Origin of the sequence: Rhizobium sp. Root1220 (assembly GCF_001426265.1) — a bacterium.
GTDB lineage: Bacteria > Pseudomonadota > Alphaproteobacteria > Rhizobiales > Rhizobiaceae > Rhizobium.
In genome coordinates, this window is sequence record NZ_LMDG01000007.1 from 58,828 (window position 1) to 112,012 (window position 53,185).

Here is a 53,185-nt window from a genome sequence, read left to right on the forward strand (position 1 = left end):
CTACACCGCCCGCATCATCAAGATTCTCGACAAGCGCCGCACCGCGAGCATGGGCGTTTTCAAGGAGGCACCGGGTGGTGCCGGACGCCTGCTGCCGATCGAAAGGCGCGGCGAAGAGATGGTGATCGACCCGGATTACACGGGCGGCGCCAAGGACGGCGACCTCGTCGAAGTCGAGGTTGCACGCCTTGGCCGCTTCGGGCTTCCGCGTGCCAAGGTCCTGTCGGTCGTCGGTTCCGTCGGCTCGGAAAAGGCGATCTCTATGATCGCGATCCATGCGCACGGTATCCCGCATGTCTTCCCGCCGGCTGTCGTTGCCGAGGCCGATGACGCAAGGCCCGCGACAATGTCACATCGCGAGGACTGGCGCAGCGTTCCGCTTATCACCATCGATCCCGCTGACGCCAAGGACCACGACGATGCGGTCTATGCCGAATCAGACCCCTCGCCCGACAATGTCGACGGCGTTATCGTCAACGTCGCGATTGCCGACGTTTCCTACTACGTCCGCCCGAACTCGCCGCTCGACCGTGAAGCACTGAAGCGCGGCAATTCCGTGTACTTCCCGGACCGGGTCGTACCGATGTTGCCCGAGCGCATTTCGAACGATCTCTGCTCTCTGAGAGAAGGCCAGGACCGCCCTGCTTTGGCCGTACGCATGGTGTTTTCGAAGGAGGGCCGCAAGATTGGCCACACCTTCCATCGTGTAATGATGAAGAGCGCGGCCAAGCTTTCCTACCAGCAGGCGCAGGCGGCGATCGACGGACAGCCAGACGACAAGACTGGACCACTGCTCGAACCGATCCTGAAGCCGCTATGGCACGCCTACAAGGTGATGACGCGCGGCCGCGAACGGCGTCAGCCGCTCGAACTCGACATGCCGGAGCGCAAGATCCTGTTGAAGCCGGACGGCACAGTCGACCGTGTCTTCGTGCCACCACGTCTCGACGCGCACAAGCTGATCGAGGAGATGATGATCCAGGCAAACGTTTCGGCAGCCGAAACGCTGGAGAAGAAGAAGCAGCCACTGATCTACCGTATCCATGACGGGCCGACACTCGCCAAGCAGGAGATCCTGCGCGAGTTTTTGGCCACGCTTGGTATTTCCTTGGCCAAGGGCGGTAATATGCGCTCCAACAATTTCAACATCATTCTCGAGAAGGCGCAGGATACCCCGCATCAGACGATGGTCAACGAGATGGTGCTGCGCTCGCAGAGCCAAGCGATCTACAGCCCGGAAAACATCGGGCACTTTGGCCTGAACCTGATGAAATACGCGCACTTCACCTCGCCGATCCGTCGCTACGCCGATCTGATTGTCCATCGTGCGCTCGTCGGGTCGCTCGGCTTCGGCGAAGGTGGCATTAACCCTGATGAGGAAGCGACGCTGGATGATATCGCTGCCGAGATCTCTACCTTCGAACGCCGCGCCATGGCTGCCGAGCGCGAGACCGTGGATCGACTGATAGCCCACCATCTGGCTGGTCGAGTCGGCGAGGAATTCGCAGGACGCGTGTCAGGTGTGACGAAATCGGGACTATTTGTCGCCCTGCCGGACTATGGAGCCGACGGCTTCGTTCCTATATCTACGCTCGGAACGGACTACTTCATCTATGATGAGGCGCATCAAGCGTTGTCGGGGGAAAAGACCGGCCTCGGCTACCGACTGGGCGACGGCGTCACTGTCAAGCTCGCGGAAGCCATTCCGCTCGCCGGCGCGCTTCGCTTCGAGATGATCAGCGAAGGGCGGAAGATGCCGACCGCTGTACGTTCGTTCCACAAGGCGGGCCGGCGCGATGCAAACGCGGCGCGCAAAAAGGCCGGAACAAGGCCGCCAAGAGGGCGGCGATAGGCGTGTAGGGCGCCGGAAAAGGAAACGACCATGACCACCCCAAGCGACCTGACCATCCAATACGGAGGAAGCGAAGAGGTGGAACGTCCGCTCGGCCGTTCTATTGGTCGCGGCATGCTCAACCGCTGCCCCGCCTGCGGTAGAGGCAAGCTTTTTCGTCGGTTCCTGAAGCCGGTCGACAATTGCGCCGCCTGCGGCGAGGCTATGCATCATCATCGCTCCGACGATCTTCCGCCGTATCTGACGATCGTGGTCATCGGCCACATTATCATCGCCGGCTACATGATGACTGATCTCGTCTGGCCGATGCCGCTTTGGCTCACCTTCACGATCTGGGCGCCGATCACACTACTGGCCACCCTGCTAGTCATCCAGCCGATCAAGGGCGGCGTTATCGGCCTGCAATGGGCGATGAAGATGCACGGCTTCGGGGGACACAGCGGCGATCACGACGAGTATGAAATCCCCGGTCGCCGACGTTAGGCGATCCTTCACCATCACGACACATTTCGCGTGTAGTGGGCAACGCTCAAATGCGCCGCGGCTCTTGCGTCCGCGGCGATACGTCCGATTGCGTTTCAATGGTAAGCTTTATTGATAGAACCTATCCAAAAACATTCAGGTTATTGCAGCCAGCGCCTTTCATCTTGTAAAGCACACCCGTCACTTGGATTTGGCACGTCTGTGCCTTTCTATGTGCTTCGCGGCAGCGATTCTTAGCAGTATGTCTCTAAGGGATGGGTATATGTCTCAGCCGCGAAACGGCACACCAGGCGATGTCGAGGAAATCCATTGGCCTTCACTGGTGGCAGCCGTCTCGTCCATTTCGGCCGTCGGCATAGCAATTGGCCTCGGGCTTCCGCTTCTCAGCATCATTCTCGAAAAGCGCGGCATTCCATCCACCCTCATCGGCCTCAACACGGCCATGGCTGGCGTTGCGGCAATGGTCGCCGCACCGATCACCACAAAGCTGGCGCACCGGTTTGGCGTCGCGCAAACCATGATCTGGGCGGTGGTGATTTCGGCGCTGAGCGCGCTCTGTTTCTACTACGCCCAAGACTTCTGGATGTGGTTTCCGTTGCGCTTCGCCTTCCACGGCGCCACGACGACCTTGTTCATCCTCTCGGAGTTCTGGATCAATGCCGCCTCGCCGCCTTCCAAGCGCGGATTCGTACTCGGTATCTATGCGACGGTGCTGTCGCTTGGCTTTGCCGCCGGGCCCCTGCTGTTTTCGGTCCTCGGCAGCGACGGCATCCTTCCCTTCGCTGTAGGCGCCTGCGCGATCCTCCTTGCAGCCGTCCCGATCTTTATCGCCCGCTATGAGAGTCCTGTCTTGGAGGAGAAGCCGGAGTTGCATTTCATGCGCTACGTTTTCCTCGTGCCGAGCGCAACAGCGGCTGTTTTCATCTTCGGCGCGGTGGAAGCGGGCGGTCTGGCGCTGTTTCCGATCTATGCCGTGCGCGCATCCTTCACCGAATCGCAAGCCGCCCTGCTGCTGACGGTGATGGGAATCGGCAACATGATCTTTCAGATCCCTGTCGGTCTGCTTTCCGACCGCATGAAAGACAAACGTCCGCTGCTGGCCGGAATGGCCTTCATGGGCCTCATTGGCTCCTTGATGCTGCCGTTCCTTGTCCATAGCTGGGTGATGATGGCAGGGGTGTTGCTGTTCTGGGGCGGCTGCGTGGCCGGACTGTACACGGTCGGGCTCAGCCACCTCGGTTCACGGTTGACTGGCTCCGACCTTGCGGCGGCCAACGCAGCTTTCGTTTTCTGTTATGCAGTCGGCACGGTCGCTGGACCACAAGTCATCGGCGCCGCCATCGATGTCGCCGGAAACAACGGTTTTGCGTGGGCCATCGCCGGCTTCTTCGGGCTTTATGCCCTGCTTTCCGCCGCAAGGTTGCTTTTCATTCGAAAGCGGACTTGACATTTCGGGCTAGATTCGTAGTTTCGCGCCAGAATTGGCCGTGGAGCCCATCCGGCATTTGACGGCATTCATTTTTTTAAAGGCAGGACGACCATGGCCAAGGCTACAACAATCAAGATCAAGCTGCTGTCGACAGCCGACACAGGTTCTTTCTACGTCACGACGAAGAACAGCCGTACGATGACGGACAAGATGACGAAGACCAAGTATGACCCGATTGCTCGCAAGCATGTCGAGTTCAAGGAAACCAAGATCAAGTAATCACTTGATCTGACGTTCTTCAAAAAAGGCGCGCGCCCAACGGCTGCGTGCCTTTTCTTTTGTCCGTATCGCAGTCCGTGCCAAGCACAAAATAGAAACGCCGCCCTGCCCGAACACACGGAGAGGACGGCGTTTTCACGAAAGGGGGTCGACCAGCAAGCAACGCGGCACGAGGAACCGCTGGTGTTGCGTACCAGCCGACCGACCCCACGACCCAGGAGATGCGGCGGACCTGAGCATCATGGGGTATCCTGGACTCCACGACGGGAGCTTTTTCTCTTGTGTGCCGATAATTGCCGTGAACGCGGAAGAAAATCAACAAATTCTTAAGGGTTAGATTTCCTAGCTTGATTTCATGGTTAAAAGTACGGCTTTGGGACAGTTTTTATAGTCTCGAGTCGATCTTTCCGGCAAGAACAGGGTGCAAAGCCATAAAGAACACCGCCAATATAGGCCAATAGTATTAGCATTCGTGGGCGACGTATCAAGATCGTGCCTGCAGCACCTCAGGCAAAACCTGTCAAAATATGATTGTTCATCATGTTTTTGCTGTTACAGCGACCTTGCGTGCTTGGACTAACGTCCGGAAATCATCGTCATTCCAACGTGGCAACAGAGCCGTCTTCCATCCTACTTGCAGCAGCATCTTGCAGTATAGCGATAAGGACTGGCGACATACCTGTGCATGAGCGAGACGTTGGCTGGCCAGCCGTGCCTCAAGCGACGGCAACCACGCGATTGCGGCCGCCATTTTTGGCTTCGTAAAGCGCGACGTCGGCCTGCTTCATCAGTTGGCCGGGGGTGATGACCGACGCGATGCGTGACGAGATGCCGAAGGACGCCGTTACGCTCAACTCCTGGCCTGACGACTTCAGCTTGAACGGCGCCGTTTCAACGGCTGCGCGCAACCGTTCTGCGACTGCCGCCGCGACTTCAGGCGACGTATCAGGCATGATGACCACAAACTCTTCGCCGCCGTAACGGCATGCAAGGTCGGCGCCGCGGACCGTCGATCGAATACGACTTGCGAACTCTTTCAGAACATCATCTCCGGCATCGTGCCCGTAGGTATCGTTGACCTGCTTGAACCGGTCGATGTCGGTGATCAGCACGGAAAGGGGACGTCCGCGGGCCATCGAGCGGTTGAACAGCGTACTCAGATGGTTGTCGAGATAACGGCGGTTGTTGAGCCCCGTCAGCGGGTCGGTGACAGCAAGCTCGATCGTATGCTTCACGCTTGCGCGCAGGCGATCGTTATAGCGCTTGCGCCGCATCTGGGTGAGGCTGCGTGCGACAAGTTCATTCGGATCCACCGGCCGGACGATGTAGTCGTTTACCCCAAGTTCGAGCGCGCGGATGACCATATCGTCGTCGCCCTGCTCTGTTATGATCAGGATCGGCAGAAAGCGTGTGCGGTCCAGCGACCGAAGTTGCGAGCATAGCCGCAGCGGATCGTAATCTTCGAAGTTAGCGTTGACGATCACCAGTTCAAAGGGGTTCTCGGACGCTTCGAAAATAGCCGCTTGCGGATCGGAGATTGCCGAGACATCAGCGATCGGCTTCAGTGCCCTGATGATGCGCTCCTGCGAATTCGCGCGTCCATCGACGAGCAGGACCTGACCGGTATCATCGGTGGCCCCTTCGCCCGCACGCAGGAGTTCGTCGATACCCATGGTATGCGCCGTCTCGGCTCGAATGCGCAGTTCGTCACTGAGCGTCTTCAGGCGGAGAAGGCTTTTGACCCGCGATATCAACTGCAGATCATTTACCGGCTTGGTCAGGAAATCGTCGGCTCCGGCCTTAAGCCCGCGGACGCGATCCGCTGGCTGATCCAGGGCAGTCACCATGACAACGGGGATATGCGACGTCCTGGGACTGGCCTTCAGCCGCTCGCACACTTCAAAACCGTCAATGCCCGGCATCATGATGTCAAGCAGCACGAGATCGACCTGGTTCCGCTCGCATATTGCCAGCGCCTGATAGCCGTCGGCAGCTGTCATGACCTCGAAATATTCGGCGATCAACCGCGCCTCGAGGAGCTTCACGTTGGCCGGGATGTCATCAACCACCAGAATTCGCGCAGTCATGGGCTTCTTTCTGCTGATACGTCAGGCATCGCCGAGGTAAGTCTTGATCGTCTCGATGAACTTCGGGACGGAAATGGGCTTCGAGACATAGGCCTCGCATCCGCCCTGGCGGATGCGCTCTTCGTCGCCCTTCATCGCAAAGGCCGTGACAGCGATCACCGGGATGACATGCAGATCATCGTCCTCCTTCAGCCATTTGGTGACTTCGAGGCCGGAAACCTCCGGTAGCTGAATATCCATCAGGATCAGATCAGGGCGATGCTTGCGCGCAAGCTCCAGCGCTTCCATGCCGTTTCGGGTCTGAATAGTCGTATATCCGGACGCCTCGATAAGGTCGCGAAAGAGCTTCATGTTGAGCTCGTTATCTTCTACAATCATCACCTGTTTGGGCATGACACGCGTCCTACGTCCGTTCCGGCAACCGTTCGTCCGCATGAGAAAGACATGCGAGCACACGGCTCCATGAAACCGATAGAAGCACGCTATCGGTATTTGGTTGAAAAATAGGTAACTTACCCCGCGAAATGCAAAGCAACTTCAAGACTTCGAAACAACTTTCCGCCGATCCGCAACAAACGGCAATCGCCGTTCTCGCCTGGCTTGCGAACGAGCAGGATCTATTCGGTCGCTTCCTGGCGTTGACCGGTGTCGAACCAGGGCGAGTACGCCACGCCGTCAACGATGCCGGGTTTCTATCGGGCATGATGGACTTCCTGATGAACCACGAACCGACGGCGATGGCCTTTTGCCAGGCTACGGGAACTCCGCCCGAGGTGCTGAACGCAGCATGGTTGCATTTCTCGCCACCAGGGCTGGGCTCCGGAGAATACTGATAATGGATGTTGCAACCGACGTTCGCCAGGTGCGCCTCGGCGACAGACCGCTCATCGTCTGCGACATTGACGAAGTCGTTCTCGAATTCATCTCGCCCTTCACGGCGTTTCTGCGATCTCATAGCTATGACCTCCTTCCGAGATCGTTCCGGCTTCACGGCAACATCGTTTCCCAACACGACGGCAGCGAATTGGAACGGGCTACGGTCGATTCGCTCGAAGAGGCATTCTTCGCGAGCCAGGACTTGTGGCAGAAGCCGGCCGAAGAGGCGGTAGAGACGCTGCAGATGCTTTCCACCGATGCAGACATCGTATTCTTGACGGCAATGCCGCCCCGCCATCATGGAATCCGGCGAAAGCTCCTTGACCAGCTTGACCTGTCTTTCGACATGATCGCCACCGAAGAACCCAAAGGGCCTGTCGTCGCACGGCTGCATGACCGGAGAGACCTGCCCGTCGCTTTCATCGACGATATGCAACGCAACCTCCTGTCCGTCGGCGAGCATGTGCCGGAGTGCCTGCTCGTGACCATGATGGCCAATCCCGATTTCAAGCCGTTCGCACCAGCGCCGACTGGATCAATCGTGGCCGCCTCCGGTTGGGGTCACGCACACGAATTGGTGCGCGCACATTTCTCGGTTAAGCCCACCAGGATTGCAAATCCCGCCGCATGAGCGGAAGGCCACCCTTTATTCTTCCGATCGTTTCGTGCGGCAGCGACAGTCGATCCGAAGCGCAGATCGATATCCAACACAAACCTCTCCCGCTCACTTGAGACTCGCGAGCTTAGAGGCTAATGTCACAATGTTCAATCTTTGTTCTCGCCATGGTCCCCGTTCCAGACAAGATGCCCGGCTTCTGTCGTGACTGCCTCGGCGAGCAGAAGGCGGAAACGCGTCGCTGCACGGCGTGCGGCAGTCCTCGCCTCGTTAGACATAAAGAGCTCTATGATCTGACACTGGCGCACATCGACTGCGACGCCTTCTATGCATCCGTCGAGAAACGCGACAATCCCGAGCTTGCCGACAAGCCGGTGATCATCGGCGGCGGCAAGCGTGGAGTGGTCTCAACCGCCTGCTATATCGCGCGTATTCACGGCGTTCGATCGGCAATGCCTATGTTCAAGGCGCTGGAGGCCTGTCCGCAGGCGGTCGTCATTCGGCCTGATATGGAGAAGTACGTGCGCGTTGGGCGCCAGGTGCGCGCCTTGATGCAAGAATTGACACCACTCGTCCAGCCGCTCTCGATCGACGAAGCCTTTCTCGAACTTGGCGGCACCGAACGCTTGCATCACGATCCGCCGGCCCGCACGCTGGCGAAATTCGCGCGGCGCATCGAGAAGGAAATCGGCATTACCATCTCCGTCGGGCTATCCTATTGCAAATTTCTCGCCAAGGTCGCATCGGACCTACAGAAACCGCGTGGCTTTTCCGTGATCGGTCGGGAAGAGGCCGTCTCCTTTCTCGCGCCGCGACCGGTGACGACGATCTGGGGGGTCGGCAAGGCTTTCTCGGCGACGCTGGAGGCCGACGGCATCCGAACGATCGGCCAGTTGCAGACCATGGAAGAAACTGACCTCATGCGCCGCTACGGCAGCATGGGGCAGCGCCTCGCCCGTCTTTCCAGGGGCGTGGACGACCGTGACGTTCATCTCAACGACGCGGCGAAAAGCGTGTCGTCTGAAACGACCTTTTTCGACGATATATCGCGATACGAGGATCTCATCCCTATCCTGCGCAGCCTCTCCGAGAAGGTCTCATGGCGCCTGAAGAAGAGCGGGGTCGCGGGTCACACCGTGGTTTTGAAGATGAAGACAGCCGATTTCAAGTCGCGGACACGCAACAGGAGGCTGGAAGACCCGACCCAGCTTGCCGACAAGATCTTTCGCACCGGCGTCGACCTGCTTGAGAGGGAAGCTGACGGGACGAAATTTCGCCTGATCGGCATCGGGGTGACCGATCTTTGCGATCCGGTGCGCGCTGATCCGCCCGACCTGGTCGATGTGCAATCCGGTCGCAGAGCGGCTGCAGAAGCAGCGATGGACAAGCTGCGCGACAAATTCGGCAAGGGGGCGGTCGAAACCGGTTATACCTTCGGCGGCAAACGCGATCAATAATATGTGAGCCCACCTCACGAGAGCGTATTTCAAGTTTTCCTTAAGCTTCCCCGGCTACGCTTGCCCCTCTGGTATTGCGTTCTTGGTTGGCTACTATGTTTTCGCGTCTCGTATTCGGCCTCGGCTTGCTGTCGGCTACCGCGCTCGTGCACCCCGCTCTGGCCGCGGAAGCGCGAACGCTGCAGATCTTCGTTTCGAAAAATTCACAGTCGCTTGCTCTCTACGACGGGGCGGAAATCATTGCGACCTCGAAGGTTTCGACGGGAAAGCCCGGCCATACGACGCCGAGCGGTATCTTCTCGGTGATCGAGAAGAAAAAGTATCACGAATCCAATCTCTATTCGGCCGCGCCCATGCCGTTCATGCAACGGCTGACATGGTCAGGCATCGCGTTGCACGAGTCTAACTCCGTGCCGCGATACCCGGCCTCGCACGGCTGCGTACGGTTGCCGGCCGCTTTTGCCAAGCTGCTCTACAAGATGACGGGAATGGGCGTGCCGGTCGTGATTACCGATGCCGAAGTTACCCCTGGGCCAATCGAGCATCCGACACTGTTCCGACCGGACACGCCGGAGCCGCCGCCGCTTCTTTCCGATATGACTCTTCGTCCGGCGATCGGGCAAGGACCGGTGCAGGTTGCCATGAATGACCTGTCCATGCCGCGGACGCCGATCCCGCGGCAACTCACGACCCCTGCCAACGACGAGCCGATCCGTATTCTGATCACACGTCGCACGGAGCGAGAGACGGTCATTGATCTTCAGGCCCATCTCAACGAGCTGGGATTTTCCGCAGGCGATCCCGATGGACTGCTTGGGCCCGCAACGGTTCAGGCCATCAGCGATTTCAAGACGCAACACCCGCTTGAACCGACCGCAGACAAGTCACTGCTCAGCGATAGCCTTGTAAGGGCGGTCTATACAGCTGCGGGCAAGGGCGAACCGGCAAATGGCGTGATCAGGATCCGGCAAGGCTTCAACCCCGTCCTCGAAGCGCCGATCACGATCGCAAATCCGGGCCTTGCCCTGGGAACACACTTTTTCATGGTGCATGACGTCGACTTCGAAAGCGGCGCAGCGGATTGGATGGGCGTCACCATCCCCAATACCCTGTCGCGACAGGCAATGAATCGGCTTGGCATCAGCAGCCTGGAAAGCTCGATCATCAGCGGCACGCCACTTGCAAACGCGCTGAGCCGCATCGCCATTCCTGATGATACGAGGCGTAAGATCGATGCAATGCTGACATCGGGCTCGACGCTTACCATCTCCGACACCGGCCTCGGCACCGAGACCGGCAAAGGCACCGATTTTATCACTGTCACCCGAGGCTAAGCCTCAGACGAGTTCCACGTCGACGACACCGGGTGCAGCACGGAGCGCCGCGGCGATTTCCGGCGTGATGCGGTATTTCTGCGCGAGCGCCACCTCGACTTCGCGCTTGCCATCCTCCTTGATGACAATGAAGGAGACGAGGCCGTCGCCCTTGGCGTTGAGATGGGCGGAGACGGCACGCAGCGGTCCGGAATCGCGGACATAGACGCGCAACGCCTTTTGCATCTGTAGCGACTTCTCCTCAAGCGACTGGATGGTCTGCAGACGCAACCCGACGCCTTCCGGCCGCTCCTCGCCGGTTGCCGTCAGAATGAAGGACTTCCCGGATTCCAAGACGTCACGATACTGGCCGAGCATCTCGGAGAAGAGGACAGCCTCGAACTGGCCGGATGAGTCGGAGAAGACGATGATGCCCATCTTGTTGCCGGTACGAGTCTTGCGCTCCTGCTTGGAAATGACCGTTCCGGCAAGACGCGCATTGGTAGCGCCCTGCTTCACCGCAGCCGAGAACTCGGCAAAGGTCTGCACACGCATCTTCTGGAGAATGTCGTTGTAGGAATCAAGCGGGTGGGCGGTCAGGTAAAAGCCCAGAACCTGGAACTCCTTGAGGAGCCGCTCGGAAGCCAGCCACGGAGAGAATGGCGGCAGGGAGATCTTTTCCGGCCCCGACGACAGAGCGCTACCGAAGATATCGGACTGGCCGCTCAGCTTGTTCTCCTGAGCGCGCTGCGCGTAACCGAGCACCCGGTCGAGGCCACCGGCCAATTGTGCGCGATCCAGGCCGAAGCAATCGAATGCGCCGGCATATATCAGGCTTTCGAGAACGCGACGGTTTACCTGGCGGGGGTCGATGCGCAGGCAGAAATCCTCCAAGCTGGCGAAGGGCGTGTCGCCACGCACCGCAACGATGTGCTCGACCGCGGATTCACCAACGCCCTTCAGCGCCGCCAGGGCGTAGTAGATGCGGTTGTCGCCGGTTTCGAAGTGTCGGAAGGATGTTTGCACCGACGGGGCGACGACATCGATGCCAAGCCGCTTTGCATCTTGCCGGAAGTCGTTGACCTTTTCGGTATTCGACATATCGAGCGTCATCGAAGCGGCGAGGAACTCGACCGGATAGTGCGCCTTCATATAGGCTGTCTGGTAGGAGACGATCGCGTATGCGGCCGCGTGCGACTTGTTGAATCCGTAGTTGGCGAACTTGGCGAGGAGATCGAAGATCACATCGGCTTGCGGCTTCCTCACCCCGTTCTTGACGGCGCCATCGACGAAGCGCTCGCGCTGCTGATCCATTTCGGCCTTGATCTTCTTACCCATTGCCCGGCGCAGAAGATCGGCCTCCCCTAGCGAATATCCGGACAGGACCTGGGCGATCTGCATCACCTGCTCCTGGTAGACGATAACGCCCTGCGTCTCCTTCAGCAGGTAGTCGATGGTCGGATGGATCGACTCGATCTCCTCCTCGCCATGCTTTCGGGCATTATAGACCGGGATGTTCTCCATAGGACCCGGACGATAGAGTGCGACGAGCGCGATGATATCTTCGATGCAGTCCGGCTTCATGCCGATCAGCGCCTTGCGCATGCCGGCGCTTTCAACCTGGAACACGCCGACGGTCTCGCCGCGCGAGAGCATGTCATAGGTCTTTTGGTCATCCAACGGGATTGCCGCGAGGTCGACCTTGATGCCAAGCTTGGCCACAAAATCAACCGCCACCTTCAATACCGTCAGCGTCTTCAGGCCGAGAAAGTCGAATTTTACGAGGCCGGCCTGTTCGACCCACTTCATGTTGAACTGGGTGACGGGCATGTCGGAGCGTGGATCGCGGTACATCGGCACCAGCTTCGACAGCGGACGGTCCCCGATGACGATGCCGGCGGCATGGGTCGATGCATGCCGATAAAGCCCTTCGAGCTTCTGGGCGATATCGAGCAGGCGGGCCACCACCGGTTCCTTGGCTGCCTCCTCCTGTAGCTTCGGCTCTTCTTCGATCGCCTTCGAGAGCGGTGTCGGATTGGCCGGATTGTTCGGTACGAGCTTGCAGATCTTGTCGACCTGGCCGTAGGGCATTTCCAGCACACGCCCTACGTCGCGCAGGGCCGCGCGTGCCTGGAGCGAACCGAAGGTGATGATCTGGGCCACTTGTTCGCGGCCGTATTTCTGCTGCACGTAGCGGATCACCTCTTCCCGGCGATCCTGGCAGAAGTCGATATCGAAGTCGGGCATCGAGACGCGTTCCGGGTTCAGGAAGCGTTCGAAGAGGAGCGAGAAGCGCAGTGGATCGACGTCGGTAATCGTCAACGCATAGGCGACAAGCGAGCCCGCGCCCGAACCGCGGCCGGGACCGACCGGAATATCATGCTGCTTTGCCCACTTGATGAAGTCCGCGACGATGAGGAAGTAGCCGGGGAACTTCATGCGCTCGATAACGCTGAGCTCGAACTCAAGCCGTTCGCGGTAGTCCTTCTCCTCATAGCCGGGCGACATGCCTAGCGTCTCCAGGCGACTGTCCAGACCCTCGACTGCCTGGCGCCGGAGCTCCAGCGCTTCCTCGCGCTCGGCTTCCTCCGGATCAGCTGTTGCTGCAGTAAAGCGCGGCAAAATCGGCTTGCGGGTATTGAGGACGAACGAGCATCTGCGTGCAATCTCGACGGTGCTTTCGAGCGCTTCGGGAAGATCCGAGAAAAGCTTCACCATTTCGGCGCGGCTTTTCAGATAGTGATCCGGCGTCAGCCGGAAACGCGTGTCGTCGGAAACGATGGCATTGTGCGCGACGGCCATCAACGCGTCGTGCGCGTCATAATCATCGCGCGTCGGGAAGAAGGCTTCGTTGGTGGCGACCAAAGGCAGATCGTGGTCATAGGCCAGCCCGATCAACTTCTGTTCATGCCGCTTGTCATAGGTGCCGTGTCGCTGAAGTTCAACATAGAGCCTGTCGCCGAACAGCCGCTTCAGCAAAAGCAGTCGAGCCTCGGCTTGCGAGGCATGACCGTCCTTCAGCGCCATATCGACCGGGCCGGTCGACGCTCCCGTGAGCGCTATCAGTCCTTCCGTTCCGATCTCATCCAGCCAGGAGGCGCGGATGTGGACCGACTGACCACCGCCCTCCCCACCGAGATAAGCGCGACTGACCAGATCCACCAGCCGCTCGTAACCTTCGTCCGTGGCTGACAGCAGGACAATGGAAGGCAATTTCGCCAACCCCTGTTGCCCGCCACGCTTTTCCGTCTCGAGGCCATCCTCCATGTCGATGGAAACCTGGCATCCGATGATCGGCTGCAGTCCCTCATCCATCGCCTTTTGCGAAAACTCCAGAGCGACGAAGAGATTGTTGGTGTCGGTGATTGCAATTGCAGGTTGCCTGTCGCCCGATGCCTTGTACAGAATTCCCTTAAGCGGCAGCGCGCCCTCAAGCAGCGAGTATGCCGAATGAACGCGCAGATGAACGAATCCCGGCGCACCGCCAATGAAACCGTCCGCGCCGTCCTTTTCCGAACCCGCCATTAGATGCCCTTCCGATCACTGAAATGAATCGGATGCATTGTCGGCATTGCAGGGGACGATGTCCAGATGAAGTCCGCCATTCGGACCGCATGGCAGCCATGCGGTCCCCTGAATTCTTACATCGCCATGCAGATCAGCGAGAAACTGGCGATGAACATCGCGATGGAGGTGAATGCTGCGATATCGCGGATCATATCAGTCATTTGGCTCTCCTGTGCTCTTATGTTTTTAATTTGTTCTTGTATTGTTCCATTGTCAACAGGAATCTTTTCTGCTCCGCCGTGGCGAATGCGATGCACAGCACATGATTAAGTTTGTCTTAACAAGCACAATGGCGCTCAATCCGGTCCCGTGAGGACGCAAATGAATCGATCCGGTGACTATTGTCGCGGGTGAGGCCAGCGCAAGCACCACCGACGGAATCGATCGCTGTCGGTTCGGAGAATTCCAGCATTGCTCGCGATCGCTGGGAGCAGGCGAAGGCCCTCAGAAATCCACGATCTTTCCATCGGTGATTGTCACGCGACGGTCCATGCGACCGGCAAGCTGATGATTGTGCGTCGCGATCAGGGCTGCAAGGCCCGATTGGCGCACCAGGGCTTCAAGGGCGTCGAAGACGTAGCTCGCCGTTTCCGGATCGAGATTTCCCGTCGGTTCGTCGGCGAGAAGCAGGCTCGGCGCGTTGGCGACCGCGCGCGCGATCGCCACGCGCTGCTGCTCTCCACCGGAGAGCTCCCCCGGACGGTGGGATCCGCGATGGCCGATGCGCATGTAGTCGAGCAGTTGCGCTGCGCGTTCCCTGGCATCCTTGCGCGGCAGGCCGGCAATCATCTGCGGCATCATGATGTTCTCGATGGCCGAGAACTCCGGCAGTAGATGATGGAACTGATAGACGAAGCCGATCTCGCTGCGGCGGATCGCCGTGCGCTTGTCGTCGGGCAGTCCGTCGCAGGGAAGGCCGTTGATCGTCACTTCACCGCCGTCTGGATGCTCCAGCAAGCCCGCAACGTGCAGCAAAGTCGACTTGCCGGTGCCCGACGGAGCGACGAGTGCGACGATCTCGCCGCTGTTCAGCGTGAAATCGGCACCCTTGAGGATCGAGAGCAGCGTCTCGCCCTGCCCATAGTAGCGCTCGACGCCGGAAAGCTTGAGAACGGTATTCCGCTTCATGAAATGAGCATTCCTTATTCGTAGCGCAGGGCCTGCACGGGGTCGAGCCTGGAGGCACGCCATGCCGGGAAGATCGTTGCGATGAAGGAGAGTGTCAGCGCCATGACCACGACCGAGATCGTCTCGTTGAGGTTCATCTCCGCGGGCAACTGGCTGAGGAAATAGAGCTGCGGGTCGAAGAGAACCGTTCCGGACACCCAGGAGAAGAACTCGCGGATCTTCTCGATGTTCACGCAGACGATAACGCCGAGCAGGACGCCGGCCAGCGTACCGACGATGCCGATTGCGGCACCGGTCATGAAGAAGATGCGCATGATGGCACCGGAACTTGCCCCCATTGTCCGCAGAATGGCGATATCGCTTCCCTTGTCCTTCACCAGCATGATGAGGCCGGAAATGATGTTGAGCGCAGCCACCAGGACGATCAGCGTCAGGATCATGAACATGACATTGCGCTCGACCTGCAGGGCCGAGAAGAAGGTCTGGTTGCGTTGCCGCCAGTCGCTGATGGCAATCTGGCGCCCCGCAGCCGCCTCGATCTTAGGCCGCATGGCATCGATGTCGTCTGGATTGTCAACGAAGAGCTCTATGGACTGAACGAGGCCCTCGGCATTGAAATAGAGCTGCGCCTCCTCGAGCGGCATGTAGATGATCGTCGCATCATACTCCGACATGCCGATCTCGAAGATGCCCGAGACCCTGTAGGATTTCACACGAGGATTGATGCCCATCGGGGTCACGTCACCTTCCGGTGATATCAACGTGATGTTGTCGCCTGCCTGAAGCCCGAGCTGGTCAGCCATTCGGGAGCCGATAAGAACGCCCTGCCCGGCCGCGAAACCGACCATATCGCCCGACTTGATGTTATCCGATACGGTCTTCACCTTCGGCAGATCCTCGGGCCGAATGCCGCGGACCAGTGCGCCTGTTCCAGCGCCGCCCTGTCCAGAGGCAAGTGTCTGCCCCTCCACGAGGGGAAGCGCGAGCTTTACGCCAGGCACCGCGGCGAGCCTGTCGGTGAGCGCCGCATAGTCTGTAAAGGGTCCATCGATCGGCTGTACGATCATGTGACCGTTGATGCCGAGAATCCGGGAAATCAGCTCTGTACGAAAGCCGTTCATGACCGCCATGACGATGATGAGCGTTGCAACGCCAAGCATGATACCGATGAAGGAGAAGCCGGCAATGACAGAGATAAACGCCTCCTTGCGGCGCGCGCGCAAATAGCGCCACGCCACAAGCCGCTCGAAGGCTGAAAATGGCCGGCTGGCCGGAGCCAAGCCGGATAAGGAACCCCGCTGGCTCACCGCTGCGTCTGCCATTTCGCCTCCTGCTTCCTTTAGCCCAAGAGCTTGTTGATCACCGCGTCGATGGTCATCGTTTCGCGAGCGCCGGTCTTTCGGTCCTTGACTTCCACCTCGCCGTTCGCGACCGCGCGCGGACCGGCAATGATCTGGACGGGAACGCCGATGAGGTCGGCGGTCGCAAACTTCGTGCCGGCACGATCGTCCGTGTCGTCATAGAGAACGTCCTTGCCGCCCTTCGTGAGTGCAGCATAGATGCTCTCGCAAGCCGTATCGCAGGCGCCGTCGCCGGCTTTCATATTGATAACAATCGCATCGAACGGCGCCACCGACTCCGGCCAGATGATTCCATTCTCGTCATGCGATGCTTCGATGATGGCGGGAACAAGGCGTGTCGGCCCGATACCGTAGGAACCCATGTGAACGTTGTGTTCCTTGCCGTCCGGGCCCTGCACCTTCGCACCCATCGGTTCGGAATACTTGGTGCCGAAATAGAATATGTGCCCGACCTCGATGCCGCGCGCGGAAAGGCGCTCGCTCTGCGGAATCGCGTTGAATGCTTCTTCATCGTGCATCTCCGACGTGGCCGCATAGACGGACGTCCACTTTTCGAAAATAGCATTCAGGCCAGCGACGTCGTCGAAATCGGTGTCGACTCCGGGAATATCGAAGTTGACGAAATCCTTGTGGCTGTAGACTTCGGACTCTCCGGTGTCGGCGAGAATGATGAATTCGTGACTGAGATCACCGCCGATCGGGCCGGTATCGGCACGCATGGGAATAGCGCGCAACCCGAGGCGATCGAAGGTGCGAAGATAGGCTGCGAACATCTTCTTGTAGGAATGCTCGGCGCCTTCCCTTGTCAAATCGAAGGAATAGGCATCCTTCATCATGAACTCGCGCGACCGCATCGTTCCAAATCGCGGACGGATCTCGTCCCGGAACTTCAGCTGAATATGATAGAGGTTGAGCGGCAGGTCCTTGTAGGACTTGACGTAGGAGCGGAAGATATCCGTCACCATTTCCTCGTTGGTCGGTCCGTACAGCATCGGGCGTTCCTGCCGGTCCTTGATGCGCAGCATTTCCTTGCCGTAGGCATCGTAACGACCGCTCTCCTGCCAGAGCTCAGCGGACTGAAGGGTCGGCATCGAAAGCTCGATGGCGCCCGAGCGGTTCTGTTCCTCGCGGATGATGTTGTTGACCTTGTCGAGCACCCGCTTGCCAAGCGGCAGCCAGGAATAGATACCCTGCGACTGCTGCCGGATCATGCCGGCACGCAGCATCAACCGGTGAGAGACGATTTCCGCCTCCTTGGGATTTTCCTTGAGGATGGGCATGAAGTAGCGGGACATACGCATGGCGAAATTCCAGAGCAGTTGAGATGCCGCCGGAAAGCGGAATCGAAGGCAAACGTGAATATTGGGAGCGTTCATAGCCGCTTCGCCGAAGGAAAGAAACCCGCGATAGACGCGAGCAGCCTCCCGTATAAGCAAGTTCGCGGTGCGGAAACCAACGCCCGCAGAAAACCCCACAATTATAATGGTTTGAGCGAAATCCTTATCAACAGAAAAAAAACGCTAGGGTGTAGTAAAAATGCAAAAAAGCTGATGACAAAGCCCAATCTTTGAGCTAGCTTGAGCCCACAAAACAGGCAGGGAGGTAAATCCCTGCCGAATTCGCGGTCAAGTCTTGGGAGGATCAGATCTTAGGCGCGCTTGTCGCAGCCCCGGTAACGGATAAGGATCACGCGATACTTAAAACAAGGCTTTTAGCCTTGTTTTTTTTGCTTTTTTGCTTCCCAACATCTGCGGGAAAAGCCCGTCCTTACGCAACGTTGCTTATGCATAACGCTACGTCAGCTCAATGCAGCAATTGCATGACAGGCGTGTGACAAGAGGTGGCGACACATGCCCAAAGCTTGAGCAAAAGCTCCAATCAGTTCTTGAAGCTGGGGCCGATCTGCGGCAAGGCGTCGAAACCCCATCCGAAGTAGTTCGAAGAAATGTACCAGGCGCCATAGATGACAGCCGATATGATGGTCGTCAGCGAGAAGACGAAGAGCGGACGAAAGCGGGACGGCGCGCTGTGAACCGTGCCAAGCACGATGTCATTGTCTTCCGCCTGGGTGCGAAGGCCGATCGGCAGGACCGCAAAGAGGGTGATCCACCATACGATGAAATAAACGGCGAAGCCCTGGAGAAACAACTGTAGCATCGAACGTCCCGCTGACCGCTTGTATGAAAATCGCACTGGGTGTGCTTATAGAGCCGAACGGCAGTCAACTCAAAGCGCCTTCCACGGCTTTCTTATTTTTTGATGGTAGCGGGTCACTCTGACGCAGTCAGACTTGCTCGATCTCGATCAAGGTCCCGAAAAAATCCTTCGGATGCAGGAAGAGCACTGGTTTTCCATGGGCGCCGATCTTTGGATCGGGACTACCAAGTACCCTCGCCCCCGCCTGGATGAGATGCTCGCGAGCGGCAAGGATATCAGACACTTCGTAGCAAATATGATGCATGCCGCCGGACGGATTCTTTTGCAGAAAAGCAGCGATCGGGGAGTCTGGACCGAGCGGCTCTAGCAGCTCCAACTTGGTATTCGGCAGTTCGACGAAAACAACGGTGACGCCGTGTTCCGATAGCACTTGCGGCGCAGACACGCTTGCTCCGAGCGTGTCGCGATACGCCGTCACGGCCGCCGCGAGATCCGGAACGGCGATCGCGATGTGGTTGACACGGCCGAGCATAGGTCAGACCTTGGTGACGAACACGGTAACGATCGGCTTCTTTCCCCATATCTGGTTCGCAGCAGAGCGTATGGCTCGGCGGGCGGATTCCTGCAAAAGATCCAGATCCTTGCGGCGAGCGCGGGGAATGCTTTCGATAGCGCCGACCGCAGCCTCGAAGAGCGCGTCCTCCATGTCATCGCCTTCATCGTCGTACTGTGGAAGGCCGATCGCGACGAGGTCAGGTTCGCCAACCATGTCATAGCGACCGTCTATCACGAAGTTGAAAGCCACGTGACCGACGTAGGAAAGCTTCTTGCGCTCGCCGATGCCCATCTCATCGAAATCACCGATGAGAATACCGTCTTTGTAAATGCGGCCATGTGGTGCCTCATCGATCACCTCGACAGGACCGGGCGCGAGGCGCAGAACGTCGCCATTGCGGACACGCGGCACTATGGAGATGCCGGACTGCTCGGCAAGCTCCTTGTGCGCCGTCAGGTGTGTCGGCTCACCGTGAACCGGAACAACCACCTTTGGGCGGGTCCATTGGTACATCTTCTGTAGCTCGTTTCGGCGTGGGTGCCCGGAGACGTGAACCAGTGCTTCGTTGTCGGTAATGACATGAACGCCCTGCTCGACGAGGCCGTTCTTGATATCCTGGATGGCCTTCTCATTGCCCGGAATGGCACGAGACGAGAAGACCACTATGTCACCGGCCGCCAGCGCCACGTTGCGCATCTCGTCGCGAGAAAGCTTGGCAAGCGCCGCGCGGGACTCGCCCTGGCTACCCGTCAGGATGACCACGACCTTGTCACGCGGAATATAGCCGTAGTCTTCCTCGGAAATGAATGGCTTCACGCCTTCCATCAGGCCGACATCGCGCGAGACGTCCACGACCCGCTTGAGCGAGCTGCCGAGCAGCAACACCTCGCGGCCAGCGGCCTCCGCTGCTTCGGCAATGGTTCTGATCCGGCCGACATTCGAAGAGAAGGTGGTGATCGCGACACGCCCTACGGCGTTTTCGATGATCTTGCGCAAGCTCTCGGAGACGTCTTTCTCGGAGGGCGAAACTCCGTCCCGAAGCGCATTCGTCGAGTCGCACATCAGCGCCAGCACGCCTTCATCGCCGAGTTGGCGGAAGCGCGTCTCGTCGGTCAGCGGGCCAAGCGACGGTTCATGGTCGATCTTCCAGTCGCCGGTATGAATGACATTGCCTGCGGGTGTGCGGATCATCAGCGACATCGGTTCGGGAATGGAGTGATTGACACCCACGCCCTCGATACTGAAGGGACCAACGTTGATCGTATCGCCCGCCGTAAACGGCGTAATCGGGATCTCGCCTATGGTGGACTTCTCGTAACTCCGCTTGGCCTCCAGCAACCCCGCCGTGAAGTTCGATGCGTACACCGGCACGTTCAGCCCCGGCCAGAGGTCGGCCAGCGCACCGTAGTGATCCTCGTGCGCATGGGTAATGATGATCGCCTTCAGGCTCTTGCGCTGCTTGGCAAGGAACCGGATGTCAGGCAACACCAAATCGACGCCCGGCAAATCCGGGCCGGGAAACGTGACGCCGCAGTCGACCATGATCCACTGGCGATGCTCGGACGGGCCATAGCCATACAGGGCGAGATTCATACCGATCTCGCCGACGCCGCCCAAAGGCAGAAATACCAGTTCGTCCTGCTTCGCCATATTGCTTGTTTTTCCAATCATCCAAAGAAGACGTCGCCGGCGGCAATCGTCATCATCCTGCCTGCCCCAGTATCGAGCATCAACAGGCCATTATCATCAATTCCGTTGAAGTGGCCGGAAATCGACCGGTCCGGCAGGTTCACGGTTATCTTTTCACCGATGCCGCAGGCAAGCTGCCGCCAACGCGCGGTGATCGCGCGAATACCGCGGCCGCGATCCCACGCGCTCAACACCTCCGCCATGGCGGCGAAGAGATGCGCGAAGAGTTCCTCGGGGGACGCGGCGCTCCCCTGCTCGCGGATACATGTCACGGGGTACAGAGGATTGTCCGGCATCACGGACACGTTGATGCCGATGCCGATGACCAGCGCATGCCGCCCATCGGGCAAGGTCTCGCCTTCGACGAGAATGCCGCAGGTCTTCTTGCGTCCAATCAGGATGTCGTTCGGCCATTTCACTTCAAGCGGCTCGGCGGAGACGGGAAGGACCGCGCGCACCGCCTGATGGACGGCCACGGCGATCGCCAGCGGTAATGAACCGAGGCGCTCCATCGGTGCCGGATCGATCAGGAGAAGGGAAGCATAGAGATTACCCCGCTCGGATACCCACGGGCGTCCGCGACGACCGCGGCCACCGGTCTGCTTTTCCGCGGTGATCCAGAGAAGGCCGCGGTCCCCTGCCCGAGCGCGGGCAAGGCATTCGCTATTGGTCGATGACGTCTCCGACAGAGCCTCGTGCCGGAAATCGTCGAGCGACATCCGGCGCCGTGCGTCGAAGCTCATCAGAAGAGCGTCGCAGCAGCAAGCTCGGCTGCACCACCGATCGGACCGCCAATGAGCACATAGGCCAGAACGAAGAGGCCGGAAACACCGAAGACCAGACGCAGAGAGCCGGACACCCGCGCGAATTCGCCGGTGGCTTCATCGAACCACATCAGCTTGATGACGCGCAGATAGTAGTACGCACCGACGACTGAAGCGAGCACGCCAATCACAGCGAGCGCATAGAGCTTGGCTTCGATTGCGGCCACGAACACGAAGTATTTCGCGAAGAAGCCGGCGAGTGGTGGAATACCGGCGAGCGAGAACATCAGGATGGTCAGAACCGTCGCCATGAAGGGATTGGTGGTCGAAAGACCCGCCAGATCAGCAACATTCTCAACGACAGTGCCGTCCTTGCGGCGCATCGACATGATGATCGCAAAGCTGCCGAGCGTCATGACCATATAGATGACCATGTAGAGCATCACACCCGAAACGCCTGTCTGCGAACCAGCGGCAAGGCCGACCAGCGCATAGCCCATGTGACCGATCGAGGAATAGGCCATCAGTCGCTTGATGTTCTTCTGTCCGATTGCAGCGAAGGAACCGAGCAGCATCGAGGCGATCGAGATGAACACGACGACCTGTTGCCAATCGGCCAGGACCGGTTGGAAGGCCGTGATGACGATGCGCGTCATCATCGCCATCGCGGCGATCTTCGGGGCGCTTGCCAGGAACGCGGTCACCGGCGTGGGGGCACCCTCATAGACGTCGGGCGTCCACATATGAAACGGAACCGCCGAAATCTTGAAGGCAATGCCGGCCAGGATGAAGACCAGACCGAAGATCAGGCCGAGCGACCGAGCACCATCGACCGTCAAAGCCTCGGCGATGGCCGCAAACTGCGTGTGGCCAGTGAAGCCGTAGACAAGCGACATGCCGTAGAGCAGCATCCCCGAGGACAGCGCGCCTAGCACGAAGTACTTGAGGCCCGCTTCCGTCGACTTGACGCTGTCGCGGTTGATCGCGGCAATCACGTAGATGGCAAGCGATTGCAGCTCGAGGCCGAGATAGAGCGAAATCAGGTCGTTTGCCGAGATCATCAACAGGATGCCGAGCGTGCAGAGCACGAGCAGGACCGGGAACTCGAACTTGTCGAGCTGGTTCTCCTTGGCAAGGCCGAGCGACATGAACAGCGCCACGATGGAGCCTATCAATGCCGTGACCTTCATGAAGCGGCCGAAGCCGTCCGACAGGAAGACACCACCATAGGCGAGCCCCTCGCTCGGCACGAAGATGAGCCAGAGCGCCGCGGCCGCCAGCACGATCAGCGCCAGAATGCTGACCATGCGGCCGGAGCGTTCACCAGAGAAGACGCCGATCATCAGCAGCACCAGAGCACCGACCGCGAGGATCAGCTCCGGAATGGAAAGATGAAGGCTTGCGAGAAGTGTTTCAGAGGTCATGTCCCAAGTCCCGTCATCATTTCATCGACAGCGCAACATCATGCGCTGCCTGGACTGCGGCCGAATAGCTATGAACCAGCTGGTCAACGGACGCAGCGGTCACGTCGAAAACAGGAGCCGGATAGACGCCGAAGAAGATTGTCAGTGCGATCATCGGATAGAGGATCAATTGTTCGCGTGGCGTCAGGTCGAGGAGAGCCTTGAGCTTCTCCTTTTCCAGCGCGCCGAAGATTACCCGGCGATAGAGCCAGAGCGCGTAGGCAGCCGACAGGATCACGCCCGTCGCGGCGAATAGTGCAACCCAGCTGTTGACGCGGAAGACACCGATCAGTGTCAGGAATTCGCCGACAAAGCCCGACGTGCCGGGAAGGCCGACGTTAGCCATCGTGAAGACCATCATCGCGACCGCGTATTTCGGCATGTTGTTGACGAGACCGCCATACGCCGCGATTTCACGAGTATGCGTGCGATCGTAGACGACGCCGACGCACAGGAAGAGCGCGCCCGAGACGATGCCGTGCGACAGCATCTGGAAGATTGAGCCCTGAAGACCCTGAGCGTTGGCCGCGAAGATACCCATCGTCACGTAACCCATGTGGGCGACGGAGGAATAAGCGATCAGTTTCTTGATGTCGTCCTGCATCAGCGCCACCAAGGAGGTGTAGATGATGGCTATGACCGACAGCGCGAAGACGAGAGGCGCGAAGAATTCGGACGCAACGGGGAACATGCCGATCGAGAACCGGATCAGGCCGTAGCCACCGAGCTTCAGCATGACGCCGGCGAGGATGACGGAGCCTGCAGTCGGCGCCTGAACGTGCGCGTCGGGAAGCCACGTATGCACCGGCCACATCGGCATCTTGACCGCGAACGAAGCGAAGAACGCCAGCCACAGCCACGTCTGCATGTGGGGCGGGAAATTGAAGGCTAGCAGCGCCTGAATATCCGTCGTGCCGGCCTGCCAGTACATCGCCATGATGGCGAGCAGCATCAGAACCGAGCCGAGCAGAGTATACAGGAAGAACTTGTAGCTGGCGTAGACGCGATCCTTGCCGCCCCAGATGCCGATGATCAGGAACATCGGGATAAGGCCGGCTTCGAAGAACACATAGAAGAGGACGATGTCGAGCGACACGAAGACGCCGACCATCATCACTTCCAGCACCAGGAAGGCGATCATGTATTCCTTCAGCCTCTTCTCGATCGTGAACCAGCTGGCCAGGATGCAGAAGGGCATGAGGAAGGTGGACAGAATAACGAACAGCATCGAGATGCCGTCGATACCAAGGTGATAGCTGATGCCCGTGCCAAGCCAACCGTGCTTCTCGACCATCTGGAAGCCCGGGTTCGCGTTGTCGAAACCGATCCAGATGAGCAGCGAGAGAGCGAACGTCACCACGGTCGTCAGCAAGGTGATGTTGAGCACGTTGCGACGGCCGTTCGGGCCGTTTTCATTCATCAGCAGAAGGAGCACCACGCCGACGAACGGCAGGAAGGTGACCGTGGAAAGAATAGGCCAATCGGTCATCACAGGGCACTCCCGAGCATCATCCAGGTAACAAGCGCTGCGACACCGATCAGCATCGCGAACGCGTAATGATAGACGTAACCGGTCTGCAGGCGCACCACGCGATTGGTGACATCGACGACGCGGGCGGCGATGCCGTTCGGGCCATAGGTGTCGATGACGCCGATATCGCCCTTCTGCCACAGGAAGCGACCGAGCGCCTTAGCCGAGCGGACGAAGAGAAAGTCGTAGAGCTCGTCGAAGTACCACTTGTTCAGGAGGAACTGGTAGAGCACGCGATGTTGCCGTGCGAGCACCGCCGGTGTCGATGGCGACTTGATGTACATGTACCAAGCAATGACGAAGCCGACGACCATCGCGATGAACGGGCTGAGCGCAACCCAAGCCGGAACGTGATGGAAATGCTCCAGCAATTCGTTGTGCTCGGAGGTGAAAAGCGCGCCCTTCCAGAACTCGGCGTACTCCTCGCCGTAAAAGCGGCCTTCGAACAACCATCCGGCGAAGACTGCACCAAGAGCAAGAATGTAGAGCGGCACGAGCATGACCTGCGGAGATTCATGGACGTGATGCATGACCTCATGCGACGCGCGCGGCTTGTTGAAAAAGGTCATGAACATCAGGCGCCACGAGTAGAAGCTCGTGAACAGGGCGGCAATGACCAGCATCGCAAAGGCAAAGCCGGCAACCGGCGAATGCGATGCGTACGTAGCCTCGATGATGACGTCCTTCGAGAAGAAGCCGGCAAAGCCGATCGGGGTAAAGGGAATACCGACGCCCGTGATCGCCAGCGTGCCGATCAGCATCATGTAGAACGTGACTTTGATGTGCGGACGCAGACCGCCCATGTGACGCATGTCCTGTTCACCATCGACGGCGTGGATGACCGAGCCGGCGCAAAGGAACAGAAGCGCTTTGAAGAAGGCGTGCGTGAACAGGTGGAAGATGGCTGCGCCATAAGCGCCGACGCCAAGGGCCACGAACATGTAGCCAAGCTGCGAACAGGTCGAATAGGCGATCACGCGCTTGATGTCATTCTGCACGAGGCCGACGGTCGCCGCGAAGAAGGCGGTGATCGCCCCGATGATCGTCACCACGGTCAGGGCATCAGGCGACAGTTCGAACAGCGGCGACATGCGGGCGACGAGGAAGACGCCGGCGGTAACCATGGTTGCGGCATGGATGAGCGCCGAAACGGGTGTCGGGCCTTCCATGGCGTCCGGAAGCCAGGTGTGCAGCAGGAACTGCGCCGACTTGCCCATCGCGCCCATGAAGAGCAGCAGGCAGGCGCCCGTCAGCGCGTGAGCCTTGTCGAGGTGCATGCCGAACAGGTTGAGAACAATCTCGCCGCCCTCACCGCCACCTTCGGCCGGAGCGAAGCTCGCAGCGTTGGCGAAGATGGTGTCGAGATTGATGGCACCGAACAGAACAAAGAGGCTCGCAATGCCGAGGATGAAGCCGAAGTCGCCGACGCGGTTGACAATGAAGGCCTTCATGGCCGCAGCGTTTGCAGACGGCTTCTTGAACCAGAAGCCGATGAGCAGATAGGACGCCAGACCCACGCCTTCCCAGCCGAAGAACATCTGGGCAAGGTTGTCGGATGTCACCAGCATCAGCATGGCGAAGGTGAAGAGCGACAAATAGGCAAAGAAGCGCGGGCGATGCGGGTCGTGATGCATGTACCCGATCGAATAGACGTGAACCAGCGTCGAGACCGTGTTGACGACGATCAGCATGACGGAGGTCAGCGTATCGATGCGCAGCGACCAGGAGACGTCGATGCCCCCGGACTGGATCCAGCGCAGCACTTCGACCTTGATCGGGCCTCCCTCGACGTGCCCCATGCCGACGGTAATAAAAACGTACCAGGACAGGACCGCGGCGATGATCATCAAGCCTGTTGTAACGAATTCCGATGCCTTGGAGCCGATCGCGCGGCCGAAAAGACCGGCAATGATCGCGCCGATCAGCGGAAGAAAGACGATAGCCTTATATAAAAACATGAGCCCTCAGCCCTTCATCATATTGACGTCTTCCACCGCGATGGAGCCGCGGTTGCGGTAGAAGACGACGAGAATTGCGAGACCGATAGCCGCTTCAGCAGCAGCGACGGTCAGAATGAACAATGCAAAGACCTGGCCGACGATGTCGTTCAGGAACGACGAGAAGGCGACCATGTTGATGTTGACCGCGAGCAGAATGAGCTCGATCGACATCAGGATAACGATGATGTTCTTCCGATTAAGGAAGATGCCGAAGACGCCGAGCGTGAAGAGGATGGCGCTGACCGTCAGGTAATGGGAAAGTCCGATGACCATTGTGTTTTTCCTTAAGCTCGCGCCTGCCTCAAAGGCCCTGCCCCGGCGTCACCTTGACCACCTCAACGGCGGTCTTCGGATTGCGGGCAACCTGATTGGCAATGTTCTGCCGCTTGATGTGCGTGCGATGCTTGAGCGTAAGCACGATTGCTCCGATCATCGCCACCAGCAGCACCAAGCCGGCAATTTCAAAGAAGTAGACGTAGTTGGTGTAGAGCACGTCGCCGAGTGCCGCCGTGTTGGTTCGCTCCGTGACTGCCGGGATCGGCATTGCGACCGACTTGGCGATTTCAGGGGAGATCACCGTACCGCCGACCACAACGATGAGTTCCGCGGCGAGGATCACCCCGATCAATGCGCCGATCGGCGCATATTCGAGAACGCCGGCGCGCAACTCCGTGAAGTCGATGTCGAGCATCATCACCACGAAGAGGAAGAGAACGGCCACGGCGCCCACATAAACGACAAGCAGGATCATCGCCAGAAATTCGGCGCCGAGCAGCAGGAACAGGCCTGCCGCGTTGAAGAAAACCAGGATCAGGAAGAGAACCGAATGAACCGGGTTCTTCGACCAGATGACCATGAACGCCGACGCTATCGCGATAAAGGCGAAAAGATAGAAAAATAGAGCCTGCAGACCCATGTTGGTGCCTTTTTCATCTTCCCCCGGGCAGCCGGGAGTATCCCTGCCCGATGAAGCATTGCGTGGACATATCCAGGCAAAGCCTCGGTGCATGTTGACCGGAAGACGCGCGCTACGCAGCCTCTTCCGGCATTTCAATTGCGATCAGCGGTAAGGAGCATCCAGCGCGATGTTGCGCGCGATTTCACGCTCCCATCGGTCGCCGTTCTCCAGAAGTCGCGCCTTGTCGAAGTAAAGTTCTTCGCGGGTTTCCGTTGCAAATTCGAAATTCGGACCTTCGACGATCGCATCGACCGGGCATGCCTCCTGGCAGAAACCGCAGTAGATGCACTTCACCATGTCGATGTCATAACGTACCGTCCGACGCGTTCCATCGTTGCGGCGCGGGCCGGCTTCGATGGTGATCGCCTGGGCAGGACAGATTGCTTCGCAGAGCTTGCAGGCGATGCAGCGCTCTTCACCGTTGGGATAACGGCGCAATGCGTGCTCGCCACGGAAGCGCGGGCTGACCGGTCCCTTTTCAAACGGGTAGTTGATCGTCGCCTTCTGCTTGAAAATGTAGCGGAAGGTCAACCAGAACGCGCTGATGAATTCCATGAGGAACAACGAACTGACAGCGTTGGACAAGCCTGCCATCTTCAATCTCCAAAATTGCATGAAACGAGAGCAGGCATGATCACGAACCCATCAGTTTCAGCACGAATGCAACAATGACGACCATGGCCAGCGACAGAGGAAGGAAGACCTTCCAGCCGAGGCGCATCAGCTGGTCATAGCGGTAGCGCGGGACGAATGCCTTGACCATCGCGAACATGAAGAACACCAGGCACGACTTCAGCATGAACCAGATGATGCCGGGAACCCAGTTCAGGAACCAGACGTCAACCGGCGGCAGCCAGCCTCCAAGGAACAGGATCGTCGTCAGCGAGCACATCAGCACGATGGCTGCGTATTCGCCGAGCATGAACATCATGTAGAGCGCGGAGCCATATTCGACCATGAAGCCGGCAACGAGTTCCGATTCCGCTTCCGGAAGATCGAAGGGCGGACGGTTCGTTTCAGCAAGCGCCGAAATGAAGAAGATGATGAACATCGGGAACAGAGCCAGCCAATGCCAATCCAGAAAGGATGACGGCAGGCCGATGCGGGTTCCGATGCCGCTCTGCTGAGCGTGAACGATATCGGTCAGGTTCAGCGAACCTACGCAGAGCAAGACAGTGACAATGACGAAACCGATCGAGACTTCGTAGGACACCATCTGTGCCGCGGAGCGAAGCGCGCCCAGGAAGGGGTACTTCGAGTTCGAAGCCCAGCCCCCCATAATGACGCCATAGACTTCGAGCGACGAGATCGCGAAGATGTAGAGGATACCGACATTGATGTTCGCGATGACCCAGCCATCGGCAAACGGCACGACGGCCCAGGTGGCAAGCGCCAGAAGCACGGTCACCAGCGGCGCCAGAAGGAAGACTGCCTTGTCGGCGCCGGCCGGAATAATGGGTTCCTTGAAGACAAACTTCAAAAGGTCGGCGAAGGACTGGAAAAGACCGAACGGACCCACCACATTCGGACCACGGCGCAGCTGGACGGCTGCCCAGATCTTGCGGTCAGCCAACAGAATGTAGGCGATGAACACGAGCAGGCAGACGAGGACAAGAAGCGACTGACCGACCATGATCAGGCCCGGCCAGACGTATGTTGAGAAAAATGATTCCATAGTCCCCTGCCCTTACTCTGCCGCGACTTTGAAGTTGTTGCGGGCCAATGCCGAGCACTCAGCCATGACGGCAGAGGCGCGTGCGATTGGGTTCGTCAAATAGAAGTCTTTCACAGGCGACGCAAACCCGGATTTGTTCATCTTGCCGGCTTTTTTCGCAACTGCGGCAATTTTGGCGCTGTCGCTTTCGGCGATCTCATCGAGTGCCGCGAAATGCGGGAAAGCTGCATACAGCTTAGTGCGCAACTGGCTCAGCGAATCAAACGGGAGCTTCTTGCCGAGCACGTCGGAGAGCGCACGAATGATCGCCCAGTCTTCGCGGGCATCGCCCGGTGCGAAGCCGGCGCGGTTGCCCATCTGGACGCGACCCTCGGTGTTGACCCAGATACCGGACTTTTCGGTGTAGGCAGCCGCTGGCAGGATGACGTCGGCGTTCTGCGCGCCTTCATCGCCGTGCGAGCCAATGTAGACCGTGAGCTTGGCCTTCTTGGCTGCGAAGTTCAGTTCGTCCGCGCCGAGCAAGAAGAGCACATCCATCGCGGTCAGCATTTCAGCCGCATTGACGCCCTTGGCACCAGGGACGAAGCCGAGGTCGAGGCCGCCGACGCGCGATGCGGCCGTGTGCAGGACAGCAAAGCCGTTCCAGCCTTCGACAATAGCACCGACATTGCCCACGAGCTTGGCCGCGCTTGCAAGAACGCCTGAGCCGTCGGTGCGTGCGAGCGCACCCTGGCCTATGATGATAAGTGGCTTCTTGGCATCAGCCAGAACCTTGGCGAAGGCGTGGTTGCCGTCGACGAGTTCCTTCAATGTATCTGGGCCGGCGCCGAGGTATTCATAGTCATAGCGCAGTTCGCCAGCTTCGCCGATCACACCGATCGGGAAGTTCCCGCGACGCCAGCGCTTGCGGATACGCGCGTTGAGAACGGCCGCTTCGAAGCGCGGGTTGGCACCGATGATGAGCAGCGCGTCCGCCTGCTCGATGCCCTCGATCGTCGGGTTGAAGACGTAGCTTGCACGACCGAGCGACGGATCGAGTGCCGTGCCATCCTGACGACAGTCGAGGTTCTCTGAACCGAGCGACTTCACAAGTTCGGAAAGCGCGTACATTTCTTCGACCGAGGCGAGGTCGCCAGCAATCGCGCCGATCTTCTCGCCGGTCGTGGTCGAAACCGCAGCCTTGATCACGCCGAACGCTTCACCCCAAGTGGCAGGCTGCAGGCGGCCGTCCTTGCGGACATACGGCTTGTCGAGGCGCTGCGTCTTCAGGCCGTCCCAGATGAAGCGGCTCTTGTCGGAAATCCATTCTTCGTTGATCTGGTCGTTGACACGCGGCAGGACGCGCATCACTTCGCGGCCACGCGTATCGACACGGATCGCAGAACCAAGCGCGTCCATGACGTCGATCGATTCGGTCTTGTTCAGCTCCCACGGACGCGCCGTGAAGGCAAAAGGCTTGGAGGTGAGCGCACCGACCGGGCAAAGATCAACGACGTTACCCTGCAGCTCGGAGGTCATCGCCTGCTCGAGGTAAGTGGTGATTTCCGCATCTTCGCCGCGACCGATCAGACCAAGCTCGGCGATGCCGGCGACTTCGGTCGTAAAGCGAACGCAGCGCGTGCAGTGGATACAACGGTTCATGACCGTCTTGACGAGCGGGCCGATGTACTTGTCTTCGACGGCGCGCTTGTCTTCCTGATAGCGCGAGCTGTCGATGCCGAAAGCCATCGCCTGATCCTGCAGATCGCATTCGCCACCCTGGTCGCAGATCGGGCAATCCAGCGGATGGTTGATCAGCAGGAACTCCATCACGCCTTCGCGGGCCTTCTTGACCATCGGCGTGTTGGTAAAGACCTCGGGCAGTTCGCCGTTCGGGCCGCCACGGATGTCGCGCACGCCCATGGCGCAAGATGCCTGCGGCTTCGGCGGGCCACCCTTCACCTCAACGAGGCACATGCGGCAGTTGCCGGCAACCGAAAGGCGCTCATGGAAGCAGAAGCGCGGAACTTCAGCGCCGGCTTCCTCACACGCCTGAATGAGGGTGTAATGATCCGGGACTTCGATCTCGTTACCGTCAATCTTCAGTTTTACCATCGTCACTCAGTCCTGTTTTCCGTTCGCCGGATGACGGCAAACAAACCTAGTTTGCAACGCTTCCACTGCCAGGCCGGATTTTGCCCGCTAGCACCGGTGTCGTCCCAATTCTGTTTCCGCTCCCGAAACCGGGACCGGTATCCGGCATCTGCAACGTCAGGCCCCTGCCCGCCCGAAGATCCGCCTTAATCTCGCTCCGGCCCATTCATCCGGCCAAAAAATTCACGTCCGCTTCCGGCTCTTTGCCGATAGGGCCTTTGCCTGAGCCACCCAACCGTCGCGCATGATGCGACCGTCGAAGCCGAGTTCCGCGTCGATCCGGGCGATATCCTCGTTCGACCAGACTGCAATGTCCGCGAAACTACGGATACCCCTGGCATTCAGCACCTGCTCCAGCTTCGGTCCGATACCGGAGAGTTGCTTCAGGTCATCAGCCTTCTTGCCGGGCGCCGCCGACTTCGCCTTTGGCGCTGACTTTGCCGTCGCAACCGGCTCTGATGCAGGAACCACCGCAAGCTTCACCCTGCTCGACACCCTCGTCGCTGGTATCGGGCGAATATTTTCAGGTTTGACTTCGACTTGCGGCTTTCCCTCTTCCGGCGGCGTCGCATCGAGCGCTGCTGACAGCTTGCTGGATGCCTCCATCGCGCCTCGAATGGCTCCGAAGAACGCGCCGGCCATCTGCGTCGAAAAGCCAAACCCGATCGCTGTCGCGGCAGCCATGGCGGCCGCGGGATTGACCATTAGTGGCGGCAATGGCAAGACGCGGGCGTTCTCGATCATCTCGGCAGCAAGACGGCCGAAGTCGGCCGAGAAATCGGCGACTCCTTCCTTCTCATTGCTGTCGGACGTCTTCGTCATCAAGCCTTACTCTGCTGCCTCGAGAACCGCGCCATGATCGAGCGCGCTGGCCGTGTACTGGTCGATGCGCGCTTCGATCTCGGGACGGAAGTTACGGATCAAACCCTGCACCGGCCATGCGGCGGCATCGCCAAGCGCACAGATGGTGTGGCCTTCGATCTGCTTGGTAACCTGGAACAGCATGTCGATTTCGCGCTTCTGGGCGTTGCCCTTGGCCATGCGTTCCATCACGCGCCACATCCAGCCGGTGCCTTCGCGGCACGGCGTGCACTGGCCGCAGCTCTCGTGCTTGAAGAAGGCCGAGATACGGGCAATCGCCTTGATGACGTCGGTGGACTTGTCCATGACGATCGCAGCCGCGGTACCGAAGGACGAACCGACAGCGCGCAGGCCATCGAAGTCCATCGGGCAGTCAATGATGTCCTTGGCAGGAACGATCGGGCACGACGCACCGCCCGGAATGACGGCGAGCAAGTTGTCCCAGCCGCCGCGGATGCCTCCGGCGTGACGATCGACGAGCTCACGGAAAGTGATGCCCATTTCCTCTTCGACGGTGCACGGCTTGTTGACGTGGCCCGACAGCATGAACAGCTTGGTGCCGACATTGTTCGGGCGGCCTATGGAGGAGAACCAGCCAGCGCCGCGACGCAGGATCGTCGGAGCAACGGCGATCGATTCGACGTTGTTGACCGTCGTCGGGCAGCCGTAGAGACCCATATTGGCAGGAAACGGCGGCTTCAGGCGCGGTTGGCCCTTCTTGCCTTCGAGGCTTTCGAGCAGCGCGGTTTCTTCACCGCAGATGTAGGCGCCGGCGCCGTGGTGGACATAGATTTCCATGTCCCAGCCAAGCTTGTTGTTCTTGCCGAGCAGACCGTAATCGTAGCACTCGTCGATTGCCGCCTGGAGGGCCTCACGCTCACGGATGTATTCGCCGCGGACGTAGATATAGGCCACATTTGCGCCCATGGCGAAGCTCGCGATCACGCAGCCTTCGATCAGCGTATGCGGATCGTGGCGCATGATGTCGCGGTCTTTGCAGGTACCTGGCTCCGACTCGTCGGCGTTGACGACGAGGTAGTGCGGGCGTCCGTCGCTTTCCTTCGGCATGAAGGACCACTTGAGACCGGTCGGGAAGCCTGCGCCGCCGCGGCCGCGAAGGCCGGAAGCCTTCATCTCGTTGATGATCCAGTCGCGACCCTTTTCGAGGATCTGCTTGGTGCCGTCCCAGTTGCCGCGGCTCATCGCGCCCTTCAGGGACTTGTCCTTGAGGCCGTAGATATTGGTAAAGATGCGATCTTTATCTTGTAACATGCTTCACCTCTTACCGCGGCTTCTTACCGAAGACCTTGATATATTCCGCTTCGCCGCCCTTGGCGAGCGCCTTGGCCTGCTTGATCCAGTCATCGCGCTCGATGCGGCCCTTGAAATTCAGGTAGCCGTCAACCCATTCGCGCTCGGCTTTCTTCCAGCCCGCGACCTGCGCGAAGGTGAAGATACCGAGTTCGTGGAGCGTGCCTTCAATCTTCGGACCGACGCCCGAGATCAGCTTCAGGTCATCGATCGCGGCGGGCTTTTCGATCCCGGCCGGACGGTTCTTGTCGGTCAGCGTCGGCTTTGCTGTTGCCTCCACCGGAGCAGCGACACCTGGCTGTTCTTCAACGGCCTTGGCGTTCTTCGCGGCAGCCTTCGGCGCCGTGACCGGAGTCTTCAAGGCCGGGTTGGTCTCGGCGTCGGTGCTCTTGGGCCGAGCTGCTTCCGTCGGCGCAGCCGGAGCGGATACGGCTTCGGCATCTGCCTTCTTGGCGCGCGTCTTGGTCTTCGGCTCGTCGCTGAGAAGCGATGTCGAGCCGCCTTCCGGTGCCGAGAAGTGACGATCGATCTGTGGGCCGGGCGTAACGCTTGCGCCATTACCGGCTTCGAACGTGTCGATGATCTCGCCCAGACGCTCAGGCGTCAGGTCTTCATAGGTATCCTTGCCAATCATTACCATGGGTGCGTTGACGCAAGCCCCGAGACATTCGACTTCTTCCCAGGACAGCGTGCCTTCAGCATTCCGCTCGAACGGATGATGATGGATCTTGCTCTTGCAGACCGACATCAGGCCTTCCGAACCGCGCAGCATGCAGGGCGTGGTGCCGCAGACCTGGATATGCGCGCGTGTACCGACCGGTCCCAACTGGAACTGCGTATAAAAGGTCGCAACCTCGAGAACGCGGATGTAGGCCATCTCAAGCATGTCGGCGACCTTTTCGATCGCAGCACGCGTGACCCAGCCGTCCTGCTCCTGTGCGCGCATCAACAGCGGGATAACCGCTGATTGCTGACGGCCTGCGGGATATTTCTGGATCGTCTTGTACGCCCAGGCCTCGTTCTCGCCATTGAAGGCGAAACCGGCAGGCTGGAATTGATCTTCGGCTAATCGACGAACGGACATTCTTCCTCACGCCTTGTCAGTTTAGGGCGCCACACTGCGATGCAGTCAGTGACTTCATATCGCAAGCGTAGGCCGACTGGTCTTTTTGCAAAAACACAACGAACTTGCCGCCGTTTGGAATGGCAGCCTTGATTTCATATCCCTTGGACAAGAGATCGCCCATGGAAGACCTCGCCGCTGGCGGTGTCACCTCGTCCTGGCCCAGCTTGGGACCAAGCCCCCCGGCCTCCTGTGCGAAAACACCGGAAGCCGAAAGCAAGACAATGGTGGCGAGCGGCAGCAAACGCATCAGCGGTCAACCTCGCCGAACACGATGTCGAGCGAACCGAGAACGGCCGTCACGTCTGCAAGCATATGGCCCTTGCACAGGAAATCCATTGCCTGGAGATGCGCATAGCCCGGCGCACGGATCTTGCAGCGGTACGGCTTGTTGCTGCCATCTGCGACGACGTAGACGCCGAACTCGCCCTTCGGCGCTTCGACGGCTGCATATACCTCGCCTGCGGGTACGTGATAACCTTCGGTATAAAGCTTGAAGTGGTGGATCAGCGCTTCCATCGACCGCTTCATCTCGCCGCGCTTCGGAGGCACGACCTTGCCGTCGATCGACGAGACAGGACCGGTCTTGGCGCTACCCATAAGGCGTTCGACGCATTGCTTCATGATGCGCACCGACTGGCGCATCTCGATCATGCGGATCAGGTAGCGATCGTAGCAGTCGCCGTTCTTTCCGATCGGAATGTCGAATTCCATATCGTTGTAGCATTCGTAGGGCTGCGAACGACGCAGATCCCACGCAGCGCCCGAACCGCGAACCATTACGCCCGAGAAGCCCCACGACCATGCGTCCTCCAGCGAGACGACGCCGATATCGACGTTACGCTGCTTGAAAATACGGTTGTCGGTCAGAAGCCCTTCGATATCATCGAGGATCTTCAGGAATGGATCGCACCACTTGCCGATATCCTCGACCAGCTCCGGCGGAATATCCTGATGGACGCCGCCCGGACGGAAGTAGGCCGAGTGCATACGGGCGCCGCAAGCGCGCTCGTAAAAAATCATCAGCTTTTCGCGCTCTTCGAAGCCCCAGACCGGCGGCGTCATTGCACCGACGTCCATTGCCTGCGTCGTCACGTTCATAATGTGCGACAGGATACGTCCGATTTCCGAATAGAGAACACGGATCAGCTGACCGCGAATCGGGATTTCGAGCTTCAGCATCTTTTCGACGGCGAGCGCGAATGCATGTTCCTGATTCATCGGCGCGACGTAGTCGAGGCGATCAAAATAAGGAACCGCCTGCAGGTACGTCTTGGTCTCGATCAGCTTTTCGGTGCCGCGGTGCAGAAGGCCGATGTGCGGATCGACGCGCTCGATGATTTCACCATCGAGTTCAAGCACGAGACGCAGAACACCGTGCGCGGACGGGTGCTCCGGTCCGAAATTGATCGTAAAGTTGCGAACGTTATGTTCAGTCATAGCGACGCGCTCCGCGCTGGCAATTGGCATGAGACGACGAACGGAGAGGCTTCAAGTATCTGGGCTTCATCTTACGTCGCCGCCTTCTCGTCTCCCGGCAGCACGTAGTCGGTGCCTTCCCAGGGAGACATGAAGTCGAAATTGCGGAATTCCTGCTTCAGTTCGACGGGCTCGTAGACCACGCGCTTTGCCGCATCGTCATAGCGCACCTCGACGTAACCGGTCGTCGGGAAATCCTTGCGGAGCGGATGACCTTCAAAACCATAATCCGTGAGGATACGGCGAAGGTCGGCATGACCGGAGAACGGAATGCCATACATGTCCCAGGCTTCACGCTCGAACCACTCGGCACCCTTGTAGACCGATGTCGCTGAGGGAACCGCGTCGCCGTCCGCCACGGCAACCTTGATCCGGACGCGCAGGTTCTGCTTCGGCGATAGCAGGTGGTAGACGACGTCAAAGCGCTTTTCGCGCTGCGGCCAGTCAACACCGCAAATATCGATCATGCTGATGAAGCCGCAGCGAGCATCGTCGCGCAGGAACGCCAGCAGCGCCAGAATCGTTTCCGGCGTTGCAAGCACATTCAGCTCATCGTGGCTGATGAATGCATCGAGAAATAGATCGCCGCGCACCTCGCGGAGATAAGACGACAGTTCGCTCAAGGCTTCAGTCATGACAGTCCTCCGCCCTTAGCGCTCGATCGTTCCGGTTCGACGGATCTTCTTCTGCAAAAGCAGCACCCCATAGAGCAGTGCTTCTGCCGTGGGGGGACAGCCCGGCACGTAGATATCGACAGGAACGACACGGTCGCAACCACGCACGACCGAATAGGAATAGTGATAGTAGCCGCCGCCGTTTGCGCAGGATCCCATCGAGATGACGTAGCGCGGCTCGGGCATCTGGTCGTAGACCTTGCGGAGCGCAGGCGCCATCTTGTTGGTCAGCGTGCCAGCCACGATCATGACGTCTGACTGGCGCGGCGATGCGCGCGGAGCAACACCGAAGCGCTCCATGTCGTAGCGCGGACCGGAAACCTGCATCAGGCCCTCAACGGCGCAGCAAGCCAATCCGAACTGCATCCACATCAGCGACCCCGTGCGCGCCCAGGTAATCAGATCGCGGGTCGAGGTGACGAGGAAGCCCTTGTCGGCCAATTCATCGTTAATTTCACCGAAGAAGGCACTGTCGTTCCCGATCGGCTTGCCCGTTGCGGGGTCGATAACGCCTTTCGGGTGCGGAGCGACGAGCGCCTTGTCGCTTGGGGCTACTCCCATTCCAGGGCTCCCTTTTTCCATTCATAAATAAAGCCGATGGTCAAAACACCAAGGAAGACCATCATGGACCAGAAGCCGAACCAGCCGATCGCGCCGAACGAAACGGCCCACGGAAAGAGGAAGGCGACTTCCAGGTCGAAGATGATGAAGAGAATCGACACCAGATAGAAGCGGATATCGAACTTCATGCGAGCGTCGTCGAATGCGTTGAAGCCGCATTCGAAGGCCGAAAGCTTTTCCGAATCAGGCGCCTTGTAGGCAACGGCGAAAGGCGCGATCAAAAGCGACAGGCCGATTACAAGGGCGATAGCAATGAAAATGGCGATCGGAATATAGGAACTGAGCAGTCCAGTCATCAGGTTCATCCCTGCTTGCCGGCTGCGCCGAGAGGCGCGAATGGGCATTTGCCCGGCAAGCGAACGTGCGTTGCAACAAGCCGTGGTTATCGCAGCCGGAGCCACGGCGCAAGACTTTTAGAGGGTCAATTCGAGCTGTCGATGTGCGACATTATCAAGCAGATGCAATGATGTCGCGACAAATTCGCAGAAGTTGATTCAGCTGCATGACAGCCCCCCGGATATTGCATGGCTCATTGAAGGCGCAGAGCAAGGCCAACGAGACACTCTAAGCTAGGAGCAAGTCGCCAGCGCGGTAGCGCAAGGAACAATCACGGGGGATAGTGCAGGAGATGATCTCGACGCTCGGCGTCGAAATGGCGCGAGTGACGGGGCTCGAACCCGCGACCTCCGGCGTGACAGGCCGGCACTCTAACCGACTGAGCTACACCCGCGCACTATAGACACGATACCCGGACGATGCTTTTCAGCACCTGCATTGAAATGGCGCGAGTGACGGGGCTCGAACCCGCGACCTCCGGCGTGACAGGCCGGCACTCTAACCAACTGAGCTACACCCGCATTCATTTCAAGCGATCCGGAGGCTTACGCATCCTTGTCAAAGCAGCGTGCCGCTTCGATGAGCGGCTAACTAAGGGGTTCGCATTTGAGTGTCAAGCTGGTTTGGAGACAAAACCGTGACAGCCCGCGAATTGTTTGTGCAGGATCAAATTCAGCCGATGAATCGGCCGTTCAAGTTTCTGACGCGGCGGCTCGCATTTCACGTTTTTCCGCCAGCATTGAATTGAGCCGCATCAGGTCTGTCCGGCATATTGCTCGTCGCTGACCTGCTCCAACCAGTCGGCAACCTTGCCGTCCAACGCCTCGTGGATCGCGATATGCGTCATTGCAGTGTCCGGTCCTGCGCCGTGCCAATGCTTTTCGCCGGGCGCGAACCATATGGTGTCGCCTGGGCAAACCTCCCGAACCGGCTCGCCCCAGCTCTGGACCAAGCCTTTACCCGCCGTGATGATCAGTGTCTGACCCAGCGGATGAGTGTGCCAAGCGGTGCGCGCGGCTGGCTCGAACGTTACGCTCGCCACCCTCACCCTTGCAGGCTCGGGAGTTTCGATCAGCGGGTCGTGACGAACCGAACCAGTGAAGTATTCCGCTGGTGCCTTCATTGACGGCCGTGAGCCACAGGGCTTGATTTCCATCTGATATTCCTCCCGGCCTGATCCGGCCCTATCGGTCGAGCGTAAGCCATTCATAGTCATGATCCAAGTGAAGCCAGGAAAGACCCCATGCGCCATCGACTGCTTTTTGTCAGCGTGCTTGCCACGGCTCTCGTGTCGGCGCTTCCCACCGCGGCGCGCGAGCTCCGACTCGAGGAATTCTTCAGTGGACACAGCAACGCGGTCGGGCGTTTCCAAGCAATCAATGGCGTAGACCGAAGCTTCAAGGTTGGGCTGACTGGCCGTTGGGACGGCATGATGCTGACGCTCCGCGAAGATTTCCACTATGCAGACGGGGAACGTGATCGGAAGACTTGGCGCTTTACCAAAATCGCGCCTGATCGATACATCGGGATCCGCGAGGATGTTGTCGGGCAAGCCATGGTCAAAATAGACGGAGACGTTGCTCGCTACAGCTATCTGGTTGATTTGGCTCCGGGGCCAAAGCGAAACATCGTGCGCTTTCACGACACCTTGCGCCTGCAACCGGACGGCACCCTGCTGAATACCGCCTGGGTGACCAAGTTCGCCTTTCCGGTTGCCAGAGTCCGCGTCAGCTTTACCAGGCAGTAACGCGACGCGCGCAACATCGCGCCCTATCTCCGACGCAAGAGCTTGCCCCGTGTCCGGCTGACTGTTAGTGCCGAGGCATTTGATCACGTGCGGAGGATTTCCATGAAACAGCACTCTTTCGGCCACCTGCCCCACACCGTTACCAATATCGGCTTCGGTGCATGGCAGATCGGCGGCTCCTGGGGCGACGTCAGCGAGTCGGACGGTCGCCAAGCGCTCAATGCCGCGCTGGATGCCGGCATGACCTTCATCGACACGGCGGATGTCTACGGTGACGGCCGCTCGGAAAAAATCATCGCCGACGTGCTTGCCAGCAGGGACGGTTTGCGTCCGATGGTCGCGACAAAGGTTGGCCGACGTCTAAACCCGCATGTCGCCGATGGCTATACAAAGGCCAACCTGGAAGGCTTCATTGATCGCAGCCTCAAGAATCTCCGCGTCGACAGCCTCGATCTCGTGCAGCTTCACTGCCCGCCGACGGAGGTTCTCTATCGCCCGGAGGTTTTCGAGGGCCTGAACGAGCTCCAGAAAGCCGGCAAGATCATGGGCTATGGCGTCAGTGTCGAAAAGGTCGAGGAGGCGCTGAAGGCCATCGAATTTCCCGGCGTTGTGAGCATTCAGATCATCTACAACATCTTCCGGCAGCGGCCTGATCATCTATTCTTCCAGGAGGCGCGCCGGAAAAACGTCGCCGTTATCGCCCGCGTACCGCTGGCAAGCGGGCTTCTCTCGGGCAAAATCTCCCGGGAGACGAAATTCGCCAAAGATGACCATCGCAACTTCAACCGCCACGGGGAGGCATTCGATGTCGGCGAAACCTTTGCCGGCGTTCCGCTCGAGGTGGGGCTGCAGGCGGTCGAGGAAATACGCAAGCTGGTTCCCGCCGACGCATCCATGGCTGCCTTCGCGCTTCGCTGGATCCTGATGAGCGACGCCGTCACGGTTGTCATCCCCGGCGCACGCAATGCCGAGCAGGCAAAAGCAAACGCAGCCGCGGCAAGCCTGGCACCGATTTCAAATGAAGTGATGGCGGCCACACGGGAAATCTACGAGCGCCTGATTGCGCCGCATGTTCACCAGCGTTGGTAGCGGCCACTCGAAGGAAGGTTGCGGCCGGGTCTATGCCCGGCCACTACCGTTTTCATACTGCGGAACTTAGTTGGTGCCGACGAGATTGACCGGGAAGAACAGCGTCTCGCCGGACGAATCATCGACCCCGTCGTTGTCGGTGACCGCGAAGGCTTTGCCGGACGCATCGAAGGCGAACCCTTCGAGCTTGTCGAGCACGTAGCCGTTGGTCGCCGTCCTGAGCTCGTCCAGGAAATCGTGCGCTTCGACCTTATTCACGACCGGCAGTTCGCCACCAAGCTTGCCGGGATTCAGATCGGCAATTGCCACCTTGTAGAGCTTCTTGAGCTTTGCCGCATCGCCGACAAGATTGTCGCGCTCGATGAGGTAGACGCTGTCGCCGTGGGCGGAGATTTCGGAGAGGCCAACCCAGCCCGCTTCGGATCTATCGAGCGGGTAGCGCACCGCACCCCATTCCTTGCTCTTTGGCTTGTAGGAGACGAGCTTGACGAAGCCCTTTTCGTCATCCTTCCATTCCCGCTGCACCGCCATCCAGAGGGTGGCGTCATCGCCGGAGCCGACGATCGTCACTCCCTCGAGACCATAGCGGATCTCGTTGTCGGTCAATTCCTTCGGCAGCGCGATCTCTTCCTTGATCTCGCCCTTCGGATTAACGTGGTAGAGAGCGTGCGGCACCAGCTTCTCGCTATTGCCTTCGGAAGCAAGCCAGAACCAGCCTTTCTCGTCGACGGCGACACCTTCAATGTCCAGTTTCTGCGCTGGCTGGCCATCGCGCTTTACGGTCAGGGTTTCAGTGATCAGCGCCGGCTTCTTGGTGGCATCGATCGTGTAGATCGTCGGCTGCATGCCGAGAACACTGTCGCTGACGGCGAACAACTGACCAGGCTTCCCCGGAGAAGCGGCAAGACCCGAGAGAGCTGCAAAACCGACCGGGTTGCCATCCCTCTCGGCTGCGACGATCTGCGGATATGCCTTTTCGCCTTCTGCAAACTCATAGATCATCACGTGCGAGCGCGGGCCACCGTCTTCGCCGAGGTCAACTTCGTTTGCAGTGGCAAGGAGATTGCGACCGGGGATAGCCACGGCTCCTTCTGGCGAAACGCCCGAAGGGAGTAGTTGGGCGAGTTCCGGCTCCATTCCGGTGTCCTTGTAGACGCCGACGACAGAAGCGCGCTCGGCAAGCAGGAAGAAATACGGCTGGCCACCAAACGTCGCCGCCTCAAGCCCCTCCGGCTCGACACCCTTGGCTGACGAACGCTTGTCCGGATAGTGACCGATACCGGCGACCGCACGCTCGAAAGACGCACCGGATTCATAAAGAACCTTACCGCTCTTGTCGAAGATCGTGAAGCCGCGCGATCCGCCCTGATAGTCGCCTTCGTTGGCGACGACCAGACGCTCGTCGTCGAGCCATTTCACCGCGTCCGGTTCGCGCGCAACGCCCTTGAGTTCGCCGGAGAACTTCAGCGCACCGTCGCGCTTTGTGTCGATCCCCGCCAGATCGGTGCTGCCTGCGGAAAAGTGCGTCTTCACCTTGGCGGTGATCGCATCGATGATGACGATCTCGTTGTTCTCCTGCAGCGTCAGCGCGATCTCGTTCTGACTATTGAAAGAGACAAACTCAGGCTCGGGATCTTCCGGCGCGACACCGGCAAGGCCCGTCAGTGCAACGTGCTGGATCGAGCCGCAATCGACAGTGCCGTCCTTCAGGCGGAAGACGACGAGATCACCCGCCGGCATCTGCGGAATCTTGCCGTCGTTGATCTCTTCGTCGCGCTCGTTCTCGATGGCGATTGCGCCGAGTGTCTTGTCCTTGTTGAGGGCAATGGAATCTGGCTGGCCGCCGAGATCGCAGGTCGCTTCAACCTTCCTCGATGCGACATCGACGATTGCCAGGCGCCCAGATGGCTTGGCCTTGCTTTCCGAAGTGTTGACCGCGACCAGCGCCTTGCCAGCAGCGGACGCAACGGACGTCGGTTCGCCGTCCATCATCAACGCACCGCCGGCCTTCGGCGACTTGGCGTCGGAGATATCGACGAAGCCAATCGCACCGAGAGGGCTGTCGCTATAAATCAGCGTCATTCCATCGTCGGTAGCCGCAATGATCTCGGCCGAGGTCGTTGAAAGCTTGTCCTTGTCAGCCGGCAGATTGGCTGCCACGGGAAAGGATGCGATGCGGTTGAAAACCTGCTCTGCCGCTGCCGGAAAGGCGACAGATGTGAGAAGCGCGGCAACAAGCGCTGCCCTGCGCGAAAACGTCGTCATGAAATCCCCCTGCGTCGAAAATTCGAACTCTCGGGTTTTCCGCGACGGTCATGACAGAGGCATGACAAAGAGATAACTTTTGAGCGAGCGACGGGCACAGCGGCAGCTCGATTCAATAGGGCGAGACGCAAAAAGGGTCCGGCTTTCGCCGAACCCTTCAAAAACCTGGAGCACCGGCCTCGTCGCCCGGTTCCCAAGAAAACTATCAGCCGTTGACGGCTTCCTTCAGGCCCTTGCCGGGCGTGAACTTCGGCACATTGCGAGCCGGAATATCGACTTCAGCGCCGGTGGATGGGTTGCGGCCCTTCGTGGCAGCGCGATGGGAAACGGTGAAGCTACCGAAACCAGCGAGGCGAACATCGCCCTTGCCCTTGAGCTCAGCCTGGACAACGTCAAAAACAGCGTCGACTGCGGAAGCAGCATCGGTCTTCGAGAGTCCTGCCTTTTCGGCAACTGCGGACACGAGTTCATTCTTGTTCATGTTTCCACCCCTTTCAAAATGGTTCGAAACGACTCAAATCTATAAGCTAGGCGCAGAATGGAACGCATCAGGCCCGCCGCACCCCAAAGACCCTGCAAATCAAGGAAATGCAAGCGTCCACGTAGGGTTTTCACAAAAAAAGGCTGGCGTTTTCGCCAGCCTTTTCAGGGTTTTTAAGCAATTTGGCACGAATGTGGCAAACATAACTCAGTGAGCTATGGTTGCACCCGTTTCATCGAGCCCTTCGACCGTTGCGATAACCGGTGTTTCCACCGTGCCATCCCACTCGATCGGCTCCGGTCTGCGGACCAGAGCATGCTTGATCACCTCGCCCATGCGCGATACCGGGATGATCTCCATGTTGTTCTTCACGTTGTCCGGAATCTCCGCCAGATCCTTGGCGTTTTCTTCCGGGATCAGCACCTTCTTGATGCCGCCGCGAAGCGCTGCAAGCAGCTTTTCCTTCAGGCCGCCGATCGGAAGAATACGGCCACGCAGGGTGATTTCACCCGTCATCGCCACGTCCTTGTTGACCGGGATACCGGTCATGATCGACACGATCGCGGTTGCCATGGCGACACCGGCCGACGGACCATCCTTCGGCGTTGCACCTTCCGGCACGTGCACGTGGATGTCGCTCTTGTCGAAGAGCGGTGGCTGGATGCCGAAATCGACGGCGCGCGAGCGGACATAGGATGCCGCCGCGGAAATCGATTCCTTCATGACTTCCTTCAGGTTGCCGGTAACGGTCATCCGACCCTTGCCCGGCATCATCACGCCTTCGATCGTCAGCAGTTCGCCGCCGACTTCCGTCCAAGCCAGACCGGTGACAACGCCGACCTGATCCTCACGCTCGGCTTCGCCATGGCGGAAGCGCGGAACGCCCAGGTAGTCGTCGATATTCGCCGCCGTGACATGCACCGACTTCGTCTTGCCCTTGATGATCTCGGTAACCGCTTTACGGGCGAGCTTCATCAATTCGCGCTCGAAATTACGAACACCGGCTTCACGGGTGTACTGCTGGCTGATCGCCATCAGGGCATCGTCGCTGACCGAGAACTCGCTCGGCTGCAGTGCGTGTTCCTTGATGGCCTTCGGCAGCAGGTGCCGCTTGGCGATCTCGCGCTTTTCGTCTTCGGTGTAGCCGGCGATACGGATGACTTCCATGCGGTCCATCAACGGCGCAGGGATGTTCAGCGTGTTCGCCGTCGTGATGAACATCACGTCCGACAGGTCGTATTCGACTTCCAGGTAGTGATCCATAAAGGTCGAGTTCTGCGCCGGATCCAGGACCTCGAGTAGAGCTGACGACGGATCGCCACGGAAATCCTGACCCATCTTGTCGATTTCATCGAGCAGGAAGAGCGGGTTGGACTTCTTCGCCTTCTTCATCGACTGGATGACCTTGCCGGGCATCGAACCGATGTAGGTACGGCGGTGACCGCGGATTTCGGCTTCGTCGCGAACGCCGCCAAGCGCCATGCGGACATACTCACGGCCGGTCGCCTTGGCGATCGACTGGGCGAGCGAGGTCTTGCCGACACCCGGAGGTCCGACGAGGCACAGGATCGGACCCTTGATCTTGGTCGCGCGTGCCTGAACCGCCAGATACTCAACAATGCGTTCCTTGACCTTGTCGAGACCGAAGTGATCGGCTTCGAGGATTGTCTCGGCGTTGTGAAGATCGGTCTTGATCTTCGACTTCTTCGACCACGGGATGCCGAGCAGCCAATCGAGATAGTTGCGGACAACCGTCGCTTCAGCCGACATCGGGCTCATCTGCCGGAGCTTCTTCAGCTCGGCATCGGCCTTTTCCTTGGCTTCCTTCGACAGCTTGGTCTTTGCAATGCGCTCTTCCAGCTCGGCCATCTCGTCGCGGCCTTCCTCGCCGTCGCCAAGCTCCTTCTGGATCGCCTTCATCTGCTCATTCAGGTAGTACTCGCGCTGGGTCTTCTCCATCTGGCGCTTGACGCGCGAGCGGATGCGCTTCTCGACCTGAAGGACCGAGATCTCACCTTCCATGAAGCCGAGCGCCTTTTCGAGGCGAGCCTTGACGCTGGTGGTTTCCAACATCTCCTGCTTCTCGGTGATCTTGATCGACAGATGTGAAGCAACCGTATCGGCAAGCTTCGAGTAGTCGTCGATCTGGCTTGCAGCGCCGACGACTTCTGGCGAGATCTTCTTGTTGAGCTTCACGTAGCTCTCGAATTCAGACACGACCGAGCGGCTCAACGCTTCCAGTTCGACCGGATCGTCATTTGGCTCTTCGAGCACGTGACCGAGCGCCTCGTAGAAATCCTCGCGGTCCGTGTAAGCGTCGATTTCGGCGCGTGCGCGGCCTTCGACGAGGACCTTGACGGTGCCGTCCGGCAGCTTCAGCAACTGCAATACGTTGGCGACAGTGCCAACCTTGTGGATGGCAGACGGTTCCGGATCGTCATCGCTCGCGTTGATCTGTGTCACGAGCATGATCTGCTTATCCGACCCCATGACCTCTTCAAGTGCACGGATCGACTTCTCGCGGCCGACGAACAACGGCACGATCATATGCGGGAAAACCACGATGTCGCGCAGGGGCAAAACCGGATATGCAAGGCTGCTCGCAACTGACGTTTTCTTCGTCATTTTATTTCCTTTCCATCGTCCCGTTGCCGGGCTCTTCTGGCGCGGCCGCTGGGACCGGCCGCACTCTCACTTGACACAACAAGTGGAGGTTCTGATTACGCTTTTCAAGCTGTTCCATGCCCCGCGTTCCCCTGGGCATGACAGCTATGCTACAACGGAACACCTATTGCTAGGGGCACGAGACTGCACCAGTGCTTAACACTTCCGAACCGGCGAAATACAAGGCCGAAACACACCAACGGAATCATTCCATAATTGCCAAGGGCGCGGTAATTCGCAACGGCAACAGAGACCGTTTCCGGCCTCATAAGCAAGATTTACAAGATTTATCAGCGCCGCGCATGGTTTTTCAAATAGAAAGGGGCTCGCCGACGGCAAGCCCCTTAAAATCACGGTTCGTATCAAAACGATACCACTAGGCCGTCAGGCAGAAGCGTTCGCCTTTTCGTCCTGACGGTCCGCGTAGATGTAGAGCGGACGGGCAGAACCGCGGGCGACCTCTTCGGAAATAACGACCTCACGGACACCTTCCAGCGCCGGAAGCTCGAACATCGTGTCGAGCAGGATCTTTTCCATGATCGAGCGCAGGCCTCGGGCACCGGTCTTGCGGGTGATCGCCTTGCGGGCGATCTCGCGCAGGGCGTCTTCGTGGAAGGTCAATTCGACGTCTTCCATCTCGAACAGGCGTTGATACTGCTTGATGAGGGCGTTCTTCGGCTCCGAGAGGATCTGGATGAGCGCATCCTCGTCGAGGTCCTCCAGCGTCGCCAGGACCGGCAGACGGCCGATGAATTCCGGAATGAGGCCGAACTTCACCAGGTCTTCAGGTTCCAGTTCGCGCAGCACCTCGCCAACGCGGCGCTCGTCCTGGGCTCGGACCGTCGCACCGAAGCCAATCGACGTCTTCTCGCCACGGGCTGAGATGATCTTGTCGAGGCCAGCGAATGCGCCGCCGCAGATGAACAGGATGTTTGTGGTGTCGACCTGAAGGAATTCCTGCTGCGGATGCTTGCGGCCACCCTGAGGAGGAACGGAAGCGACGGTGCCCTCCATGATCTTCAGAAGCGCCTGCTGCACGCCCTCGCCCGACACGTCGCGCGTGATCGACGGATTGTCGGACTTGCGCGAAATCTTGTCGACTTCGTCGATATAGACGATGCCGCGCTGGGCGCGCTCGACGTTATAATCCGCGGACTGCAGAAGCTTCAGGATGATGTTTTCGACGTCCTCACCGACGTAGCCGGCTTCCGTTAGCGTCGTTGCGTCAGCCATCGTGAAGGGCACGTCGATGATGCGAGCGAGCGTCTGGGCAAGATAGGTCTTGCCGCAACCAGTCGGACCGACCAGCATGATGTTCGATTTCGCCAGCTCGACTTCGCCGTTCTTGGAGGCGTGGGCAAGCCGCTTGTAATGGTTGTGGACGGCGACCGACAAGATCTTCTTCGCCTGCCGCTGGCCGATAACGTATTCGTCGAGAACCTTGATGATGTCCTGAGGCGTCGGAACGCCGTCGCGGGACTTGACCATCGAGGATTTGTTTTCCTCGCGGATGATGTCCATGCACAACTCAACGCATTCATCGCAGATGAAAACGGTCGGCCCGGCAATAAGCTTCCGGACTTCGTGCTGGCTCTTTCCGCAGAACGAACAATAGAGGGTGTTTTTGGAGTCGCCGCCGTTGCTGCCGCTGACCTTGCTCATATCACTTTCCTTCCAGCACGCCGCATTTCAAGGTGAAATAACGGTCCACTCATTGGCCTGCTCCACTTTGGAGCTCCAGCCGGCCAAGGCCGTTCAGGGGGCAAAAACCGGTGCAGACAATGTGTCCTAGCGCCGGCGGCAACGAATTCCCCTTCGAAGCCATGCTATGTCACAAAAATCCAACATAGCATTAATACTCGAGATTGCTTCACCCGCCACCGGGTTTATGCCCTTGTTCGATCACAAATGAGATAGAACTGTGGCGGATAAAACACCATGAATGCATCTCGTCAGGCCGCAGCACCTTCCATTTCGGCACGAGATGTGAGGACCTTGTCGATCACACCCCAGTCGCGCGCCTCTACCGCATCCATGAAATGGTCACGATCGAGCGTCTTTTCAACTTCGTCATAGGTGCGGCCGGTATGCTTCACGTAGACCTCGTTCAGACGGCGCTTCATCTTCAGGATGTCGCGTGCATGACGTTCGATGTCCGACGCCTGCCCCTGGAAACCGCCCGAAGGCTGGTGCACCATGATGCGGGAGTTCGGCGTTGCAAAGCGCATATCCTTGTCGCCGGCCGCCAGAAGCAACGAGCCCATGGAGGCGGCCTGACCAATGCACAACGTCGAGACCGCCGGCTTGATGAATTGCATCGTGTCGTAGATCGCCATGCCGGCGGTGACGACACCACCCGGCGAATTGATGTAGAGCGCGATTTCCTTCTTCGGGTTTTCTGCCTCGAGGAAAAGAAGCTGGGCGCAAACGAGCGTCGCCATGTGGTCCTCGACCGGACCTGTCAGGAAGATGATGCGTTCCTTGAGCAGGCGCGAATAGATGTCGTAGGAGCGTTCACCGCGATTGGTCTGTTCCACAACCATCGGCACGAGGGCCATAGCGGTATCGACTGGGTTTCTCATGTGCGTCCTTTGTCAACGTCTTGCCGGCCCGACGCCGGGAATCAAAGAAAATGCTTATCCCTACATAGAGCTTCACTGCCCTGTTCTTCAAGACGCGCCGACGGATAACGTCAAGAGAGCCGGTCGCCGAATCTGAATAACCTGCGGCCGCCTTAGTCTTCTTTCCCGAAAAGGCCTGTTAACTGCGAGCTACCACCACAGCTGCCAACAGCATTTCTCGGCAGCAGGATGAAGAATTCCTAAATACGTTCGCGATCGCTCATATGCATTTACCCGATAGAAAGCCTATCGCAAAGTATGGAAACAAAAAGCCTCGGTGCGGGCAGCGGTTAATGAAGTCGCCAGCTTCTTCGGAAAGGATGCGCGCAATACGAGGGGTGTTGCAGTGTTTAATGTTTCGACCGGACTGGCCATTTGGTGCTCAGAGGCCATGACGCTTGCGTTGGTGGCGTTGATGGCCTGGCGCCATAACGTCCGGAACAAGGCGTATCTCTATTGGAGCATCGGCTTTCTGCTCAGCGGCATCGGCTTTGCCATGGTTGCCCTGCGCGGACATATACCCGGCATCCTGTCCATCGAAGCGGGAAACGCGATTGCTTTGACCGGTCAGACCGCTTGGGTGGTCGGCTACCTGGCGCTCGATCGCCGCAAGGCGGAGTGGTGGGCATTGCTTCCGCCGGCGGTATGGCTCGCAGGAATCTTCCTGCCGTGGGTAAATGACGACTACGGCAATCGTGTCATTCTCTACAACCTCGCCTCGGCGACCGGCGCGACGGCCCTCGCCATGGCGGCCGGCAGCACGGGCCTTCGCCGCGAAGGATCAAGGACCAAGCTCTGTGCCGTCTTCGTCGTGCAAAGCTGCCTTTGCTTCGGCACGGCCGTGGCGATGGCGCTTTTTGTTCCCTCCGACGCGGAGGCGGCCAACTTCGCGGGCGGTGCCGCGCTCGCAACCGGCTTTCTGTTAACGCTCGCCTGCGCGCTTACCTGCATGATGATCATGGAACGTTCCGAGAGACAGCTACGGCTGCTGAGCCTGACGGACTCGCTGACGGGTGTCCTGAACCGCCGCGGTCTTTTCGGCCAGTTCGAGGCCGTTCAGGCCAGGGCTTTCGATGCCAAGCGTCAGGTGGCAGTGCTGTTGTTCGATCTCGACTATTTCAAACGGGTCAACGATCGCTTCGGTCACCAGGCCGGCGACACCGTCCTGACCGTTTTTGCGCGACTGGCCCACAAGTATATTCCGGATGGCGTCTTCGGTCGCATGGGTGGCGAGGAGTTTGCGGCATTCGCGACGGTCGCCGATCAGACCGAGGCCGAGGCGCTGGCCGAATCGATCCGCGCGGAGCTTTGCCGCGTCCCGGTGAGCACCGGCGATGCAATCATCCCTGTCACGGTCAGCATCGGTGTCGCGCTCGCCTCCGCAATACAAGGCGACAGGGACAAGCTCGTTTCTGCGGCCGACCGCGCGCTCTATGCCGCCAAGGGAGCAGGCCGCAATTGCACCGTCATTTTTGGCGAAGCCGAAACTGCGGCACCGGCGCGGGCCGAGCCCGATCACCGGAGCGGCGAGCTCGTCCCCACGCTGGATGACCAGATCCATGCGCTTCGTCGGGTTGGATCGCTCGCACGCGGCTGATCATCTTTCCGAAGCTGGCTTTTCGGGGCTCGGTAAATCCGCTAAGCCTGAAGGCATGATGATCCCACCCTTTCTCTCCATCGACCCGGCCACGCGCCACGTATCCCTCGACGCCCGCGATCCGGCATTCTACGGCAATCCGAATGCTGTCTACGCCGCATTGCATGCCCATTGTCCCACCTTTTACTGGAAACAGCAGAAGCAGTGGTTCTTTACCGGCTACGAGCATGTGAACGGCCTGCTTCGCGACCGGCGTTTCGGTCGGCAGATTCTACACATTGCCTCGCGCGAAGATCTTGGGCTTCCCGAACCCGATCAGCATGTGGCGAACTTCGATCTGGCGGAACGATTTTCCCTGCTCGAGCTCGAGCCGCCGGAACACACGCGCCTTCGAACCCTCGTCAACCGTGCCTTTGTCTCGCGACACGTCGAGAAAATGAAGCCGGAGCTTGCTGAGCTCGCAAACAGGCTGATCGATGATTTCGAGAAGGCCGGCGAGGTCGAGCTGCTTTCGGCGTTTGCCGACATCGTTCCGGTGACGATGATTGCCCGCATGATCGGCATCCCGGAGGAGATGGGGCCGCAACTCCTGAAATGGTCGCACGCGTATATCCGCATGTACCTCTTCGGCCGAACGAGGGAAGATGAAGACGGTGCGGAAACGGCCGCAAAGGAGTTTTCCGACTACGTGAAGACCGTTATCGCCGAGCGTCGCGCCAATCCTCGGGACGACCTCCTGACACACATGATCCACACGGAGCACAAAGGTCAGTATCTATCGGAGGACGAGCTTGTTTCGACGACGATCGTGTTGCTCAATGCCGGCCATGAGGCGACCGTGCATCAGATCGGAAACTCGGTTCGTGTCATTCTGGAGAGCGGCTACGATCCGCGCGAGCTTTTCACGGATGAAGCGTCCACCGAACGGACGATCGAAGAATCACTGCGCATCGGCGCACCGGTGCATATCTTCCAACGTTGGGCCTTGGAGGACGTCGAGGTCGACGGCATCGCTTTCAAGCGCGGCGACAAGGTCAGCCTTATCCTTGCCGCGGCCAATCTCGATCCGGCGAAGTTCAGCGAACCTCTCAGCTTCAAACCAAGCCGCAACGAAGCACCGAACCTCTCCTTCGGCGCCGGCATCCACTTCTGCATCGGCGCGCCGCTCGCGCGGCTGGAACTGAACATCGTTCTGCCGATCCTGTTCGAGCGGCTCCCAGGTTTGCGATTGGCAAGGACGCCCTCGGTCAAGGACGTCTATCATTTTCATGGACTGGATCGTTTGGACCTCGCATGGTGAGGCGAGCCGCCAGCGCGTGACAACCGCAACACCAGCGCCTAGAGCCTAGAGCCTAGAGCCTAGCACTACTTTGGCAGATTAACCGGCGGTTAACGATGATCGGCCATCTTTGGCACCTCAAAAGGGGTGCGGTGGATGGTGGATCAGGATATTGCACTGACGGATTGGCTGAAGCCGTTCGTTGAGANGTTAACGATGATCGGCCATCTTTGGCACCTCAAAAGGGGTGCGGTGGATGGTGGATCAGGATATTGCACTGACGGATTGGCTGAAGCCGTTCGTTGAGAAGCTCGGTCACAAGAAGCGGCGGCAGATGTGCCCGGTATATATTTCGGGCCTGATCGGGCCAGGTGATCGCAAGAGTATCGAGCCGATGGCGGAACGCCTTGCGCCCGATCACTACGACCGCCTGCATCATTTCATCTCGGATGGTATTTGGGACGCGGGTCCGCTTGAGACGGAACTGGCTGTGCAGGCTGACAGAATAGTCGGAGCTTCAGATGCCTTTCTGGTGATCGACGATACGGGCTTGCCGAAGAAGGGCGATCATTCGGTCGGGGTCGCTCCGCAATATGCTTCGATGCTGGGCAAACGCGCCAATTGCCAGACGCTGGTATCGCTGACGCTGGCACGCGATGAGGTTCCCGTTCCGGTGGGCTTGCGACTGTTCTTGCCGGAAAGCTGGACCAGTAATCAGGATCGGATGGTGAAGGCTGGTGTTCCCGAGGAGATGCGCATATCCCGCACCAAGCCGACGATCGCGCTCGACGAGATTGACAGGCTGATTGCGGCGGGGGTGCGGTTTGGCACCGTGCTCGCCGATGCCGGCTATGGTTTATCGGCCGCGTTTCGCCAGGGGCTGAGTGCACGTGGCCTCATATGGGCTGTCGGTATTCCCAAACATCAAAAGGTCTACCCCCATGATGTCGCATTGATTTTTCCGGTTTCCGGTCTTGGCAGGCCGCGCAAGCATTCGATCCCCGACACCGTATCGATGGCTGCCGAAACGATCCTGGAAGCATCTTCCTGGAAAAAGGTCAGTTGGCGTCGCGGCACGAAAGGTCGCCTGACAGCGCGCTTTGCTGCGCTCCGTATTCGGATCGCTGATGGTAGTCCGCAACGTATCCTCGACAAGGGACAGCAGCATATGCCGGGCGAAGAGGCGTGGCTGGTGGGCGAATGGCGCTCGAACGACGAACGCAAATACTATCTCTCCAATCTGCCGGCCGAAGCAACCTTAAAGCAGCTGGCAGCTGCCATCAAAGCCCGATGGGTCTGCGAGCAAGCGCATCAACAAATGAAAGAAGAGCTCGGCCTTGATCACTTTGAAGGCCGATCATGGCAAGGTCTGCATCGACACGCGCTGATGACAATGATCGCTTACGCCTTCCTGCAACATCAGCGCCTACACAAGGCAAAGCGGGAAAAAAAGGAAGAGGCACGGCCCGCCTAAACCGACACTGCCAGCCATCCGACGCGCGGTCATAAACATCCTCCTATCAGCGTCATCCCCAGAACGATGTCCTCACTGCAGAATCCGCTTCAGATCGCCAAAATACATTCTGCCAAAGTAGTGCTAGGACGGATCGACAGCTATCGCACACGATCACCATTCAATTCAGGCGGAAAAGAAGCCGAAAAC

General features: G+C 58.9%; 45 protein-coding genes and 2 tRNA genes (1 of these 47 cut by a window edge). 13 read left to right on the forward strand and 34 right to left on the reverse strand.

The genetic code is table 11. The annotated features are described in order from the left end of the window. The 4 genes from rnr to rpmG form a co-directional block, all read left to right on the forward strand. Window positions 1-1,852, forward strand: partial view of a ribonuclease R gene (gene rnr / locus ASC90_RS07510; protein WP_056537698.1) — the 3' portion only. The gene continues 521 nt to the left of window position 1, outside the view; the window shows 1,852 of its 2,373 coding nt (coding positions 522-2,373); the start codon falls outside the window, past its left edge; its stop codon occupies window positions 1,850-1,852. Window positions 1,853-1,882: 30 nt separating this feature from the next. After that, window positions 1,883-2,335, forward strand: coding sequence for a DUF983 domain-containing protein (locus tag ASC90_RS07515; protein ID WP_056537701.1), 453 nt, complete (start codon window positions 1,883-1,885; stop codon window positions 2,333-2,335). A gap of 262 nt (window positions 2,336-2,597) precedes the next feature. After that, window positions 2,598-3,782 (forward strand): MFS transporter, encoded by a 1,185-nt coding sequence (locus ASC90_RS07520; RefSeq protein ID WP_056537704.1) that lies wholly within the window; start codon window positions 2,598-2,600, stop codon window positions 3,780-3,782. A gap of 93 nt (window positions 3,783-3,875) precedes the next feature. Next, window positions 3,876-4,043 (forward strand): 50S ribosomal protein L33, encoded by a 168-nt coding sequence (gene rpmG / locus ASC90_RS07525; protein WP_018900182.1) that lies wholly within the window; start codon window positions 3,876-3,878, stop codon window positions 4,041-4,043. 716 nt (window positions 4,044-4,759) lie between these two features. Here the strand turns inward: rpmG and ASC90_RS07530 are convergent. Next, complete coding sequence (locus tag ASC90_RS07530; RefSeq protein ID WP_056537707.1) at window positions 4,760-6,130, reverse strand: PleD family two-component system response regulator; 1,371 nt, start codon at window positions 6,128-6,130, stop codon at window positions 4,760-4,762. Between the two features lie 21 nt (window positions 6,131-6,151). Then, window positions 6,152-6,523 carry a response regulator gene (locus ASC90_RS07535; protein ID WP_056537711.1) on the reverse strand — a complete coding sequence of 124 codons (372 nt, stop codon included), beginning with the start codon at window positions 6,521-6,523 and terminating at the stop codon, window positions 6,152-6,154. Window positions 6,524-6,654: 131 nt separating this feature from the next. On the opposite strand from ASC90_RS07535, the gene ASC90_RS07540 reads away from it, so the two are divergent. From ASC90_RS07540 to ASC90_RS07555, 4 genes are all read left to right on the forward strand, one after another. Next, window positions 6,655-6,963: a DUF3572 domain-containing protein gene (locus tag ASC90_RS07540; RefSeq protein ID WP_056537714.1), complete on the forward strand. Its 309-nt coding sequence runs from the start codon at window positions 6,655-6,657 to the stop codon at window positions 6,961-6,963. A 2-nt stretch (window positions 6,964-6,965) separates the two neighbouring features. Beyond that, a complete protein-coding gene (locus ASC90_RS07545) occupies window positions 6,966-7,637 on the forward strand; it encodes a hypothetical protein (protein ID WP_056537717.1) in 672 nt (223 codons plus the stop codon). Window positions 7,638-7,789: 152 nt separating this feature from the next. Then, window positions 7,790-9,079 (forward strand): DNA polymerase IV, encoded by a 1,290-nt coding sequence (locus ASC90_RS07550; protein ID WP_056537721.1) that lies wholly within the window; start codon window positions 7,790-7,792, stop codon window positions 9,077-9,079. A gap of 95 nt (window positions 9,080-9,174) precedes the next feature. Then, window positions 9,175-10,413, forward strand: coding sequence for a L,D-transpeptidase family protein (locus tag ASC90_RS07555; protein WP_056537725.1), 1,239 nt, complete (start codon window positions 9,175-9,177; stop codon window positions 10,411-10,413). Between the two features lie 3 nt (window positions 10,414-10,416). Here the strand turns inward: ASC90_RS07555 and dnaE are convergent, their stop codons facing one another. The 27 genes from dnaE to ASC90_RS07690 all read right to left on the reverse strand — a co-directional run bounded on the left by dnaE (window position 10,417) and on the right by ASC90_RS07690 (window position 38,935). Further along, a complete protein-coding gene (gene dnaE / locus ASC90_RS07560; RefSeq protein ID WP_056537728.1) occupies window positions 10,417-13,917 on the reverse strand; it encodes a DNA polymerase III subunit alpha in 3,501 nt (1,166 codons plus the stop codon). A gap of 486 nt (window positions 13,918-14,403) precedes the next feature. Continuing rightward, a complete protein-coding gene (locus ASC90_RS07565) occupies window positions 14,404-15,087 on the reverse strand; it encodes an ABC transporter ATP-binding protein (protein WP_056537730.1) in 684 nt (227 codons plus the stop codon). Window positions 15,088-15,101: 14 nt separating this feature from the next. After that, a complete protein-coding gene (locus tag ASC90_RS07570; RefSeq protein WP_056537732.1) occupies window positions 15,102-16,409 on the reverse strand; it encodes a lipoprotein-releasing ABC transporter permease subunit in 1,308 nt (435 codons plus the stop codon). Window positions 16,410-16,426: 17 nt separating this feature from the next. After that, entirely contained in the window at window positions 16,427-17,749 is a 1,323-nt protein-coding gene (proS, locus tag ASC90_RS07575; protein WP_056537825.1) for a proline--tRNA ligase, read from the reverse strand. Between the two features lie 577 nt (window positions 17,750-18,326). Continuing rightward, the gene (locus ASC90_RS07580; protein ID WP_056537736.1) at window positions 18,327-18,605 is read right to left on the reverse strand and encodes a DUF1467 family protein; all 279 of its coding nucleotides are present in this window, start codon (window positions 18,603-18,605) and stop codon (window positions 18,327-18,329) included. Window positions 18,606-18,732: 127 nt separating this feature from the next. Next, window positions 18,733-19,137, reverse strand: coding sequence for a methylmalonyl-CoA epimerase (gene mce, locus ASC90_RS07585; RefSeq protein ID WP_056537739.1), 405 nt, complete (start codon window positions 19,135-19,137; stop codon window positions 18,733-18,735). A gap of 3 nt (window positions 19,138-19,140) precedes the next feature. Further along, complete coding sequence (locus ASC90_RS07590) at window positions 19,141-20,811, reverse strand: ribonuclease J (RefSeq protein ID WP_056537742.1); 1,671 nt, start codon at window positions 20,809-20,811, stop codon at window positions 19,141-19,143. A gap of 17 nt (window positions 20,812-20,828) precedes the next feature. After that, complete coding sequence (locus tag ASC90_RS07595) at window positions 20,829-21,593, reverse strand: biotin--[acetyl-CoA-carboxylase] ligase (RefSeq protein ID WP_056537745.1); 765 nt, start codon at window positions 21,591-21,593, stop codon at window positions 20,829-20,831. Then, window positions 21,593-23,038, reverse strand: a complete 1,446-nt coding sequence (gene nuoN, locus ASC90_RS07600) for an NADH-quinone oxidoreductase subunit NuoN (RefSeq protein ID WP_056537748.1) — start codon at window positions 23,036-23,038, stop codon at window positions 21,593-21,595. Before nuoN ends, ASC90_RS07595 begins: the two co-directional genes overlap by 1 nt. A 16-nt stretch (window positions 23,039-23,054) precedes the next feature. Continuing rightward, complete coding sequence (locus ASC90_RS07605) at window positions 23,055-24,566, reverse strand: NADH-quinone oxidoreductase subunit M (RefSeq protein WP_056537751.1); 1,512 nt, start codon at window positions 24,564-24,566, stop codon at window positions 23,055-23,057. Continuing rightward, entirely contained in the window at window positions 24,566-26,566 is a 2,001-nt protein-coding gene (nuoL, locus tag ASC90_RS07610) for an NADH-quinone oxidoreductase subunit L (RefSeq protein ID WP_056537754.1), read from the reverse strand. Before nuoL ends, ASC90_RS07605 begins: the two co-directional genes overlap by 1 nt. A gap of 6 nt (window positions 26,567-26,572) precedes the next feature. Next, on the reverse strand, window positions 26,573-26,881 hold the full coding sequence (nuoK, locus tag ASC90_RS07615) for an NADH-quinone oxidoreductase subunit NuoK (protein ID WP_018900202.1): 309 nt from the start codon (window positions 26,879-26,881) through the stop codon (window positions 26,573-26,575). Window positions 26,882-26,909: 28 nt separating this feature from the next. Further along, window positions 26,910-27,524: an NADH-quinone oxidoreductase subunit J gene (locus ASC90_RS07620; RefSeq protein ID WP_056537757.1), complete on the reverse strand. Its 615-nt coding sequence runs from the start codon at window positions 27,522-27,524 to the stop codon at window positions 26,910-26,912. Between the two features lie 144 nt (window positions 27,525-27,668). Beyond that, window positions 27,669-28,160 (reverse strand): NADH-quinone oxidoreductase subunit NuoI, encoded by a 492-nt coding sequence (gene nuoI / locus ASC90_RS07625; protein WP_056537760.1) that lies wholly within the window; start codon window positions 28,158-28,160, stop codon window positions 27,669-27,671. A 40-nt stretch (window positions 28,161-28,200) separates the two neighbouring features. Continuing rightward, complete coding sequence (nuoH, locus tag ASC90_RS07630; RefSeq protein ID WP_056537763.1) at window positions 28,201-29,241, reverse strand: NADH-quinone oxidoreductase subunit NuoH; 1,041 nt, start codon at window positions 29,239-29,241, stop codon at window positions 28,201-28,203. A gap of 12 nt (window positions 29,242-29,253) precedes the next feature. Continuing rightward, window positions 29,254-31,335, reverse strand: coding sequence for an NADH-quinone oxidoreductase subunit NuoG (nuoG, locus tag ASC90_RS07635; protein WP_056537766.1), 2,082 nt, complete (start codon window positions 31,333-31,335; stop codon window positions 29,254-29,256). A gap of 222 nt (window positions 31,336-31,557) precedes the next feature. Further along, window positions 31,558-32,196 carry a helix-hairpin-helix domain-containing protein gene (locus tag ASC90_RS07640; RefSeq protein ID WP_056537769.1) on the reverse strand — a complete coding sequence of 213 codons (639 nt, stop codon included), beginning with the start codon at window positions 32,194-32,196 and terminating at the stop codon, window positions 31,558-31,560. 6 nt (window positions 32,197-32,202) lie between these two features. After that, window positions 32,203-33,507: an NADH-quinone oxidoreductase subunit NuoF gene (nuoF, locus tag ASC90_RS07645; RefSeq protein ID WP_056537772.1), complete on the reverse strand. Its 1,305-nt coding sequence runs from the start codon at window positions 33,505-33,507 to the stop codon at window positions 32,203-32,205. Between the two features lie 10 nt (window positions 33,508-33,517). Further along, on the reverse strand, window positions 33,518-34,630 hold the full coding sequence (locus ASC90_RS07650) for an NADH-quinone oxidoreductase subunit E (protein ID WP_056537775.1): 1,113 nt from the start codon (window positions 34,628-34,630) through the stop codon (window positions 33,518-33,520). A gap of 16 nt (window positions 34,631-34,646) precedes the next feature. Further along, the gene (locus ASC90_RS07655) at window positions 34,647-34,919 is read right to left on the reverse strand and encodes a hypothetical protein (protein WP_056537778.1); all 273 of its coding nucleotides are present in this window, start codon (window positions 34,917-34,919) and stop codon (window positions 34,647-34,649) included. Then, a complete protein-coding gene (locus tag ASC90_RS07660; protein ID WP_056537828.1) occupies window positions 34,919-36,109 on the reverse strand; it encodes an NADH-quinone oxidoreductase subunit D in 1,191 nt (396 codons plus the stop codon). The genes ASC90_RS07655 and ASC90_RS07660 overlap by 1 nt, the downstream gene beginning before the upstream one ends. 71 nt (window positions 36,110-36,180) lie before the next feature. Continuing rightward, a complete protein-coding gene (locus tag ASC90_RS07665) occupies window positions 36,181-36,783 on the reverse strand; it encodes an NADH-quinone oxidoreductase subunit C (protein ID WP_056537781.1) in 603 nt (200 codons plus the stop codon). A 15-nt stretch (window positions 36,784-36,798) separates the two neighbouring features. Next, window positions 36,799-37,383 (reverse strand): NADH-quinone oxidoreductase subunit B, encoded by a 585-nt coding sequence (locus tag ASC90_RS07670; protein WP_056537784.1) that lies wholly within the window; start codon window positions 37,381-37,383, stop codon window positions 36,799-36,801. Then, window positions 37,374-37,739 carry an NADH-quinone oxidoreductase subunit A gene (locus ASC90_RS07675; protein ID WP_056537832.1) on the reverse strand — a complete coding sequence of 122 codons (366 nt, stop codon included), beginning with the start codon at window positions 37,737-37,739 and terminating at the stop codon, window positions 37,374-37,376. Before ASC90_RS07675 ends, ASC90_RS07670 begins: the two co-directional genes overlap by 10 nt. A 357-nt stretch (window positions 37,740-38,096) precedes the next feature. Beyond that, a tRNA-Asp gene (locus tag ASC90_RS07680) sits at window positions 38,097-38,173 on the reverse strand. A 50-nt stretch (window positions 38,174-38,223) separates the two neighbouring features. After that, a tRNA-Asp gene (locus ASC90_RS07685) sits at window positions 38,224-38,300 on the reverse strand. Between the two features lie 233 nt (window positions 38,301-38,533). Then, window positions 38,534-38,935: a cupin domain-containing protein gene (locus tag ASC90_RS07690; RefSeq protein WP_056537788.1), complete on the reverse strand. Its 402-nt coding sequence runs from the start codon at window positions 38,933-38,935 to the stop codon at window positions 38,534-38,536. Window positions 38,936-39,022: 87 nt separating this feature from the next. On the opposite strand from ASC90_RS07690, the gene ASC90_RS07695 reads away from it, so the two are divergent. Continuing rightward, window positions 39,023-39,526 (forward strand): DUF3833 family protein, encoded by a 504-nt coding sequence (locus tag ASC90_RS07695; RefSeq protein WP_056537791.1) that lies wholly within the window; start codon window positions 39,023-39,025, stop codon window positions 39,524-39,526. 102 nt (window positions 39,527-39,628) lie between these two features. Continuing rightward, on the forward strand, window positions 39,629-40,615 hold the full coding sequence (locus tag ASC90_RS07700; RefSeq protein WP_056537794.1) for an aldo/keto reductase: 987 nt from the start codon (window positions 39,629-39,631) through the stop codon (window positions 40,613-40,615). A gap of 66 nt (window positions 40,616-40,681) precedes the next feature. Here the strand turns inward: ASC90_RS07700 and ASC90_RS07705 are convergent, their stop codons facing one another. The 5 genes from ASC90_RS07705 to clpP all read right to left on the reverse strand — a co-directional run bounded on the left by ASC90_RS07705 (window position 40,682) and on the right by clpP (window position 48,607). Continuing rightward, entirely contained in the window at window positions 40,682-42,880 is a 2,199-nt protein-coding gene (locus ASC90_RS07705; protein WP_056537797.1) for an esterase-like activity of phytase family protein, read from the reverse strand. Between the two features lie 205 nt (window positions 42,881-43,085). After that, window positions 43,086-43,361, reverse strand: coding sequence for an HU family DNA-binding protein (locus ASC90_RS07710; RefSeq protein ID WP_056537800.1), 276 nt, complete (start codon window positions 43,359-43,361; stop codon window positions 43,086-43,088). 207 nt (window positions 43,362-43,568) lie between these two features. Next, complete coding sequence (gene lon, locus ASC90_RS07715) at window positions 43,569-45,986, reverse strand: endopeptidase La (protein ID WP_056537803.1); 2,418 nt, start codon at window positions 45,984-45,986, stop codon at window positions 43,569-43,571. Between the two features lie 423 nt (window positions 45,987-46,409). Beyond that, window positions 46,410-47,687 (reverse strand): ATP-dependent Clp protease ATP-binding subunit ClpX, encoded by a 1,278-nt coding sequence (gene clpX / locus ASC90_RS07720; protein WP_056537806.1) that lies wholly within the window; start codon window positions 47,685-47,687, stop codon window positions 46,410-46,412. 290 nt (window positions 47,688-47,977) lie between these two features. Then, a complete protein-coding gene (gene clpP, locus ASC90_RS07725) occupies window positions 47,978-48,607 on the reverse strand; it encodes an ATP-dependent Clp endopeptidase proteolytic subunit ClpP (RefSeq protein WP_056537809.1) in 630 nt (209 codons plus the stop codon). Window positions 48,608-49,037: 430 nt separating this feature from the next. Between clpP and ASC90_RS07730 the strand changes: the two genes are divergently transcribed. From ASC90_RS07730 to ASC90_RS07740, 3 genes are all read left to right on the forward strand, one after another. Next, window positions 49,038-50,243 carry a GGDEF domain-containing protein gene (locus ASC90_RS07730; protein WP_056537835.1) on the forward strand — a complete coding sequence of 402 codons (1,206 nt, stop codon included), beginning with the start codon at window positions 49,038-49,040 and terminating at the stop codon, window positions 50,241-50,243. Window positions 50,244-50,298: 55 nt separating this feature from the next. Next, the gene (locus ASC90_RS07735; protein ID WP_056537837.1) at window positions 50,299-51,543 is read left to right on the forward strand and encodes a cytochrome P450; all 1,245 of its coding nucleotides are present in this window, start codon (window positions 50,299-50,301) and stop codon (window positions 51,541-51,543) included. Window positions 51,544-51,778: 235 nt separating this feature from the next. Continuing rightward, a complete protein-coding gene (locus ASC90_RS07740; RefSeq protein ID WP_056537811.1) occupies window positions 51,779-52,996 on the forward strand; it encodes an IS701 family transposase in 1,218 nt (405 codons plus the stop codon). Window positions 52,997-53,185: the final 189 nt, after the last annotated feature.

Coding starts and splice junctions, on each gene's coding strand:
- ASC90_RS07515 (WP_056537701.1), top strand. CDS start 1,883: ATGACCACCCCAAGCGACCTGACCATCCAATACGGAGGAAGCGAAGAG.
- nuoG (WP_056537766.1), bottom strand. CDS start 31,335: ATGGTAAAACTGAAGATTGACGGTAACGAGATCGAAGTCCCGGATCAT.
- lon (WP_056537803.1), bottom strand. CDS start 45,986: ATGACGAAGAAAACGTCAGTTGCGAGCAGCCTTGCATATCCGGTTTTG.
- ASC90_RS07690 (WP_056537788.1), bottom strand. CDS start 38,935: ATGGAAATCAAGCCCTGTGGCTCACGGCCGTCAATGAAGGCACCAGCG.
- ASC90_RS07535 (WP_056537711.1), bottom strand. CDS start 6,523: ATGCCCAAACAGGTGATGATTGTAGAAGATAACGAGCTCAACATGAAG.
- ASC90_RS07605 (WP_056537751.1), bottom strand. CDS start 24,566: ATGACCGATTGGCCTATTCTTTCCACGGTCACCTTCCTGCCGTTCGTC.
- nuoN (WP_056537748.1), bottom strand. CDS start 23,038: ATGACCTCTGAAACACTTCTCGCAAGCCTTCATCTTTCCATTCCGGAG.
- clpX (WP_056537806.1), bottom strand. CDS start 47,687: ATGAGCAAGGTCAGCGGCAGCAACGGCGGCGACTCCAAAAACACCCTC.
- nuoK (WP_018900202.1), bottom strand. CDS start 26,881: ATGGTCATCGGACTTTCCCATTACCTGACGGTCAGCGCCATCCTCTTC.
- ASC90_RS07640 (WP_056537769.1), bottom strand. CDS start 32,196: ATGACGAAGACGTCCGACAGCAATGAGAAGGAAGGAGTCGCCGATTTC.
- ASC90_RS07590 (WP_056537742.1), bottom strand. CDS start 20,811: ATGGCGAAGCAGGACGAACTGGTATTTCTGCCTTTGGGCGGCGTCGGC.
- proS (WP_056537825.1), bottom strand. CDS start 17,749: ATGCGTATGTCCCGCTACTTCATGCCCATCCTCAAGGAAAATCCCAAG.
- ASC90_RS07710 (WP_056537800.1), bottom strand. CDS start 43,361: ATGAACAAGAATGAACTCGTGTCCGCAGTTGCCGAAAAGGCAGGACTC.
- ASC90_RS07665 (WP_056537781.1), bottom strand. CDS start 36,783: ATGACTGAAGCCTTGAGCGAACTGTCGTCTTATCTCCGCGAGGTGCGC.
- rpmG (WP_018900182.1), top strand. CDS start 3,876: ATGGCCAAGGCTACAACAATCAAGATCAAGCTGCTGTCGACAGCCGAC.
- ASC90_RS07700 (WP_056537794.1), top strand. CDS start 39,629: ATGAAACAGCACTCTTTCGGCCACCTGCCCCACACCGTTACCAATATC.
- clpP (WP_056537809.1), bottom strand. CDS start 48,607: ATGAGAAACCCAGTCGATACCGCTATGGCCCTCGTGCCGATGGTTGTG.
- ASC90_RS07620 (WP_056537757.1), bottom strand. CDS start 27,524: ATGGGTCTGCAGGCTCTATTTTTCTATCTTTTCGCCTTTATCGCGATA.
- nuoF (WP_056537772.1), bottom strand. CDS start 33,507: ATGTTACAAGATAAAGATCGCATCTTTACCAATATCTACGGCCTCAAG.
- ASC90_RS07650 (WP_056537775.1), bottom strand. CDS start 34,630: ATGTCCGTTCGTCGATTAGCCGAAGATCAATTCCAGCCTGCCGGTTTC.
- ASC90_RS07530 (WP_056537707.1), bottom strand. CDS start 6,130: ATGACTGCGCGAATTCTGGTGGTTGATGACATCCCGGCCAACGTGAAG.
- ASC90_RS07565 (WP_056537730.1), bottom strand. CDS start 15,087: ATGAAGCGGAATACCGTTCTCAAGCTTTCCGGCGTCGAGCGCTACTAT.
- nuoH (WP_056537763.1), bottom strand. CDS start 29,241: ATGGAATCATTTTTCTCAACATACGTCTGGCCGGGCCTGATCATGGTC.
- ASC90_RS07660 (WP_056537828.1), bottom strand. CDS start 36,109: ATGACTGAACATAACGTTCGCAACTTTACGATCAATTTCGGACCGGAG.
- nuoL (WP_056537754.1), bottom strand. CDS start 26,566: ATGTTTTTATATAAGGCTATCGTCTTTCTTCCGCTGATCGGCGCGATC.
- ASC90_RS07675 (WP_056537832.1), bottom strand. CDS start 37,739: ATGACTGGACTGCTCAGTTCCTATATTCCGATCGCCATTTTCATTGCT.
- ASC90_RS07595 (WP_056537745.1), bottom strand. CDS start 21,593: ATGAGCTTCGACGCACGGCGCCGGATGTCGCTCGACGATTTCCGGCAC.
- ASC90_RS07540 (WP_056537714.1), top strand. CDS start 6,655: ATGCAAAGCAACTTCAAGACTTCGAAACAACTTTCCGCCGATCCGCAA.
- ASC90_RS07730 (WP_056537835.1), top strand. CDS start 49,038: ATGACGCTTGCGTTGGTGGCGTTGATGGCCTGGCGCCATAACGTCCGG.
- ASC90_RS07580 (WP_056537736.1), bottom strand. CDS start 18,605: ATGCTACAGTTGTTTCTCCAGGGCTTCGCCGTTTATTTCATCGTATGG.
- ASC90_RS07570 (WP_056537732.1), bottom strand. CDS start 16,409: ATGGCAGACGCAGCGGTGAGCCAGCGGGGTTCCTTATCCGGCTTGGCT.
- ASC90_RS07550 (WP_056537721.1), top strand. CDS start 7,790: ATGGTCCCCGTTCCAGACAAGATGCCCGGCTTCTGTCGTGACTGCCTC.
- ASC90_RS07670 (WP_056537784.1), bottom strand. CDS start 37,383: ATGGGAGTAGCCCCAAGCGACAAGGCGCTCGTCGCTCCGCACCCGAAA.
- ASC90_RS07520 (WP_056537704.1), top strand. CDS start 2,598: ATGTCTCAGCCGCGAAACGGCACACCAGGCGATGTCGAGGAAATCCAT.
- ASC90_RS07655 (WP_056537778.1), bottom strand. CDS start 34,919: ATGCGTTTGCTGCCGCTCGCCACCATTGTCTTGCTTTCGGCTTCCGGT.
- dnaE (WP_056537728.1), bottom strand. CDS start 13,917: ATGGCGGGTTCGGAAAAGGACGGCGCGGACGGTTTCATTGGCGGTGCG.
- ASC90_RS07705 (WP_056537797.1), bottom strand. CDS start 42,880: ATGACGACGTTTTCGCGCAGGGCAGCGCTTGTTGCCGCGCTTCTCACA.
- ASC90_RS07545 (WP_056537717.1), top strand. CDS start 6,966: ATGGATGTTGCAACCGACGTTCGCCAGGTGCGCCTCGGCGACAGACCG.
- mce (WP_056537739.1), bottom strand. CDS start 19,137: ATGCTCGGCCGTGTCAACCACATCGCGATCGCCGTTCCGGATCTCGCG.
- ASC90_RS07695 (WP_056537791.1), top strand. CDS start 39,023: ATGCGCCATCGACTGCTTTTTGTCAGCGTGCTTGCCACGGCTCTCGTG.
- ASC90_RS07555 (WP_056537725.1), top strand. CDS start 9,175: ATGTTTTCGCGTCTCGTATTCGGCCTCGGCTTGCTGTCGGCTACCGCG.
- ASC90_RS07740 (WP_056537811.1), top strand. CDS start 51,779: ATGGTGGATCAGGATATTGCACTGACGGATTGGCTGAAGCCGTTCGTT.
- ASC90_RS07735 (WP_056537837.1), top strand. CDS start 50,299: ATGATGATCCCACCCTTTCTCTCCATCGACCCGGCCACGCGCCACGTA.
- nuoI (WP_056537760.1), bottom strand. CDS start 28,160: ATGGCAGGCTTGTCCAACGCTGTCAGTTCGTTGTTCCTCATGGAATTC.